The organism is Pyramidobacter sp. C12-8 (assembly GCF_002007215.1).
Classification (GTDB): Bacteria; Synergistota; Synergistia; order Synergistales; family Dethiosulfovibrionaceae; genus Pyramidobacter.
Window position 1 is genome coordinate 56,722 of sequence record NZ_MUHX01000003.1, and the last position, 57,671, is coordinate 114,392.

51 protein-coding genes (2 of these 51 only partly in view) are annotated in these 57,671 nt (G+C 60.6%); 24 read left to right on the forward strand and 27 right to left on the reverse strand.

From position 1 onward, the window contains the following. Window positions 1-1,894 carry the 3' portion of a DNA topoisomerase (ATP-hydrolyzing) subunit B gene (gene gyrB, locus B0D78_RS01610; protein WP_078015242.1) on the forward strand. 5 nt of this gene lie to the left of the window's left edge, so 1,894 of the gene's 1,899 nt are visible here — the last part of the coding sequence; the start codon falls outside the window, past its left edge; the stop codon is at window positions 1,892-1,894. Window positions 1,895-1,968: 74 nt separating this feature from the next. On the opposite strand, the gene B0D78_RS01615 is transcribed toward gyrB, so the two are convergent. The 4 genes from B0D78_RS01615 to B0D78_RS01630 form a co-directional block, all read right to left on the reverse strand. After that, entirely contained in the window at window positions 1,969-2,787 is an 819-nt protein-coding gene (locus B0D78_RS01615; protein ID WP_078015243.1) for a formate/nitrite transporter family protein, read from the reverse strand. Between the two features lie 245 nt (window positions 2,788-3,032). Next, the gene (locus B0D78_RS01620; protein ID WP_233543495.1) at window positions 3,033-3,521 is read right to left on the reverse strand and encodes a flavin reductase; all 489 of its coding nucleotides are present in this window, start codon (window positions 3,519-3,521) and stop codon (window positions 3,033-3,035) included. A 172-nt stretch (window positions 3,522-3,693) separates the two neighbouring features. After that, a complete protein-coding gene (locus B0D78_RS01625) occupies window positions 3,694-5,184 on the reverse strand; it encodes a cobyric acid synthase (protein WP_078015245.1) in 1,491 nt (496 codons plus the stop codon). Between the two features lie 53 nt (window positions 5,185-5,237). Then, window positions 5,238-5,624 carry an ASCH domain-containing protein gene (locus tag B0D78_RS01630; protein ID WP_158606306.1) on the reverse strand — a complete coding sequence of 129 codons (387 nt, stop codon included), beginning with the start codon at window positions 5,622-5,624 and terminating at the stop codon, window positions 5,238-5,240. Between the two features lie 153 nt (window positions 5,625-5,777). Between B0D78_RS01630 and B0D78_RS01635 the strand changes: the two genes are divergently transcribed. From B0D78_RS01635 to B0D78_RS01675, 9 genes are all read left to right on the forward strand, one after another. Next, window positions 5,778-9,011, forward strand: a complete 3,234-nt coding sequence (locus B0D78_RS01635; protein ID WP_078015247.1) for a helicase-related protein — start codon at window positions 5,778-5,780, stop codon at window positions 9,009-9,011. 21 nt (window positions 9,012-9,032) lie between these two features. Continuing rightward, the gene (locus B0D78_RS01640; protein ID WP_205948242.1) at window positions 9,033-9,680 is read left to right on the forward strand and encodes a DUF4391 domain-containing protein; all 648 of its coding nucleotides are present in this window, start codon (window positions 9,033-9,035) and stop codon (window positions 9,678-9,680) included. Continuing rightward, a complete protein-coding gene (locus B0D78_RS01645) occupies window positions 9,681-10,739 on the forward strand; it encodes an RNA-binding domain-containing protein (RefSeq protein ID WP_078015249.1) in 1,059 nt (352 codons plus the stop codon). A 23-nt stretch (window positions 10,740-10,762) separates the two neighbouring features. Next, the gene (locus B0D78_RS01650; RefSeq protein WP_240496090.1) at window positions 10,763-12,646 is read left to right on the forward strand and encodes a site-specific DNA-methyltransferase; all 1,884 of its coding nucleotides are present in this window, start codon (window positions 10,763-10,765) and stop codon (window positions 12,644-12,646) included. A gap of 11 nt (window positions 12,647-12,657) precedes the next feature. Then, complete coding sequence (locus B0D78_RS01655) at window positions 12,658-13,776, forward strand: PDDEXK nuclease domain-containing protein (RefSeq protein ID WP_078015251.1); 1,119 nt, start codon at window positions 12,658-12,660, stop codon at window positions 13,774-13,776. Beyond that, entirely contained in the window at window positions 13,773-16,826 is a 3,054-nt protein-coding gene (locus tag B0D78_RS01660; protein ID WP_078015252.1) for a type III restriction-modification system endonuclease, read from the forward strand. Before B0D78_RS01655 ends, B0D78_RS01660 begins: the two co-directional genes overlap by 4 nt. A gap of 218 nt (window positions 16,827-17,044) precedes the next feature. Beyond that, window positions 17,045-18,862 (forward strand): ParA family protein, encoded by a 1,818-nt coding sequence (locus B0D78_RS01665; RefSeq protein WP_078015253.1) that lies wholly within the window; start codon window positions 17,045-17,047, stop codon window positions 18,860-18,862. 22 nt (window positions 18,863-18,884) lie between these two features. Next, the gene (locus B0D78_RS01670) at window positions 18,885-19,307 is read left to right on the forward strand and encodes a helix-turn-helix domain-containing protein (RefSeq protein ID WP_078015254.1); all 423 of its coding nucleotides are present in this window, start codon (window positions 18,885-18,887) and stop codon (window positions 19,305-19,307) included. Window positions 19,308-19,680: 373 nt separating this feature from the next. Next, window positions 19,681-21,075 (forward strand): MATE family efflux transporter, encoded by a 1,395-nt coding sequence (locus B0D78_RS01675; protein WP_078015255.1) that lies wholly within the window; start codon window positions 19,681-19,683, stop codon window positions 21,073-21,075. A 291-nt stretch (window positions 21,076-21,366) separates the two neighbouring features. Here B0D78_RS01675 and B0D78_RS01680 read toward each other — a convergent pair whose 3' ends face one another. The 3 genes from B0D78_RS01680 to B0D78_RS01690 form a co-directional block, all read right to left on the reverse strand. Beyond that, window positions 21,367-22,026: an MIP/aquaporin family protein gene (locus B0D78_RS01680; RefSeq protein WP_078015256.1), complete on the reverse strand. Its 660-nt coding sequence runs from the start codon at window positions 22,024-22,026 to the stop codon at window positions 21,367-21,369. Window positions 22,027-22,149: 123 nt separating this feature from the next. Next, a complete protein-coding gene (locus B0D78_RS12705) occupies window positions 22,150-22,350 on the reverse strand; it encodes a hypothetical protein (RefSeq protein ID WP_168169957.1) in 201 nt (66 codons plus the stop codon). A 61-nt stretch (window positions 22,351-22,411) separates the two neighbouring features. Next, the gene (locus B0D78_RS01690) at window positions 22,412-23,197 is read right to left on the reverse strand and encodes a transporter substrate-binding domain-containing protein (protein WP_078015258.1); all 786 of its coding nucleotides are present in this window, start codon (window positions 23,195-23,197) and stop codon (window positions 22,412-22,414) included. A 205-nt stretch (window positions 23,198-23,402) separates the two neighbouring features. On the opposite strand from B0D78_RS01690, the gene B0D78_RS01695 reads away from it, so the two are divergent. Then, a complete protein-coding gene (locus B0D78_RS01695) occupies window positions 23,403-23,978 on the forward strand; it encodes a nitroreductase family protein (protein WP_078015259.1) in 576 nt (191 codons plus the stop codon). A 245-nt stretch (window positions 23,979-24,223) separates the two neighbouring features. On the opposite strand, the gene B0D78_RS01700 is transcribed toward B0D78_RS01695, so the two are convergent. After that, window positions 24,224-24,493 carry a hypothetical protein gene (locus tag B0D78_RS01700; RefSeq protein WP_078015260.1) on the reverse strand — a complete coding sequence of 90 codons (270 nt, stop codon included), beginning with the start codon at window positions 24,491-24,493 and terminating at the stop codon, window positions 24,224-24,226. A 31-nt stretch (window positions 24,494-24,524) separates the two neighbouring features. After that, the gene (locus B0D78_RS01705; protein ID WP_078015261.1) at window positions 24,525-24,767 is read right to left on the reverse strand and encodes a hypothetical protein; all 243 of its coding nucleotides are present in this window, start codon (window positions 24,765-24,767) and stop codon (window positions 24,525-24,527) included. A 326-nt stretch (window positions 24,768-25,093) separates the two neighbouring features. Between B0D78_RS01705 and B0D78_RS01710 the strand changes: the two genes are divergently transcribed. The 3 genes from B0D78_RS01710 to B0D78_RS01720 all read left to right on the forward strand — a co-directional run bounded on the left by B0D78_RS01710 (window position 25,094) and on the right by B0D78_RS01720 (window position 27,739). Beyond that, on the forward strand, window positions 25,094-25,807 hold the full coding sequence (locus B0D78_RS01710; protein WP_078015262.1) for an AzlC family ABC transporter permease: 714 nt from the start codon (window positions 25,094-25,096) through the stop codon (window positions 25,805-25,807). Further along, window positions 25,804-26,130, forward strand: coding sequence for a branched-chain amino acid transporter permease (locus B0D78_RS01715; RefSeq protein WP_078015263.1), 327 nt, complete (start codon window positions 25,804-25,806; stop codon window positions 26,128-26,130). The genes B0D78_RS01710 and B0D78_RS01715 overlap by 4 nt, the downstream gene beginning before the upstream one ends. Window positions 26,131-26,323: 193 nt before the next feature. Then, window positions 26,324-27,739, forward strand: coding sequence for an amidophosphoribosyltransferase (locus tag B0D78_RS01720; protein ID WP_078015264.1), 1,416 nt, complete (start codon window positions 26,324-26,326; stop codon window positions 27,737-27,739). Between the two features lie 99 nt (window positions 27,740-27,838). Here the strand turns inward: B0D78_RS01720 and B0D78_RS01725 are convergent, their stop codons facing one another. Then, window positions 27,839-29,092, reverse strand: a complete 1,254-nt coding sequence (locus B0D78_RS01725) for an ATP-binding protein (RefSeq protein ID WP_078015265.1) — start codon at window positions 29,090-29,092, stop codon at window positions 27,839-27,841. A 413-nt stretch (window positions 29,093-29,505) separates the two neighbouring features. Then, a complete protein-coding gene (locus B0D78_RS01730; protein ID WP_240496087.1) occupies window positions 29,506-31,044 on the reverse strand; it encodes a radical SAM protein in 1,539 nt (512 codons plus the stop codon). 258 nt (window positions 31,045-31,302) lie between these two features. On the opposite strand from B0D78_RS01730, the gene B0D78_RS01735 reads away from it, so the two are divergent. After that, window positions 31,303-31,509 carry a hypothetical protein gene (locus tag B0D78_RS01735; RefSeq protein ID WP_078015266.1) on the forward strand — a complete coding sequence of 69 codons (207 nt, stop codon included), beginning with the start codon at window positions 31,303-31,305 and terminating at the stop codon, window positions 31,507-31,509. Between the two features lie 328 nt (window positions 31,510-31,837). Then, on the forward strand, window positions 31,838-34,870 hold the full coding sequence (locus B0D78_RS01740; protein WP_078015267.1) for a YadA-like family protein: 3,033 nt from the start codon (window positions 31,838-31,840) through the stop codon (window positions 34,868-34,870). 116 nt (window positions 34,871-34,986) lie between these two features. On the opposite strand, the gene recA is transcribed toward B0D78_RS01740, so the two are convergent. From recA to B0D78_RS01800, 12 genes are all read right to left on the reverse strand, one after another. Continuing rightward, window positions 34,987-36,147 (reverse strand): recombinase RecA, encoded by a 1,161-nt coding sequence (recA, locus tag B0D78_RS01745; protein ID WP_078015268.1) that lies wholly within the window; start codon window positions 36,145-36,147, stop codon window positions 34,987-34,989. Window positions 36,148-36,183: 36 nt separating this feature from the next. Next, complete coding sequence (gene thpR, locus B0D78_RS01750) at window positions 36,184-36,768, reverse strand: RNA 2',3'-cyclic phosphodiesterase (RefSeq protein WP_078015269.1); 585 nt, start codon at window positions 36,766-36,768, stop codon at window positions 36,184-36,186. After that, window positions 36,768-37,265, reverse strand: a complete 498-nt coding sequence (locus B0D78_RS01755) for a CinA family protein (RefSeq protein WP_078015270.1) — start codon at window positions 37,263-37,265, stop codon at window positions 36,768-36,770. Before B0D78_RS01755 ends, thpR begins: the two co-directional genes overlap by 1 nt. Window positions 37,266-37,296: 31 nt before the next feature. After that, window positions 37,297-37,794, reverse strand: a complete 498-nt coding sequence (locus tag B0D78_RS01760; RefSeq protein ID WP_078015271.1) for a phosphatidylglycerophosphatase A family protein — start codon at window positions 37,792-37,794, stop codon at window positions 37,297-37,299. Continuing rightward, the gene (gene rimO, locus B0D78_RS01765; protein ID WP_078015272.1) at window positions 37,787-39,091 is read right to left on the reverse strand and encodes a 30S ribosomal protein S12 methylthiotransferase RimO; all 1,305 of its coding nucleotides are present in this window, start codon (window positions 39,089-39,091) and stop codon (window positions 37,787-37,789) included. The genes B0D78_RS01760 and rimO overlap by 8 nt, the downstream gene beginning before the upstream one ends. A gap of 4 nt (window positions 39,092-39,095) precedes the next feature. Beyond that, window positions 39,096-40,094, reverse strand: coding sequence for a helix-turn-helix domain-containing protein (locus tag B0D78_RS01770; RefSeq protein ID WP_078015273.1), 999 nt, complete (start codon window positions 40,092-40,094; stop codon window positions 39,096-39,098). A gap of 55 nt (window positions 40,095-40,149) precedes the next feature. Further along, entirely contained in the window at window positions 40,150-40,833 is a 684-nt protein-coding gene (gene rpe / locus B0D78_RS01775) for a ribulose-phosphate 3-epimerase (RefSeq protein ID WP_143521671.1), read from the reverse strand. Beyond that, window positions 40,812-41,897: a PASTA domain-containing protein gene (locus tag B0D78_RS01780; protein ID WP_078015275.1), complete on the reverse strand. Its 1,086-nt coding sequence runs from the start codon at window positions 41,895-41,897 to the stop codon at window positions 40,812-40,814. Before B0D78_RS01780 ends, rpe begins: the two co-directional genes overlap by 22 nt. A gap of 25 nt (window positions 41,898-41,922) precedes the next feature. Continuing rightward, a complete protein-coding gene (locus tag B0D78_RS01785; RefSeq protein WP_078015276.1) occupies window positions 41,923-43,218 on the reverse strand; it encodes an RsmB/NOP family class I SAM-dependent RNA methyltransferase in 1,296 nt (431 codons plus the stop codon). A 31-nt stretch (window positions 43,219-43,249) separates the two neighbouring features. Next, window positions 43,250-43,951, reverse strand: a complete 702-nt coding sequence (locus B0D78_RS01790; RefSeq protein ID WP_143521673.1) for a DUF6391 domain-containing protein — start codon at window positions 43,949-43,951, stop codon at window positions 43,250-43,252. A 79-nt stretch (window positions 43,952-44,030) separates the two neighbouring features. Further along, window positions 44,031-44,726 (reverse strand): zinc metallopeptidase, encoded by a 696-nt coding sequence (locus B0D78_RS01795; protein ID WP_078015278.1) that lies wholly within the window; start codon window positions 44,724-44,726, stop codon window positions 44,031-44,033. A 93-nt stretch (window positions 44,727-44,819) separates the two neighbouring features. Continuing rightward, complete coding sequence (locus tag B0D78_RS01800) at window positions 44,820-45,953, reverse strand: DegT/DnrJ/EryC1/StrS family aminotransferase (protein ID WP_078015279.1); 1,134 nt, start codon at window positions 45,951-45,953, stop codon at window positions 44,820-44,822. A gap of 226 nt (window positions 45,954-46,179) precedes the next feature. On the opposite strand from B0D78_RS01800, the gene B0D78_RS01805 reads away from it, so the two are divergent. Further along, a complete protein-coding gene (locus B0D78_RS01805; protein ID WP_078015280.1) occupies window positions 46,180-46,377 on the forward strand; it encodes a hypothetical protein in 198 nt (65 codons plus the stop codon). Between the two features lie 93 nt (window positions 46,378-46,470). Here B0D78_RS01805 and B0D78_RS01810 read toward each other — a convergent pair whose 3' ends face one another. Both B0D78_RS01810 and B0D78_RS01815 read right to left on the reverse strand, forming a co-directional pair. Further along, window positions 46,471-46,836: a class II SORL domain-containing protein gene (locus tag B0D78_RS01810; protein WP_078015281.1), complete on the reverse strand. Its 366-nt coding sequence runs from the start codon at window positions 46,834-46,836 to the stop codon at window positions 46,471-46,473. A gap of 169 nt (window positions 46,837-47,005) precedes the next feature. Next, window positions 47,006-47,944 (reverse strand): DnaJ C-terminal domain-containing protein, encoded by a 939-nt coding sequence (locus B0D78_RS01815; protein WP_078015282.1) that lies wholly within the window; start codon window positions 47,942-47,944, stop codon window positions 47,006-47,008. A gap of 195 nt (window positions 47,945-48,139) precedes the next feature. Between B0D78_RS01815 and dapF the strand changes: the two genes are divergently transcribed. The 5 genes from dapF (at window position 48,140) to B0D78_RS01840 (ending at window position 52,462) form a co-directional block, all read left to right on the forward strand. Further along, entirely contained in the window at window positions 48,140-48,955 is an 816-nt protein-coding gene (dapF, locus tag B0D78_RS01820; protein WP_078015283.1) for a diaminopimelate epimerase, read from the forward strand. Window positions 48,956-48,983: 28 nt separating this feature from the next. Further along, window positions 48,984-49,190 (forward strand): flagellar assembly protein FliH, encoded by a 207-nt coding sequence (locus tag B0D78_RS01825; RefSeq protein ID WP_078015284.1) that lies wholly within the window; start codon window positions 48,984-48,986, stop codon window positions 49,188-49,190. A 61-nt stretch (window positions 49,191-49,251) separates the two neighbouring features. Beyond that, window positions 49,252-49,584: a diacylglycerol kinase gene (locus tag B0D78_RS01830; RefSeq protein ID WP_078015285.1), complete on the forward strand. Its 333-nt coding sequence runs from the start codon at window positions 49,252-49,254 to the stop codon at window positions 49,582-49,584. An 88-nt stretch (window positions 49,585-49,672) separates the two neighbouring features. Further along, window positions 49,673-50,725: a BMP family ABC transporter substrate-binding protein gene (locus tag B0D78_RS01835; RefSeq protein ID WP_078015286.1), complete on the forward strand. Its 1,053-nt coding sequence runs from the start codon at window positions 49,673-49,675 to the stop codon at window positions 50,723-50,725. 93 nt (window positions 50,726-50,818) lie between these two features. After that, complete coding sequence (locus B0D78_RS01840) at window positions 50,819-52,462, forward strand: Na/Pi cotransporter family protein (protein WP_078015287.1); 1,644 nt, start codon at window positions 50,819-50,821, stop codon at window positions 52,460-52,462. Window positions 52,463-52,662: 200 nt separating this feature from the next. Here the strand turns inward: B0D78_RS01840 and nhaC are convergent, their stop codons facing one another. Further along, window positions 52,663-54,216 carry a Na+/H+ antiporter NhaC gene (nhaC, locus tag B0D78_RS01845; protein ID WP_078015288.1) on the reverse strand — a complete coding sequence of 518 codons (1,554 nt, stop codon included), beginning with the start codon at window positions 54,214-54,216 and terminating at the stop codon, window positions 52,663-52,665. A gap of 151 nt (window positions 54,217-54,367) precedes the next feature. Next, window positions 54,368-55,939, reverse strand: a complete 1,572-nt coding sequence (locus B0D78_RS01850) for an amidohydrolase (RefSeq protein WP_078015289.1) — start codon at window positions 55,937-55,939, stop codon at window positions 54,368-54,370. A gap of 375 nt (window positions 55,940-56,314) precedes the next feature. On the opposite strand from B0D78_RS01850, the gene B0D78_RS01855 reads away from it, so the two are divergent. Further along, on the forward strand, window positions 56,315-56,989 hold the full coding sequence (locus B0D78_RS01855; RefSeq protein WP_078015290.1) for a GntR family transcriptional regulator: 675 nt from the start codon (window positions 56,315-56,317) through the stop codon (window positions 56,987-56,989). A 218-nt stretch (window positions 56,990-57,207) separates the two neighbouring features. Continuing rightward, window positions 57,208-57,671: the 5' portion of a metal-dependent hydrolase gene (locus B0D78_RS01860; protein WP_078015291.1), read on the forward strand. The gene runs 193 nt beyond the window's last position; the window shows 464 of its 657 coding nt (coding positions 1-464); its start codon is at window positions 57,208-57,210; the stop codon falls past the right edge of the window.

Here is a 57,671-nt window from a genome sequence, read left to right on the forward strand (position 1 = left end):
CACTCAGTACACAGCCGAAGACATACAGATTCTGGAAGGTCTCGACCCCGTCCGCAAGCGGCCGGGCATGTACATCGGCGACACGACGACGAGGGGCCTTCACCACTGCGTGTACGAGGTGGTCGACAACGCGGTCGACGAAGCGCTGGCCGGCTTTTGCTCGGAGATCGCGGTGACGCTGCACGCCGACCAGAGCGTCAGCGTGTCCGACAACGGCCGCGGCATCCCCGTGGATCCGCATCCTTCCAACGGGCGTCCCGCCCTCGAGGTGGTGCTGACGGTGCTGCACGCGGGCGGCAAGTTCGACAACCACAATTACAAGATTTCCGGCGGGCTGCACGGCGTCGGCGTCTCGGTCGTGAACGCGCTTTCCGAATGGCTGGAGGTAACGGTCTACCGCGACGGCAGGGAATGGCACGAACGTTTCGAGCGCGGCACGCCCGTTTCCGGCCTGACCGGCGGCACCCCGACGGCGAAGCGCGGCACGACGGTGACGTTCAGGCCCGACGCGGAGATTTTCGACGAGGTGACCTTTTCGGCCGAAACGCTGGGCAACCGCTTCCGCGAAATGGCCTTCCTGATCCCCGGGCTCAAGTTCGTCTTCGTCGACGAGGCCGAAGGCAAGACCTGGACGTATCATTATGAAGGCGGCGTCTCGGAGTTCGTCGCCTACATCAATCAGGGCAAGCAGACGTTGACGCCCAAACCGATCGTCATCCGCGGCGAAAAGGACGGCGTGGCGGTGGAAGTCGGCTTTCAGTACACCGACGAGTACATCGAGCGGCTTTACTCGTTCGCCAACCTGATCAATACGATCGAGGGCGGAACTCACGTGGCCGGCCTGCGCAGCGCCATCACGCGCGGCATCAACGAGGGGGCCCGCCGCGCCGGCGTGCTCAAGGAAAAGGACGAAAACCTCTCCGGCGACGACCTGCGCGAGGGGCTGACCTGCGTGCTTTCCGTCAAGCTGGGCAATCCCCAGTTCGAAGGGCAGACCAAGACCAAGCTGGGCAACGGCAACGTCAAGGGCATCGTCGATTCGATTCTCTACGACGGCATCCTGCAGGAGCTCGAAGAGGATCCGTCGGTGATCAAGCCGATCATCGAAAAAGCCATCAAGGCCCGCCAGGCCCGCGAAGCCGCCAAGAAGGCCCGCGAGCTCGTGCGCAAATCGGCGATGAGCGGCCTTTCGCTGCCGGGCAAGCTGGCCGACTGTTCCAGCCGCACCGCCGAGAACTGCGAGGTCTACATCGTCGAGGGAGACTCGGCCGGCGGCAGCGCCAAGCAGGGGCGCGACCGCAAGTTCCAGGCCATCCTGCCCCTGCGCGGCAAGATCCTCAACGTCGAGAAGGCGCGCATGGACAAGATGCTCGGCAGCAAGGAGATCCGCGTCATCATCCAGGCGCTCGGCTGCGGTATCGGCGAGGACTTCGACATCGGCAAGCTGCGCTACAACAAGATCATCATCATGACCGACGCCGACGTCGACGGCGCCCACATCAGCACGCTGCTGCTGACGTTCTTCTTCCGCCACATGCGCGAGCTGATCGAAAAAGGCCATATCTATCTGGCCGTGCCGCCGCTCTATCGCGTGCAGGTCGGCAAGAAAGTCGACTACCTCTACAGCGACAAGGAGCTGCGCAAAGTCATGGACGGACTTGCGGCCGACGGCAAAAAAGCCGCCGTGCAGCGCTACAAGGGCCTGGGCGAGATGAATCCCGGCCAGCTCTGGGAGACGACGATGGACCCCGCCACGCGCCTGCTCAAGCAGATCGAGCTGGACGACCTGGCCGGCGCCGACCAGTACTTCGACATCCTCATGGGCGACCGCGTCGAGCCGCGCCGCCAGTTCATCGAAGAGCACGCCCATGAAGTGCACAATCTGGACGTGTGATTCCCGCGACAACAAAAAAGCTTCAACCGAACGTTCGCGTTCGGTTGAAGCTTTTTTCATTTCCCCGATTCGGTTCACGCTTTCTTTTTCGCGAAGCAGCCCCACATCAGCGCGCCGAACAGCACGCCGCCGACGATGTTGCCCAGCGTCACGGGCAGGAGATTGCCGGCGAGGAAATTTTTCCACGTCAGTCCGCTCAGGTCAAGGCCGGCCTCCGCCGCCTTCTGCGCGTACAGCGGCACGTTCTTTGCGAACAGAGCGGCGGGGACGTAGAACATGTTCGCCACGCTGTGTTCGAAACCGCACATGACGAAAAACGCTATGGGAAAGTACGCGCCCGCGGCGCGCCCGCACAGGTCTTTGCCGGAAAGGGCCAACAGCACGGCCGCACAGACAAGGATATTGCACAGCGCTCCCAGCAGCACGGCCGGGACAAAATCCAGCGCGCACTTCGCGGTCGCGAGTTTCATCGTGAACAGCGCCAGTCCGCCGTCGGAGTAATGCAGCTGTCCTGCATAAACGCCCGCGGCGGCGGTCAGCGCCGCGCCGACGAAGTTCCCGACGTAGGCGCAGCCCCAGTTGCGCACCATGCTGCCGACGGTCGCCGTGCCGTCAAGCACGGCGATGGAGATCAGGCAGTTGCCTGTGAACAACTCCGCGCCCAGCAGGACCACCATGATCAGGCCAAAAGGGAAGACCAGTCCCGACAACAGGCGAACCGATGCGGCTGCGCCGGCGCCGTGCGAAATTACGTTTGCCGCCGCAGCCGCTATGGCGATGCAGAACCCCGCCAGCATGCCCAGCAGCAAGATCTTCCAGACAGGCAGACGAGTTTTCGCAGCTCCCGCCGCGGCGTAATTGGCGACGACTTCCGCCGGGGAAAACAGGTTCATCGTTCCACCTCAGGCGTCGCCGTGCGGTCTTTGAAGATATGTGTCACGTCATACACACTCCGTTTCTTTTCCGAAATAATCGCCGTCGCTTCAAAATCTTCCGCGGCGGCGTCGTGCCCCGGCGCGTCCTGAAGGGGCGATCGCACTGCGGCAAGCCCTTCAGAACGCGCGGTGAAAATCCGGACGCGGCTTTCGCGAACGTCTCTATTTTTCAGTTTCCCACCGCACCGTCGGCAGACGATCGTTTAACTCTCGACGAAACCGACGACTTCGCCGATGTAAATCGTGTGGGGAGCTTCTTCGGCGTAATAAGCTTTGGCCGCGTCGGCGGGGATGTTCGCCAGTTCCATGTCGTGGCGGTAGATTTTTTTGCAGATCAGCGTCAGTTCGGCCTGGGCGAAGGTGACGCCGTGTACGACCGCCCGCGGCGTCAGGCGGGTCAGCGCGATTTTATCGCCGTCGCGCCCCGATTTGGAGCCGAGGATCGTCAGGTCGCGGCGGTATTCTTGGGGATAGAAGCCGACGGTGAAATATTCGTTTGCGTCCATGAAGCCGTGCGTGCAGCGCACGGGCTTGACGAAGACCGTGACGACGTTCTTGTTCCACAGCGTGCCCAGCTGCCCCCAGCCGATGGTCATGGCGTTGTAATCGCCGATCGATCCGGCCGCCAGCAACGCCCAGTCCTTGTTGAAAAGTTCGAAAACGTTCACGTTCAGTTCATCGATGTTTTTCACGATCGTGACCTCCCATAAATGACGCCGGGCACAGTCGCTCCGGCGCGGAATCCGCTTTTTCGAGCGCGGCGCGGCAGATCGATTGAATCGTGTTTTTGCAACGACTCATGCCATGTTCGGTGAAAAATGTTCCACGTGGAACATTTTCGAAGGCGTCCGTTTCGCCGGCGCGCTACGCCTCGCGGTCGACGAGGCGGCGGATCAGGGCCATGTCGAGATGCTCGCGCAGGGTCTGAGCCAGCGTGTCGTACTGCCGCTCCTTGTACGCCTTCCAGTCGAACGGACGCGCGTCGAGCGTCACCCCCTTACGACGGGCCAGCGCGCCGAGTACGGCGCGGCGGCAGGCTTCGCTGTCGAAAAAGCCGTGCAGGTAACAGCCGTACACGCTGCCGCGCTGGCAGCCGTCGGGCGCGCCGTTTTCAAGCCGGAGCAGCGGCTCCGCGCCGTCGTCGCGGCAGGTCGTGCCGCAGTGGATTTCGTAGCCTTCGAATTCGGCACCGCTCAGCGCGGCGAAAACGCCTTTTACGGAGCCCGCGCGGGCTGTCGTGCGCGTGCGGCGCTTTTCGGGCCGAAAGCGCGTGACGACCGGCAGCAATCCCATGCCGGCGATCGAACCGCCGCCTTCCACGCCCTCTTCGTCGACGATCTCGCGCCCCAGCATCTGGTAGCCGCCGCAGATGCCGATCACGGGCGCGCCGGACGCGGCCAGCTTCTTCACGGCGGCTTCCAGGCCGGAGGCGCGCAGCCATTTCATGTCGCCGATGGTGTTCTTCGTGCCGGGGAGAATGACGAGGTCGGGGGCGCCGAGGGCGCGAACGTTTTCCACGTAGCGCACGCCCACGCCGTCGGCTGCGTCAAGCGCCGAAAAGTCGGAAAAGTTGGAGAGGCGCGGCAGGCGGATCACGGCCACGTCGAGCGGAGATGCGGCGCGGCGCTGGCCGAGCCGGTCGCTGAGGCTGTCTTCGTCGTCGATGTCGAGCGGCGTCCAGGGCACCACGCCCGCCACGGGACGGCCCGTCAGTTCTTCCAGCTGCTTCAGACCGGGCAGAAGCAGCTTCAGGTCGCCGCGGAACTTGTTGACGATCGTCGCCTTGACGAGCGCGCGCTCTTCCGGTTCCAGCAGCGCCAGCGTGCCCACGAGCTGGGCGAAGACGCCGCCGCGGTCGATGTCGCCGGCCAGCAGCACGGGGATGCCGAGGCGCTTCGCCAGCCCCATGTTGACGAAGTCGTCGGCTTTCAGGTTGATCTCCGCGGGGCTGCCGGCCCCCTCCACGACGATCAGGTCGTACTCGGCGTCCAGCTTTCGGTACGCGTCGAGCACGCAGGGCCAGAGCGCGTGCTTCATGGCGTAATACCCTTCGGCCGTGTAGTTGCCGTAGACTTCGCCGTTGACGATCACCTGCGAGCCCTTGTCGCTGGTGGGTTTGAGCAGCACCGGGTTCATCGCGTAACTGGGTTCGAGGCCGCAGGCCTCGGCCTGCACGGCCTGGGCGCGGCCGATCTCCAGTCCCTCGCGGGTGATGAACGAGTTAAGCGCCATGTTCTGCGACTTGAACGGCGCCACGCGCAGCCCGTCCTGCCGGAAGACGCGGCACAGCCCGGCGACGAGCAGACTCTTGCCCACGCCCGACATGGTCCCCTGAATCATAAGCGACTTGGCCATTTGCGAAAATCCTTTCCCCGCTCGAAACTCGCGCGCGACGGCGCGCCGCGCGGCTAGTCAAACTCCGGTTCCTGCTCCAGTTCCGTCGGCGTTTTGCAGCGCCGCGCCGAAAAACGGATCAGCCCGTCGTCGACCTCAAACAGGTGCAGCTTCCCCTTGACGGGAAAATATTCAACCGGCCGCGGATTTTTCAAAATCCAGCCCCAGATCCCCTCCGTCGGCTGGATGTCCGCCAGCGTTGCCACACAGACGGCCACGCCGGCAGGACACTGTTTCATGCCTTCGACCCCGAACTCCTCGACGATCCCCGGCTCGCGGTTCGTCGAAGCGCAGATCAGCAGATCGCCCCGGTAATCTGTCTTCCACGTGCGATATTCCACCTCCTTTTCCCCGCTCTCGATAAACCACGCGTACGGCTGGCGAACGGACAGAGCTTTCATGGCGAGACTCCTTTCGTTTCCCATTTTTGCCGCCGTTGCGATTATCCCGATTTTACGCTTGCGGCGGTCGATTTTGCGTCTATAATAATACATAACCAATAAACGCGCATTCATTACGGATATTAAAATTATAGCAGACGGGAGCGTTCGCGCATGGCGATTATTATCGATAACGTCAACTCAACTTTGAAGAACGATTTGGAACGCACGATCAAAAAACATGAAAAAATTTCCATCGCCGCCGGATGCTTTTCCATGTACGCGTGGCAAGAACTGAAAAAACGGCTGGACGAAATCAGCGAGCTGCGCTTTATTTTCACCGAGCCGACGTTTATCGCCGAAAAAACGCCCGCCGCCCTGCGCGAATTTTACATTCCCCGCCGCGACCGCGAGCGCAGCCTGTACGGCTCCGAGTTCGAGATCAAGCTGCGCAACGAACTGACGCAAAAAGCGATCGCCAAAGAGTGCGCCGATTGGATCAGGAGGAAAGCGACCTTCAAGTCCAACGCCACTCAAACGCGCATGCCCGGCTTTATGATCGCCGGCGAAACCGTTTACGCGCCGCTCAACGGCTTCACTACCGTCGATCTGGGCTGCGAGCGCGGCAATGACGCTTTCAATCTGATCGCCAAACTCGACTCGCCGGAAAACGCCCGGCCGTACCGCCAAACCTTCGACGCCTTATGGAACGATCCCGCCAGGCTCCAGGACGTCACCGGCGTCGTCATCGACGCCATGTCCGCCGCCTACCGCGAAAACTCGCCCGAATTCATCTATTTTTACGCTCTCTACAATCTGTTCAGCGAATTTCTCGACGATATCTCCAACGTGGATAGCCTGCCCAACGAAGCTACCGGCTTCAAACAGAGTCAGATATGGAATCTGCTCTTCAACTTCCAGAAAGACGCCGCGCTCGGCGTCGTCAGCAAACTGGAAAAATACAACGGCTGCATCCTCGCCGACAGCGTCGGACTGGGCAAGACGTTTACCGCCCTGGCCGTGATCAAGTACTACGAAAACCGCAACAAAAACGTGCTCGTCCTCTGCCCCAAAAAACTTTCCGCCAACTGGGAGACTTACAAGAGCAACTACAAAAACAATCCCGTCGCCGCCGACCGCCTGCGCTACGACGTGTTGTACCACACCGACCTGTCGCGCGACCGCGGCCGCAGCAACGGCATCGATCTGGAACGCCTCAACTGGGGCAACTATGATCTGCTCGTCATTGACGAGAGCCACAACTTCCGCAACGGCGGCTCCACGACCGAAGAAAAAGAAAACCGCTACCTGCGCCTGATGAATCGCGTCATCCGCGCCGGCGTGCGCACCAAAGTGCTGATGCTCTCCGCCACCCCCGTCAACAACCGTTTCGCCGATCTGCGCAACCAGCTTGCCCTCGCCTACGAAGGCGATCCCGACCAGATCGACGCAAAACTCGATACGGGCAAACCGATCGACCAGATCTTCAACGCCGCGCAGAAAGCCTACAACGAATGGGGACAGCTCCCCGCCGAAGAGCGCAGCGTGCAAAGCCTGCTCAACCGCCTCGATTTCGACTTCTTCAAGCTGCTCGACAGCGTCACTATCGCCCGCTCGCGCAAGCATATCCAGAAATATTACGACACCGCCGCCATCGGCCGCTTTCCCGTCCGGCTCAAGCCCGTCAGCCGCCGCCCCGGCCTCACCGACCTGCCCGGCATCGCTTACGAAGAGATTTACAAGCGCCTCGAACTGCTCAACCTCGCCGTTTACATTCCCTCGAACTACATCCATCCCTCGCAGCGCGAAAAATACGCGCGACTGTATCAGGAAAAGAACGAAGGCCTCTCGCAGCTCGGGCGCGAAAAAGGAATTCGCCGCCTCATGGCCATCAACCTGCTGAAGCGCCTGGAAAGCTCCGTCAACTCCTTCCACATGACCCTCAGCAAAATCATGGACGCTATCGGCGAGCAGATCGTCGCCGTACAGCGCTTTCAGGAAAGCGGCGGAGGCTGCGGCACGCGCCGCCTTTTCGAAGCCTCGCCTGCCGGCGGACTCGACGCCGACGACGAAAACACCGACTACTTCACCGCCGGGCGCACCGCCCAGATCGACCTCGGCGATATGGATTACGTTTCCTGGAGCCGCGACATGGAAAGCGACCTCGTGATCCTGCGCGATCTGGCCGCAATGACCAAAAAAATCACGCCGGAACACGACCTCAAACTACAGGCGCTTTTCGCCCAGATCGACGAGAAAATGGCCCGTCCCATCAATCCCGGCAACCGCAAGATCCTTATCTTCACCGCGTTCGCCGATACCGCCGACTACCTTTACGATCAGGTCAGCGAGTACGTGCGCGGCGCATACGGGCTGTACGCCGCCGAGATCACCGGCAGCACCGAAGGCCGTTCCAACCTTCCCGGCCTTCGGGCCGACCTCAACCACGCGCTGTCCTGTTTCTCGCCGCGCTCCAAAGAACGCGATCTGCTCATGCCGGACAGCCCCGGCGACATCGACGTCCTTATCGCCACCGACTGTATCTCCGAAGGCCAAAATTTACAGGACTGCGATTACGTGATCAACTACGACATCCACTGGAACCCCGTGCGCATCATCCAACGCTTCGGACGCGTCGACCGCATCGGCAGCCGTAACGACCGAGTCCAGCTCGTCAACTTCTGGCCCGATCTGAACCTCGACGAGTACATCAACCTCAAGGCCCGCGTCGAAGCCCGCATGCGCCTGACCGTCATGTCGTCCACCGGCGATTCCGCCGACGATCCCGTCAACGACGAAAAACAGGATCTCGAATATCGCAGCCGCCAGCTCAAGCGCCTGCAGGAAGAAGTCGTCGACATCGAAGACATGCAGAGCGGCGTCTCCATCATGGACTTGGGACTGAACGAATTCCGCCTCGACCTGCTCGAATACATGAAAAGCAATTCCGGCATAGAGAACGCGCCGCACGGCCTGCACGCCCTCGCCGCCGCGCGGGACGGACTGCCCGCCGGCGCCGTCTTCGTGCTGCGCAACGTCGACGAAAGCGTCAACGCAGGGCGCCGCAACCAGCTCCATCCGTTCTACATGGTCTATATCGGCGCCGACGGCCGGGTCGTCTGCGACTACCTCAACCCCAAACGCCTGCTCGACGCCATGCGCCTCCTCTGCAAAGACCGTTCCCAGCCCGACCGCAAGCTTTGCGCCCAGTTCAACGCCCAAACCGACGACGGCCGTAAAATGGATTCCATATCGAAGCTGCTCAACGACGCCATCCAGTCCGTCATCCAGACCAGGGAAGAGAGCGATATCGACAGCCTGTTCGCGGCGGGCGGAACGTCCGCGCTCGAATCCGAAATATCGGGACTCGACGACTTCGAGCTGGTATGCTTCCTTGTGGTCAGATAAGGAGGAAGACCTTTGTTTGGCTTGCCCAGGACAACTGCGGTCGATAAACGAATCCCCAAGCGGAAATTTTACGAGAAGATCCCGATTTCCCCCGCCCTGAAACGGGACTTTATCGAACAGATCAGGAACGTTTATTGGCGCAACAAAATCGCGGCGGCAACGGTCAACGTCGCCGCCGGCGCGACCGTGACGGAAGTGGAAGTGTTCGAGATCGAACTGAGCGGCGGCGCGCTGAACGAAGAACTCCTGCGGCAGATCGACCGCGAGATCCCCTACCACATCGTTTTCGCGCTCGAGTACGGGGAACGGCACCAACTCTGGATTTCCTACAAAGAGCCGGCGGCCGCCGGACGCGTCGCCTTTAAAGTCGAGAACTGTTATCACACGGACTGGCTGCGCGAAGACGACTTTTCCCTGAAAATCGAAGGTCTCGACCTCGACGCCGTCTACGAGAACTTTGTCCGCCAAATCGCCGGCAACGCCCTGCGCCGGGGACGCGACGCCGCCGAAAGCCTGAAACGTTCCGTGGAACGGGAAACGCGGCGACGCCGGCTCGAGAAACAGATCGACGCGCTCGAAAACAAAATCCGCCGGGAAAAGCAGCTCAACCGGCGGGTGGAGATGAATGCAAAGCTGAAACAATTAAAAAATAAAACGGAGGTATCGTAATTGAATCATGAAGAAGAAGTGCGAAAACTTTTGTCTTCTCTTACAGCTTCCGGCACATTAAAGAGCCGAGAGAGTACTACTGTTGAATTCAAAGAAGCATTCAACAAAGCAAATACTCCTAAGTACGCAAAGACTATGGCGGCTTTTTCTAATAATCGAGGAGGCTACATCATTTTCGGTGTCACAGATAGCCCTCGGACAATCAAAGGGTTGCAGAATAATAATTTCGAGAATCTCAATCAAGAGCAATTTACAGAAGCGATAAATTCTTTATTTGCTCCCGCAATTGAGTATGAATGTAACACATTGCAGTTGAAACCTATCGAAGGAGAAGAAACTGTAATGCAGAAAAAAATCGGATGGATTTATACCGAAAAATCGGAAGATAAACCAATCATTGCATTGAAAGCAAATAGCGGGGAAAAGATTTCCAGTGGAGATATTTATTATCGTTACCGCGCACGCAATGAAAAAATTAAATATGCAGAAATGCGACATATTATCGACGAACATACTACCAAAGAGCGTGAACGACTTCTAAAGCTTCTCGAGGCAATCAAAGCAAGCGGTACAACTAAGCTTGGCATTGTGAACTATTCGGACAGCAAATTTTCAACCCCATATGGAGTTGACATTGCCTTTGATCGAAAATTAGTTGCTAAAGTACTGAAAAAGGCAAAATTCATCAAGGAAGGTAGCTTTAACGAGACAGAAGGTATTCCTGTAATTAAAGTGACCGGAAATATTGACCTAGCGGAAGAAGTTCCGGTGCCAGAGGGAAATCCTGATGATACGCATCCTTATATACAAAAACAAATGGCTAAAAAACTTAAGATTGATAGACAAGATCTATATGCTTTAATCTGGTATTACAAGATGAAAGAGGCTAATAAATACCATCTTGAGATTACAACATCAGAGAGTAGCAAAACACATAAATTTTCCGAATTTGCACTTCAATTCTTACGAGAGAAACTGAAGGAATTAGATGAAAACCCAGAAGAATTCAATAGAATTCGTGAGTCCTTTTGTGAGTCCCGTAGAAATCGGAAGAGATAAGGAGGAACAATTATTTGGATAAAATGCGAATGGAATCCCCGGATCTGACGGCGGGGAACGTTGAGAAGATCGGGGCGATGTTTCCGAACTGCGTTACGGAGACGATCGACGCACACGGCACGCTGAAAAAGGCCGTCAACTTCAAGATTCTCAAGCAGATGCTCTCTGATGAAGTCATCGACGGCGACGAGGCGTATGAATTCACCTGGGTGGGCAAAAAGGCGGCGATCCTGGAGGCCAACCGGCCCATTCGCAAGACCCTGCGCCCCTGCCCCGCGGAGAGCAAGAACTGGGACACGACGGAGAACCTCTACATCGAGGGCGACAATCTGGAAGTGCTGAAGCTGCTGCAGGAAAGCTACCTCGGCAAAGTCAAGATGATCTACATCGACCCGCCGTACAATACCGGGAACGACTTCGTTTACGCCGACGATTTCGTGCGGTCTCAGGACGAAGAAAACCGCCAGATGGGCGTATTTGACGAAGAAGATAACCGGCTGTTCAGGAATACCGATACCAACGGCCGCTTTCATTCGGACTGGTGTTCGATGATCTATCCGCGCCTGAAGCTGGCGGCAAGCCTGCTCCGCGACGACGGCGTGATCTTTATCAGCATCGACGATCATGAAGTCGCGAATATGCGGAAAATATGCGAGGAGATCTTCGGCGCGCAAAACTTCGTCGCCCAGCTTGTCTGGGAACGCGCCTACTCTCCCAAAAACGACGCGCGTTTTATCTCGAACAGTCACGATTACGTGTTGATGTACGCGCGCAACATCAACGACTTCGTCGTCGGCCGCCTACCGCGGACGATCGAAGCCAATGCGCGCTATTCAAATCCCGACGACGACCCGCGCGGAATATGGATGTCTGATAATATGACAGTTAAAACTTATACGCCTGACTGCGACTATCCAATTACGACCCCTTCGGGGGTCGTGAGAGAGCCTCCAGCAGGTCGCTGCTGGAGGCTCTCCAAAAACGCGTTTTTGGAGAGACTCCGCGACAATCGAATCTGGTTCGGTCCTAACGGCAATGGCGTACCACGAATTAAACGTTTCTTGTCGGAGCTGAAATTTGACGGCATGGCGCCCACTTCGATCTTGTTCTACAAGGAGGTAGGGCACAGCCAAGAAGGCGCGCAGGAGGTAGGCAAACTGCTGGGCGGCGGTTATTTCAACGGCCCCAAGCCCGTCCGTTTGCTGAAACGTCTGCTCACCCTCGCCCATACGGAAAAGGATTCTCTCGTTCTCGACTTCTTCTCCGGCTCAGCCACTACCGCTCACGCGGTGATGCAGCTCAACGCCGAAGACGGCGGACAAAGAAAATTTATCATGGTTCAGCTTCCCGAAGCGTGCAACGAGAAAAGCGAAGCCTTTAAAGCCGGTTACAAGAATATCTGCGAAATCGGCAAAGAGCGCATCCGCCGCGCGGGCGAGAAAATCAGGAATGAAAAAGCGGAGGCGGGCAATTCTTCGTTGGACGTCGGTTTCCGCGTCTTCAAGCTGGACGATTCCAACATGAAAGGCGTCTATTACGCCGCGGACGAGATCGACCAGCGTCGGCTCGAGGACATGATCTCCAACATCAAGGACGGCCGCGGCGATCTCGACCTGCTGTTCGGCTGCCTGCTGGATTGGGGGCTGCCGCTCTCGATGCCGTACCGTTCGGAGCAGATCGGCGGCTGCACGGTGCACACCGTGGGCGACGGCGATCTGATCGCCTGTTTTGCCGACAGAATTCCCGAATCGGTCGTCAGGGAGATCGCCAAGCGCAAGCCGCTGCGCGCGGTGTTCCGCGATTCCTGCTTCGCCGACAGTCCGTCGAAGATCAACGCGTTCGAGATTTTCAAGTCGTACATGCCGGAGGATGCGGGCGACATCAGCAAGCGCGTCAGGGTGCTTTAAGGAGGGGCGAAATGAAAAAGAATGCGGAACTGGCCCCAAAAACTTCTGCCGTTCCTGCCGTGGGGCTGGACACCTTGTGCCAGAATGCGATTCAGCTTATTCAGTACGCTCGCCACACTGCGGCACGGCAGATCAACACGGTGCAGTTGATGACCTTTTACTCCATCGGCCGCTGGATTATCGAAGGGCAGCAGCATGGCGAACGGCGGGCAGAATATGGCAGGCAGATTATAAAAAATTTGTCCGACGTCTTGACGGAACGGTTCGGCAAGGGGTTCTCGGTTGATACGCTCGAGAACGCAAGGAAGTTTTATCTGAATTATCAGGATCGAATTTCCGATACGGTGTTTCGGAAATTCGCAGAGGAAAAATCCGATGCGGTGTTTCGGTTTTTGGAGGAAGAACCGCCTTTTAGATTGTCGTTCTCCCATTATCTGATCCTTTGCCGTATTCGCAACAATGACGAGAGACGCTTTTACGAGATAGAGGCGTACAAGGGAAACTGGAGCGTCAGAACGCTTCAGCGTCAGTATGGCAGTTCGCTGTACGAGAGGCTGCTGTTGGGGGCGGAGAGGAAAAATATTCTCGCCTTGGCTGAAAAAGGGCAGAGCGTCGAGAACGCGGACGACCTGAAAAAAGACCCTTACGTTCTTGAATTTCTCGGTTTGCAGGATAAGCCGGAGTACGCGGAGTCGGAACTGGAGTCAAGAATCATCGGCCATCTGCAGGAATTCCTGATGGAAATGGGAAAGGGATTTACATTTGTCGGCAGACAGGTGCGATTCAGTTTTGACGAGGATCATTTCAGGGTAGATTTGGTACTTTATAACAGGCTTCTGAAGTGTTTTGTGCTGATCGATTTAAAGGTCGGGAAGCTGAAGCACCAAGACATTGGACAGATGCAGATGTACGTAAATTATTACGACAGATACGAAAAAACGGACGATGAAAATCCTACCGTCGGCATCCTTCTCTGCAGCGACAAAAACGACAGTATGGTCGAAATGACGCTGCCAAAGGACGCAAATATCTACGCTTCCAGATACGAATTGTACCTGCCGGATAAAGAAGTCCTGCAAAAGAAACTGAAAGAATGGCTCAAAGAAGAAACCGGGGGCGAGGAACGATGAAGCTGCGGTTCAAGCGTCAGAAGTTCCAGGCCGACGCGGCCAAGGCGGTCGTCGACGTTTTTGCCGGACAGCCGTATCTCACGCCTTCATATCTGATGGATCGGGGCGTAAATTATCAGCGGAGCCTGACGGAGGAGGAAGATTACACAGGCTGGCGCAACGAGCGTATTGTGCCGGGGCTTTCCGACGATCGTATTTTGGAGCAGCTGAACAAGGTTCAGCGGACGAACGGGATCGCTCCTTCCCGAAAGCTGGAAGGACGCTACAATCTGACGGTCGAAATGGAAACGGGCGTCGGCAAAACGTATACGTACATCAAGACGATGTACGAACTGAACAAGCATTACGGCTGGAGCAAGTTCATTGTCGTCGTTCCCAGCATTGCGATCCGCGAGGGCGTTTACAAGTCTTTCGACGTGACGCAGGAACACTTCGCCGAGGAGTACGGCAGGAAGATCCGTTTCTTTATCTACAACTCCGCACAGCTCACTGAAATCGACCGTTTTGCCTCGGACAGCGCGATCAACGCCATGATCATCAATTCGCAGGCGTTTAACGCCAGGGGAAAGGACGCGCGGCGCATTTACATGAAGCTGGACGAGTTCCGCTCCCGCCGGCCGATCGACATTATCGCCAGGACCAACCCTATCCTGATCATTGACGAGCCGCAGTCCGTCGAGGGCAAGCAGACGAAGGAGCGGCTGAAGGAGTTCAATCCGCTTTTGACGCTGCGCTATTCTGCGACTCACAGGGCCGACAGCGTCTACAACATGGTGTATCGTCTGGACGCGATGGAAGCTTACAACAAGCGCCTGGTCAAAAAAATCTCCGTCAAGGGCATCGCCGAGTCCGGTAGCACGGCGACGGACGGATACGTCTATCTGGAGAGCGTCAATCTGTCCAAGGCCGATCCGACCGCGACGATTCAATTCGACTGCAAAGGCGCGTCCGCCCTCCGAAAGGTGAGCCGAACGGTGGGGATCGGCTTCAATCTCTTCGACCACTCCAACGGGATGGAAGAATACAGGGACGGTTACGTGGTGAAGGCGATCGACGGGCGGGACAATTCCGTGGAGTTTCTGAACGGGATCAGGCTGCGCGCGGGCGACGTGATCGGCGCGGTCGGCGACGACCAGATTCGCCGCATTCAGATCAGGGAAACGATTCTCTCGCACATCGAGCGCGAACGCCGGCTTTTCTGCAAGGGGATCAAGGTGCTCTCCCTGTTCTTTATCGACGAGGTCGCCAAATACAGGCAGTACGACGCAGCCGGGCAGGCGCGCAACGGCGTTTACGCGGACATGTTCGAGGAAGAGTACCGCGACGTCGTCGGCGCCGTACAGCGCGAGATCGGCGACGAACAGTACGTGAAGTATCTGGATTCCATCTCCGCCTGCGAGACTCACGCCGGATATTTTTCCATCGACAAAAAGGGGCGCATGACCGACGGCAAACTCGGCAACAAGTCGGAAAAAACTTCCGACGACATCGACGCTTACGACCTGATCATGAAGAACAAGGAACTGCTGCTCGACCGGGATCCAAAACGGTCGCCGGTGCGTTTTATCTTTTCGCATTCGGCTTTGCGCGAAGGCTGGGACAATCCCAACGTCTTCCAGATCTGCACGTTGAAGCAGAGCGGCAGCGACGTGCGCAAGCGTCAGGAAGTCGGACGGGGTCTGCGCCTGTGCGTCGATCAGGATGGGGAGCGCATGGATACGAACGCGCTCGGCGACGACGTTCACAACGTCAACGTGCTGACGGTCATCGCCAGCGAAAGCTACGACCGTTTCGCCAAAGGGCTGCAGAACGAACTTGCCGAGGCGGTCGCCGACCGACCGCAGGCAGTCGCGCCCGAACTGTTCAAGGGGCGGGTTCTGAGGGACGCCGACGGCAACGAGCAGATCGTGGACGGCGAGACGGCTCAGGCAATTTATTTCGATATGATCAAGAACGGCTACGTCGACAAGAGAGGGGCGCTGACCGACACATATTATCGGGACAGGGCCAACGGAGAAGTGAAAGTCGCCGAAGAAGCGGCGGACTGCGCCGAATCGGTGATCGCCATCGTGGATTCCATCTACGACGCCAGGCGGATGCAGCCTGAAAACGCCCGCGACATAAACGTGGAGCTGCGCGTCGATCAGGAAAAACTGGCCATGCCGGAGTTCAAAGAACTTTGGAAGCGTATCAGCCCCAAATCCGCGTATGCCGTGGACTTCAATACGGACGAGCTGACGAAAAAATCGATCGACGCGCTGAACCGAAAATTGCGCGTGGCGAAAATATACTTCAAGGTCGAGAGCGGTTCTCTGACGGAAATCACGTCGAAAGAAGACTTGAAGAGCGGCGGCGCTTTTATCAGGGACGCTTCGGCCGTGTATGACGCTGGCAGGAGAATCGCCGTGAACGGCCGCGTGAAATACGATCTCGTCGGCAAGCTGGTGGAGGAAACCGGCCTGACCCGCAGAGCGATCGTAGAAATCCTTGCCGGCATCGAGAAAACCGTCTTCGATCAGTTCAGGGAAAACCCGGAGGAATTCATCATCAAGGCGGGGACTCTCATCAACGAAGAGAAGGCGACGGTCATCATTCAGCATATCGCGTACAACTTGTTGAACGACCGTTACGAAACCGACATCTTTACCGATCCGACCATCAAAGGCCGCTTGGGCGTCAACGCGATGAAGACTCGGAAGCATCTTTACGATCACATCGTCTACGACTCTTCCAACGAGCAAAAATTTGCCGAAGCGCTCGATACAAGCGGAGAAGTTGCAGTCTACGTTAAACTGCCGGACGGTTTTTACATTTCCACCCCGGTGGGGCGCTACAATCCCGACTGGGCGATCGCGTTCTATGAAGGCAACGTCAAGCACGTCTACTTCGTCGCGGAGACGAAGGGCTCCATGTCATCGATGCAGCTGAGACTGATCGAAGAATCAAAAATCCACTGCGCGCGGGAACATTTCAAGGCGATTAGCAGCGACAGCGTTATCTATGACGTCGTAGACAGCTATCAGTCTTTGCTGGATAAGGTCATGAGATGAGAAATACCGGCGGACGGCGAAAAGCTCCGCAAGCGCGGAAATTTCCATTGGGCAGAGCGCCCCGTTCCCAAAATAGTTTTCGTAACTTCGTTGAAATATGGATTCAGAGTCGGCGGCAATATGATAAACTGTCGTTCAGCGGCTGAAACGCAGCGGCTTTTTCTATTGGAGGCGGCCGCGGCGAAAGCTGGAATTTTTAGAGACGGACGGTGAATGGAATGGCTTTGTCGGACACATTGCGCGGTTTGTGGCGTTGGTTTCTGGACGACGCCGGGCTTCTGGAGCCGGAGAATGGCGGCGAAGACGCGATGCCGGTTGGCGACGATACGCTCTTTGCCGCGCTCGTGGCGGCGGCGGAAGCGCAGAATGCCACGCTGCCAGCAGGAGACGAAACGCTTTTCGCCGCGCTGGTCGCAGCTGCGGAGGCGAAAAGAAACGAGCGCCCCGCAAGCGACGATACGTTTTTCGCCGCGCTGAACGCGGCGGCAGAACTGGAGAGACCGCGCCGCGCGCTCTCCGGGGAAGGAGCGGCGAATGACCTGCCGACTTTGCCTGAAGAGCTGCCGGACGACCTTGACGGCTTCGCGGCGCCAGCCGTGTGTAAAAGAGGTGATGAAGCGGTTCAAGCGACGGTCATGCTGCCCGCGATGGCGGAAAATATCGCCGCGGGAGTTCCGGGGCAAGAAGGTACCGACGAGGATCTCGAGACGGCGGCAGCCGCGCCGCGAACCAAAGCTTCCGTCGCGACCAAGGAAGAGGAAGGCGGCGTTCTCTCCGTCGACGAGCCGCTTCTTTTCCAGTCCGCAGCGGATGATCTCCCGCGGGACGGTGCCGGCTTTTCGAAACCCGACGCGCGGGGCGCGGAAGGGGAGGAGCTTTTTGCCACCGCCGGCAAGGACGAAACGTTACAGGAGACCCGTGGGCGCCATATGTCGCCGCTCGGGCAGCTTGACGGCGAGGAAACGATGAACGAAGAAACCGCTCATGACGGCATTCTGACGGGTATTGGCGAGACACCGTGCGGTCAGGTCGCCGTCAGCGATTCGGCGTGCATCGTCCCCGGAGTCGAGCCGCAAGGCGAAGAAAAGGGCATACCCGCGAATATTTCCGCTTCCAGCGCCGAAGTGCGTGGGGCAAGCGATGGCCTCTGGGCTGCCGAGGCGGCGGAAGAGGCTGACACGCCTCTGGAGCCGCAGCCCGCCGACATTCGCCCGCAGTTGTCCGAGCCGGCGGCATCAACGCCCTTCCGTCAGAAGCGTATCGTCGTTTCGCTGCTCAAAGGGGGCGTCGGCAAGACGACGATCACCTGCTTTCTGGGCACCGCGATCGAGAAAATCTGGGATGAATACGGTTCCGAGCGGCGTCTGCTGGTCGTCGACACCGACCCGCAGGGGTCGAGTACCGATTTCTTCCTGCGCGACAAGAAGCCGGAGGAAGCGCGGACGCTGCGCGCGCTTTTCGAACCGTATCCTTTTCCGGGCGCGGCGAAAACGCTGTTCCACCCGACACGCTACCGCCATATCGACCTGCTGCCGGCGCATATATCCGTTTCCGACGTCATTCCTTCGCCCGAGGGCGATCGGGAGGCCCGTTTGGCGCAGTATCTGGCCGCGGCGGCCGACGATTATTCGCTGATCCTGATCGACACGCCGCCTTCCGATACGCTGGCGTTGAGAAACGCGCTGATGGCCGGATCGGGCGTTTTCGTCCCCATCGATCCCAGCCGTCAGGCCATCGCGACGCTGCCCCAGTTTATCAGCACATTTAGCCGTTACAGCCAGTACAACGCGCAGCTGAAACTTTACGGCGTCATCTTCTCGCGCTACGACAGGCGCCGCGCGCTCGACCGCGATATCCGCGACGCCGTTTCCAAACAGCTCGGTCAGAGCGGCATCCGCTGCCGCGAGGCGCCTAACCGCTCGGCGATCTCAAACTGCTATAACAGCTATCTCGGCTTCGAAGGACTCGATCCCGCTAAAGACAAGGACGCTTACGACTTTTTCCGCGATCTGGCGCTTCAGGTCCTGATCGCCTGAGGCAGAGGAGGAGCGATTTTTAATGGCAAAAAGCACGGATGAAAATTTTTTGGGCGCTGAGATCACTGACGCTCTGAATCTTTTGGGAAAAATCGTCCAAGGCGCTCCCGACGCGCCGCACCCTCCCGAGCCGACGCCTGCCCCCGTTCCTGCCGCGGCCGACGACGAGCCGTTGCTCGTATGGTACCGCGCCATGAAGCCGCGCACGATGTGCAGACTGCTGTGGATGGTGCTGCTGCAATGGCAGGCGCGGCGCAGCGGCGGACGGATCCATTTCGAAGAATTCGCGGCGCTGCTTGGAGTGAAGAAGGAGAAGGTCGCCCAAGCGCTGCGCGACCTGAGCAAGCTCGGCTGGATCGAGATCACGGCTACGGAAACGGGACCGCGGCGGCGCATCATCAGCCGCACCGTCGCCGTCAAGACGTCGCGGCAGGAGCTCTCGTGAATCACGCGTTTTTGCACGAGCGTTGAATGGCGAAAACGCGAGATTTCGTGAGCTTTCCTGTTTGTGTACAGAGCCTCTCTTTTTTTGCAAGCGCTTACTGCAGCTCCCCTCGTGTTTTTTCAGACCGGCAAGGACCCAACGGCAAATTTGCTTTCCACCCCGATTTTTGCGATTGAATCGTCCCTATCCTTTCCTATTCAAGGCTATCGGGTCCTATCGCATTTGAATCTATTCGATTTTCATATATAATGTAATCATGCGCATGAGGAATTCCATGAGGAATTTCCACACTCCACTTGAGAAGGAAAAAGTGAATGTAGACAAAAATTTTGTCCCGCGTTCGTGTCTGAATTCGAAATGAGGTTGATTTATCATGACTCAGACTTCCACGTTGACCAGCATGAGTCAGGGCTCCGTCGCCCGTTTGCTCTTCCGGTTTTCTGCGCCTGCCACGCTTGGCCTTGTGGCCAACGCCTTTTACAACATCGTCGACCGTCTCTTCATCGGCCGTTTCACCGGCGCCGACGGTCTTGGCGCCGTCGGACTGACGTTTCCGCTGACGGTTTTCGTGATCGCCGTCGGCTCGCTCGTCGGCGTCGGCGCCGCATCGCAGATGTCGCGCCTGCTCGGCGAGGGACGGCGTCGGGATGCCGAAACGGTCCTCGGTAACGCCGCGGCGGTCATGACGCTGTTCGCCGCGCTTTTCACGGCCGCGGGGCTGTTCTGCCTCGACGGGCTGGTGAAAGCGTTCGGCGCCTCGCCCCATCTGGCGCCGCAGACTCGCATTTACACGGAAATTTTGTTCTGGGGAATGCCCTTCAACCTGTTGGGATTCTCGCTGAACTATCTGATCCGCGCCGAGGGGCACCCCCGTTACGCCATGTGGACGCTGTGCGTCGGCGCGGGCATGAACGTGTTCCTGGACTGGCTCTTCATTGCGCGCATGCGCATGGGCATCGCCGGGGCGGCGCTGGGGACGTCGCTGGCCCAGATCGCCTCGTTCGTCTGGGTGGCGCTGTTTTATCTCAAGGGCGCGGGATCGCTGCGGATCAGCGCCGCGTCGCTGAAACCCAATGGGGACATCGTCAGGGAGATGCTCCTTGTGGGCGCCTCTCCCTTTTTAATGGAGCTCTTTTACACGGTCAGCATGATGCTCTTCAACAACGTTGTCAACGATCTCGGCGGCGATCTGGCCATTTCGGCCGTGGGCATCTTCTTTTGCTTGGACAACCTGATCTATCTGCCCGTGTTCGGCGTCGGCGAAGGGCTTCAGCCCATTGTCGGCTACAACTACGGCGCCCAGCGGTCGGACCGCGTCAAACGCACGATTTTATGCGCGCTTGCCGTCAGCTCCGTCTATTTCGCGATTTCGTTCATCGGCGCCGAGTCTCTTACGCGCGCCATGGTCACGCTCTTCGCGGCCGACGACGAGGCCTTGATCCGCCTCACGGTGCGGGCCATGCGCATCGGCTATCTTGGCATGCCTTTTGCGGCGGCAGGCATCGTCGCCTCGAACGCGTTTCTCGCCGTGGGACGTTCGGGCGTGAGTCTGTTCCTCAACTTCTGCCGCCAGGGGTTCCTTTTCCTGCCGGCGCTGTTGGTTCTGCCGCAGCTGATGGGCCTTGACGGCGCGTGGAGCTGTTTCATCGTCGTCGATGTCGGAGGCGGGCTGATCGGCGCCATTCTGCTGTGGTATTTCTGGGAGAGCTTCAACGGCGGCGATCGCGACCTTCTCGGCACTCAGCTCGAAATCGCGTTCAATAAGTAGCGCGGAGGGGGCCTGCGGCTCTCGCATGTAGAAAACGCAGTTCATACAAACAAAGGGCGTGACGTTCGTTCGAGCGTCACGCCTTTTTTCGTCGGGAGTGCCTGCGCGGACCGCGAATCGTTTCTGCCGATTCCCGCGCCCTGATCCCGCTTTTCAATGATGCCTTTTTATTGGAAATCAGTACGATATTCTGCGCAGGAAACGCTGCAACGGCATCGGGACGACGCGCGCATACAAAAAAGCCGCCTCCCTCAGCGGGAAACGGCTTTTCTTTGGGACGGAGCAAAAGAACTATTCGGTCTCGGGCTCGATCGCCTTCCAGACGATCGCGGCGACGACCGCGCCGGCCAGAGGCGCGGCGATGAAGACCCAGAGGTCTGCCATGGCGGCTCCCTTGGCGAAGAAGGCGGGGCCGAAGCTGCGGGCGGGATTGACGCTGGTGCCCGTGAAGTGGATGCCGAAAATGTGGATCAGAATCAGCGTCAGGCCGATGGCGAGGCCGGCGAACTTGTTGTGGCCAGACTTGGAGGTGACGCCGAGAATCGTCAGCACGAACGTGGCGGTGAGCACGCCCTCGACGGCGAAGCTCTTCACCACGTCGCCGCCATACAGCGCGTTGGCGCCGAAGCCGCTGTCCCAGCCGCAGAGGTAGCCGAGCAGAGCCGCACCGGCCGTGGCGCCGGCGAACTGGGCGATCACGTAGCCGATAAAGTCGCCGAAGCTCATGCCGCCGGTCAGCAGCACGCCCAGCGAGACGGCGGGATTGACGTGGCAGCCGGAAACGTTGCCGATGGAATAGGCCATGGCGACGATCGCCAGGCCGAACGCCAGCGCCGTGCCCAGATAGGCGGCGTTGACCTGCGCGCCGTTGCAGCCCAGCACGACGGCCGTGCCGCAGCCGAAGAGCACGAGCACAAAGGTGCCGACAAATTCAGCGAGATACTTCTTCATTCTTTTTGACTTCCTTTCAACATAGAAGAAATTTACAGCGCCCGTATTATATCCGAGTTTTTCGGTCTCGGCAAATCCGCATAAGTTTTTCTATTTATGTAATCGGGAAACGCGGAGGGTTTTTCAAAGCGCCGTCCGGCGCCGGACGGGCTTGTCCAAAACGTCTCCGCCGAGCTTGGCCGCGGCGGCCGTCAGGCAGGCGAAAAGCCGTTCGCGGTCGTGGGGCAGCCGTCCGCGCCTCGCGGGCAGCGCGGTTGGATCTCCGCAAGGTCTTTGCGCGCCTGCGCCGGAGCGCGCCGTGAAACGGCGTGCGGAATGTTCCACGTGGAACATTGACGACGGGCATATACCGCGCGCTCTTCTTCGCATCGGAAAGGAACCGGAGTTACTTGACGTTCTTCTTCCAGTCGTCGAGGTCCCATTTGTCGCGCAGAGCCTGGAACTCGCCGCTCTGCTTCATCTCTTCCAGCGCCTTGTCCACGGCAGCCAGCAGTTCCGGATCGTCCTTGGCGGCGCCGAAGGCCGAGCCTTTCGATTCCGTGGCCACGTTGGTCACGGCACAGACGGCGATCTTGCCGGCGAAATCTTTGGCCTGACAGTACTTGTAGCCCACGGGGCCGTCCAGCAGCGCGGCGTCGGCGCGGCCGAAAAGCACCTCGCGCAGACAGTCGTCGCTTTTCTGGTAGTTCTTGACGACGGCGTTCGGGATCGTGTGCGCGTAAGCGTCCTGGATCGTGCCCAGCTGCGTGGCGATGGTCATGCCGGCAAAGTCCGCCGCCGCGGCCTTTTCGTGCCCGGGCAGGACGAAAAACGCCGAGTCGGAATGATTGGTCACGCCGGTGAAGGCGATCTTCTTCCGGCGCGCGGGCGTGGCCGACATACAGGCGGCGATCAGGTCGATCTTGTGCGTCATCACCGCGGGCAGCAGGCCGTCGAAAGCCATGTCCACCCATTCGATCTTCTTGCCCAGCTTTGTGCCGATGCTTTCGATCAGGTCGATGTCGTAGCCCTGCGGCGAACCGTCGGGCGCGCGGAACTCGAACGGCGGAAACGTGCTCTCCGTGCCCACCGTCAGCGTTTCCTTCGTCATCGCGCCGGGCGTCGCCCAGGCCGCCGCGGCAAAAAACAAAGAAGCCGCCAGTCCGATCGCGCCGATGTGCCGTTTTTTCATGATAAACCCCTCCTGAATAAACTTATTTGTTGTTAAATGAGATGACAATAAACTTATGTTCGATGCCGTGAATGATACTTCGGTTCATTATATTTGTCAAGAATGCAATTAAATGAATAACAGTTTCGTTTCTTGCTCCATTTTTGTCCTGAAACTGCTAAAATAAAGACGCACGCAATTTCGATTCCCGAAGGAGGAATGCCGAATGACACTTTCCGAGCTTTATGTGGGCTGCCGCACGTACCGCCGCTTCGAACAGCGGCCGCTGCCGGACGGGCTGCTTCGCGCCATGCTGGAAAACGCCCGCATCGCCAGCACGGGGGCCAACGCCCAAACGCTGCGCTTCGTCGCGGTGCAGAGCGCCGCGCTGGTGGCCAAAATGCAGCCGCTCGTCAAATGGGCGGCCTATCTGCCCAAAGAGATCGGTACGCCGGCCGAGGGCGAACAGCCCGTGGCTTTTGTCGTCATCGTCAAAAAGGCTGGTTCGGGCGCGTTCGCCGACGTGGATGTGGGCATCGCCGCCAACACGATCGCCACGACGGCGTGGGAGGCGGGCGTCGGCAGCTGTCTGATGGGCTCCATTAACCGCGCCGAAATCGCCGCGCTGCTCGGCGTGCCCGCGGAGGATACCGTATTTCTCGTCGTCGCGCTGGGCTATCCGGCGCACAAAAGCACGCTTGTTCCCGTCGGCGCCGATGGCAGCGTCAAATACTTCGTGGACGAAAAACGCGACTACTTCGTGCCCAAACGCGCCTTTGACGACGTAGCGAAAATCGTTTAAGGCTATTTCTTGATAGAAAGCACTGATATAGTTTGCGGGGCGCTGCGGGGGAGTTCAGTCGCTTAGGACTACCTCGACCGCAGCGCCCTTGCGTTCGTCTCTTTAATTAAGAAATAGTATAAGGCCGGCGTGCCTGTTTTCGGTTGGCGGCGCCGGAAATGTCTCCCGAAGAACGCGAAAGAGCCTTGTAAAGCCCGGAGCACGGCTTTACAAGGCTCTTTTTGCGCGCTTTCCGTCGGGGGCGCTTATCGCACCGGAATGACCCGGTTCACGGCAAGGCGGCTCATCTCGCGTCCCTGCGCGTCGAGTTCGACGTAATGGAGCGCGTCGTACTTGAAGCCCCACTCGTCGGCATAGTAGCCGTCGGCGTGGCGGACGAGCAGGCGGTCCTCCTCGCCGACGAACGTGCAGATGTTTCCGCCTCGGTCGCTCATCACGGAGACGATGGGGCGGGACAAACGGTTGAACTGGTCGAGCGTGAAGGACACGCCGTGTTCGGACATGATCACGATCATGAAAATCGCTCCTTTCGGCCGGCGGGGTTCGTCAGGGAGCTTTCGCGCCGCCCCGTGCGGTTTCGACGGTATCGGCGCAGTCTTCCAGGATTTGGCGGTCGGCGGCGGAGGGGCGCCCTTCGGCGACGCGGCGGAGGAATTCCGAGGCCAGATCGTGCGGCAGGGACCAGAGGTCTTCCGGCGTTTTCAGGCGCATCCCTTCTCGCTCGTTCCACAGCACGGTGACGTGCGAACCGTCGGAAAAAGTTTTGCAGAAAGCCATCTCGTTGCTCACGGGACATCGCTCCTTTAGAATACTGATTTTCGATGAGAAAGCATCATTGAAAATGTCGCCCTGGCGCGGCCGAAAAGCATGCGGCACGCGATTTCATGCGGTTTTCGGCGCGCCTTCGGCGCTCTAAAGGGCGAAGAACCTGCGCTTTTTTGACGAAAACAAGTCCGAGATAACGGGCCATGGCGGCGGGGTGATCGCAGGGAGACGGTTTCCGCGCCGGCGGACGGGAGCCTTTTGCCTGCGCAAAGAAAGTTATTTTTTCATTCTCATTATAGGGATGCTGTCTTATAATTGTCAATCATTTTACGGTGAAACGGGGGGTTTTTATGAACGAGAAGGCGGTCATCTGCCGCGCTTTGCGAGCGGCTTTCCCTTTTACGATCCCGATTTTTGCGGGGTTCTGGTTCCTCGGCCTGACCTACGGCGTTTACATGAACGTGTCGGGGTTCAGCTTCTGGTATCCGCTGCTGATGGCGATGACGATCTTCGGCGGCTCGCTGGAATTCGTCGCCGTTTCCATGCTAACGGCACCTTTCGCGCCGTTGCAGGCGCTGGCGATGGCGCTGATCATCCAGGCGCGGCATCTTTTCTACGGTCTGGCCATGCTGGAGAAGTTCAAAGGCCTGGGCTGGAAGAAGCCGCTGCTGATCTTTCTCATGTGCGACGAGTCCTTCTCCATCAACTGCGCCGCTGCGGTTCCGGCGGGCGTCGATCGCGGCTGGTTCATGCTCTTTGTATCGCTGCTGAATTACGCCTACTGGGTGAGCGGCTCGGCGCTCGGCGGCGCGCTCGGCTCGTTGGTACGCTTCAACAGCGAAGGGCTGGAATTCGTGATGACGGCCATGTTCGTCGTCATCTTCGTAGAGCAATGGCTCAAGGAAAAAAGCCACCTGACGGCGCTGATCGGCTTGGGCGCGTCGATTGTGTGCCTGTTCTGCTGCGGCCCGGATTCCTTTATGATTCCATCGATGCTCGTCATTTTTGCCCTGCTGGCGCTCTGGCGTCGTCCCATCGTCCGCCGAGGAGGCTATGAAGAATGACTCTGTCGCAGCAAATCATCACCGTCGCTATGTGCGCTCTCGGCACGATGATTACGCGTTTTCTGCCGTTCGTGATCTTCTCTGCGTCGCGTCCAACGCCGCCGTTTGTGCGTTATCTGGGCAAGGCTCTACCCGGCGCCGTGTTCGGTCTGCTCGTTGTCTACTGCCTGAAGAACGTCAGTCTGCTCGGCGGCACTCACGGCCTGCCGGAGCTGATCTCGATCGCCGTCACCGTGCGGCTGCACTTGTGGAAGCGGCAGATGCTCCTCTCCATCGCCGCCGGCACGATCTGCTACATGCTGCTCGTGCAGCTGGCGTTCTAGCGGGGCGAAAACGGGGCTGGGAGCGGAATTTTTTACTGCCGTTGCCGATCTGCAGCGGCACATTCCTGAAATATATCCTGTTTTATGCTAAAATGTTCTGGTAAAATCTCTGCACGGCGGAGCGCGGTTTTCCGAAGAAAGCCGCGTCGAATTTTTTTCGCGAACAGCGCGAAGCGATCAGGGGGAAGACATCATGGGCGGCTTTTTTGCGGCGGCGCTGAGGGAAGACTGCGTTTTCGATCTGTTTTTCGGCACGGACTACCATTCCCATCTGGGAACGCGGCGCGCCGGTCTGGCGGTTTACGGCAAAAAGGGGTTCGACCGCGCCATCCACAACATCGAAAACTCCCCCTTCCGCACCAAGTTCGAGAAAGAGGCCAACGCCATGCAGGGCACCATGGGCATCGGCTGCATCTCCGACTACGATCCTCAGCCGCTGGTGGTGCGTTCGCATCACGGCACCTACGCGATCACGACCGTCGGCAGGGTCAACAACAAAGACCATCTGCTCGACGTGATCATGAAGAACACCGGCATTCATTTCTTCGAAATGACCTCCGGCGACATCAACTCCACCGAGCTCGTCGCCGCCCTCATCAACCAGAAGGACAGCCTCGTCGAGGGCATCCGCTCCGCGCAGGAGATGATCGACGGCTCCATGACGCTGCTCGTGCTGACCGCCGACGGCGTTTACTGCGCCCGCGACCGCTTCGGCCGCACGCCGCTGACCATCGGCCTGAAGGACGAGGGTTTCTGCGCCTCCTTCGAGCCCTTCGCTTATCTCAACCTCGGCTATCGCGACTACAAGGAGCTCGGCCCCGGCGAGATCGACCTGATGACTCCCGAAGGCGTGACCACCCTCGTGCCGCCGGGAGAAAAAATGCGCATCTGCACCTTCCTGTGGGTCTACTACGGTTATCCGTCCTCGCACTACGAGGGCGTCTCCGTCGAGCGGATGCGCTACAACTGCGGCCGCATGCTGGCCCGGCGCGACGGCATGAGCCGCGAGCGGATCGACACGGTGGCCGGCGTGCCCGACTCCGGCATCGCTCACGCCATCGGCTACGCCAACGAATCCGGCGTGCCCTTCTCGCGCCCGCTGATCAAGTACACGCCGACCTGGCCGCGCAGCTTCATGCCCACCGTTCAGTCCAAGCGCGACATGATCGCCAAGATGAAGCTGATCCCCGTTCATGAACTGATCGAAAAGCAGCGCATGCTCCTCATCGACGACTCCATCGTGCGCGGCACGCAGCTGCGCAAGACCACCGAGTTCCTGTTCCGCACCGGCGCGCGCGAAGTCCACGCCCGCCCCGCCTGCCCGCCGATCATGTTCGGCTGCAAGTACATCAACTTCTCGCGCTCCAATTCCGACATGGAGCTGATCGCCCGCCGCATCGTCAGCAAACTCGAAGGGCACGAACCCGAGCGCGCCGTCCTCGAAGAGTACTGCGATCCCGAGTCGGAGCGCTACGCCGCCATGCTGGAAGGCATCCGCCGCCAGATGGGATTTTCCTCGCTCAAGTTCAACCGCCTCGACGACATGCTCGCCGCCGTCGGCGTCGAAGCCTGCAAACTCTGCACGTACTGCTGGAACGGCAGGGAATAGACCGTCACTCCGCCGTGAACAACAGAGCCGTCCTTCCGTCCGCACCGCGTGGACGGAAGGACGGCTCTGTTGTATGAACCGCAAAAGCGCGCGGGAACGTTACAGTTCGAGGCTGTTTTCCTTCGTCAGAAAATCGAAAACGTTCATCGTCGTGATGCCGTTTGCGTCTCTCGTCACGTTGACGACGTCCTTGACGACGATGATCTTTTTGAAAGAATCGCCGAGACAGTTCAGCGGCGCTTTTTCTTGCGCGGTTTTTTCGACGCCGGCCAGACTGAACGCCGACTGAACGTAATAACGCCGACTCCCCAAATTGGCGACGAAATCGATTTCCAGCTGGCGGGCCAGCTGCTTCCCTCCGGCGTCGCGCTCCCTCTTCCGAACCATTCCCACGTCGACGGCGAAGCCCCGGCTTCTCAGTTCGTTATAGATTACGTTTTCCATAATGTGGTTTTCTTCCGTCTGCCGGAAGTCCAGCCGGGCGTTGCGCAGCCCTACGTCCTCGAAATAATACTTTAGCGGCGAGCCGACGTATTTCCGTCCCTTCACGTCGTAGCGCTGCGCCGCGCTGATCACAAACGCGTCTTCCAAATATTCGACGTACCGCCGGACCGTGTTCAGACTGATCTGCGAATGCAGCTCGCTTCGAAACGTCGCCAGGATTTTGCTCGGATTGGTCAGAGAGCCGACCGAGGACGCCAGAATATTGACGACGTCTTCCAACTCCTGCGTTTTTTCGATGCGGTTGCGCTCGATGATGTCTTTCAAATACGTTTCCACAAAAAGGTCTGTCAGATACTTAACCTTCTGTGCTTCCGTCTTCATCGAAGCGACCAGAGGCAGCCCGCCGTAAACGACGTAGTCCGCCCAGCCCCGGTAAATATCGCCCTCGTATGATTCCATAAACTCTTTGAACGTCAGCGGATAAACGTGAATTTCGTACCCTCTGCCCCTGAATTCCGTAATTACGTCCTTCGACAAAAATTTTGAATTGCTCCCCGTCACGTAAATGTCGACGTTTTTGACATGAAGCAGCGAATTGAGCGCCTCTTCGAACCCGTCGAGCATCTGCACCTCGTCGAGAAGGATATAATAATTCGCGCTGTCCTCGATCCGCGACTCGATATAATCCAGGATCGCGCCGGGATTCCGATATTGCCTGTTTTCCCAGACATCCAGCTCGATCGGGACGATATGTGATCCCGGCACGCCCGACTGCCGCAGATACCGCGTGAAAAGATTGAACAGCAGGTACGACTTGCCGCTCCGCCGCATCCCCGTGATCACCTTGATCAACCCGTTGTGCATGCAATCGATCAACGTTTTTAGGTACTGTTCTCGTTTAAATTCCATGGTCGCGACCTCGTTGATAATTTTACGCACAAGTGCGCTTATTATTCAATATTATAGCCTCAAAAAGCATCCGCCGCCAGATGGGATTTTCCTCGCTCAAGTTCAACCGCCTCGACGACATGCTCGCCGCCGTCGGCGTCGAACCCTGCAAACTCTGCACGTACTGCTGGAACAGCAGGGAATGAATGTGCGGTCCGCGCGGCGAAATCCTTTCGCGAAAAAGAGCCCGTCTCTCGACTCGTGCCCCGCGAGACGAGAGACGGGCTCTTATCGTCATACTATTTCTTGATAAAAAGCACTCACATAGTTTGCCGAGCGCTGCGAGGGGGCGGTCGCTCAGAACTTCCCCGACGGCTGCGCAGTCTGCGCGGCTCGCTTTGTGAATCTCCCTCGCAGCGCCTCTGCGTTCGGCATTACGAACCGCTCTCGACGCTGATGGCGACCTTTTCTTTCTCTTCCGCGCGGCGGCGCTGCCATAAATCGTCCGCCACGGGCGCCCAAAGACGGGCGTATTCGTCGCACTTGGCGCACAGGTGTTCCGCCGACTCGGGCGACTGCAGATCCGTGGAGCGCGCTCCCGTCGCCGAGACCATGGCGCGGAGTTTCTGCGGATTTTCCAGCATCGGGCAGGGCAGCAGCATGTTCTCGTTGAACGGCTGCCCCTTGTGGTAGGCCATCAGCAGCGGCGACTGCAGCGCTTCCAGCAGCGTCTTCTCGCGGATGTTGGAGTCGGAATAATGAACGAACACGCACGGGTCGATGTCGCCGTTGGCGTTGATGTGCAGGTAGCGGCGTCCGCCGGCGATGCAGCCGCCCACGTACTCGGCGTCGTTCTGGAAGTCGATCGAGAACAGCGGCTTGGTGCGGCGGTAGCGGCGGATGCGCTCGTAGATCCCCCGGCGCTGCTCGGCCGTCGGCAGCAGCTCCGGCACGGCGTCGTTGCCGACCGGCATGTAATGGAAATACCAGACGAAGAAGGCGCCCATGGCGATCAGGCTGTCGTAAAACGCTTCCGAGGTGACCGATTCGTAGTTGGCGCGCGTGTAACAGGTGGAGATCCCGTAGAACAGCTTCTTGCGGCGCAGAAGATCGACCGCCCGCATCGCCTTTTGGTAGACGCCACGGCCGCGCCGGCCGTCGGTCGCTTCTTCGCCGCCTTCCAGCGAGATGGCGGGGACGAAATTCTTCACGCGCCGCATCTCGTCGGCGAAAGCCTCGTCGATCAGCGTGGCGTTGGTGAAGCAGAGGAACACGCAGTCCGGGTGCCGTTCGCAGAGGCGGACGAGGTCGTCCCTGCGCACCAGCGGTTCGCCGCCCGTGTAGATATACATGTAAACGCCCAGTTCCTTGCCCTGCCGGATGACGCTATCGATCTCGTCGAGGCTCAAGTTCAGGCTGTTGCCGTATTCCGCCGCCCAACAGCCCGTGCAGTGAAGGTTGCAGGCCGACGTCGGATCCATCAGGATCGCCCAGGGAATATTGCAGCCGTACTTTCGGCGGCATCGTTCCTGAACAGGCCATCCGCTCAGGTTGGCGTTGACGAAGAAATTCACCGCCAGCGTCTTCAGAACGTCGGCATCCACGTCCGTCAGGAGCCGGCGGACGAGCGGATAATAAGGATCCCGCGGATTGGCGATCGCCTCTCTGACCGCCTGACGCTGCGGCGCGAACTCGCCGCGGTCGAACCGGTCGGCCCAGTCGATCAGCTTTCTGAGATTTTTCTCGGGCTCCCTGAACACGTACTTGAGAGCCTGTTCGATGCCCAACTTCTTGATCGTCGTCGAAAAATCCATCAAAAACGCCCCTTTCGTTCCTTTTCGAAATGCCGTGAATCTTGCGGGAATGCCGCTGTCCCCTCGGCCGGGAACGGGCGCGGCGCCTTCCGGAAAAGAGAAAAGCACCCGTTCCCGCGAAGCGTGACGAACTTCGCCGGTGCGGATGCTCCCGATCATGCAGACAAAACCGTTTTCTTGAAGAGGCCTCGACCGGCGCCCTCGAACGAGCCCCTCGGGCCGACGCTTTGATTGTGCCCGAACGGGAGCGTTTGAGCGTTCCCAAACACGCGGAGTCATTTTCTATAAAATAATTATATCATAAGTGAGTATATTCGTGGCCGGGAAACGGCGAGCCGAATAATAAAAGTATAAAATCGCAGCGAAGGTATCGCATGACGGCAGCTGAACGCTCTAGACTCTGCATTTATTGCTGGAATGGAAGAGAATGAAAAACACGACGGCGGCAGCCCCTTTCCCCGCGATGGGAAGGGGGCTGCCGCCATTTTGCTGTACCGACTGGGCGCGGACAAGGGAAACACGCCGGCCGTTTTGCAGGCATGTCCGTTCGGAAAAAACAAAAAGACATGCTTGCATAATGATCGTTTCATCGTGCCGATGGCGGAAAAGCCCGCCCTGAAATAAGAGCTGTACAGTACGGAACGGATTTTGCGCGCGGTTTTGAGCGATAGGTAAGGGAAGATGTAATGAAAACAATTAGATATCTTTACGCGGGGGGGGGGTATGATAAGCTCACATTAATTGTCCAATTACAATTCGAATACATTGGTTGAATTGATCCATTCCATCGCAGTGTGGATGAAATCTTTTATTTATCCCTGCGACGACAGGAACTTCAGGTATTCGAGGCGCGTCGTCGGAAGGAAAACAGACATTCCCGTTTTCCCCCGTCGGGGGACGCCTCTTGGGTGCGGCGTTCTTGATTCGTAAATATTCGAAAGGAGAATATCACATGGAAGAGCAAAGAAGGTTCTATTGGAAACGCGGCGCATCGGTTGCCGGCGCGTCGCTACTGGCGGCTGCGTGCTTGGGGCTGACGACGTTCCCGGGTACGGCCCTCGCTGCCCTGCAGAGCTGGGACGCTCAGATCGGCGGGGTCACGGTGAAGACTGTCGATGAAACCGATAACGTCTTGAACTTCAAGGCGGGCGAGATATCCAACATCGTTTTGACGAACAAGGGAGGCGCCATCGATATCGCCACCAGCCGTAACGTGCAGTTCAACAGAGTCGGCATCGGCACGGGAACGGTCCTCGAAAACGGCGGGGCGATTATCGGCAACGTCAGCATCAATAACCCCGAAGTCAGCTTGGGCACCGTGAACGGCCTGATCAACATCACACTCGACCCCGGCTGGGGCGAGGGCAACAGGCGCTTCCAGGCCGCCACCGAGGGACAGCTCAGAGAGATAGCCAACGCGGACATGTACTTCCACGTCAACCCCGGCGCGGCGGTCGATCCCGTCACCACCAACAAGGGCCCCATGACGGCCACGGCGGGAGCCGGAGGTCAAAATTCTCTGGCGGCGGGCGCCAACGCCACGACAGCCAAAACGGCGGCAAACTCCGTAGCCGTGGGCTACAAGGCGACGGTCAACGGGAGCAACTCCGTCGCCGTAGGAACTAACAACACCACGAGCTTTGGAACGACGACGATCGTCGGCAGCAACTCTTCGGCGACTGGGACTCTCTCCGGCGCCGGCAGCGTCGCCATGATGGGCTATCAGAACATACTGAAGGACGCCTCCCGCGTCGTCATGCTGGGCAGCCAGAACAAATTGACCGGCAACGCGGCGAAGAACGAGGCCAACAAGAGCGTGCTCATCGGCGCGGACAACCAGGTCAACCAGAACGCCGGTAACACGATCCAGTACTTCAAGCATACCACGCTGATCGGCACGGAGAACAAGAACGTCGAAAATCCGGAAAATTCGATCATCCTGGGCAACCGCAATACCGTGAGGGGGACCGGGACCGAAAGTGTCCTGTTCAGAACGCGGTCGACTCTGTCGGACACCATCGTCATCGGCGAGAGCAACTCCGCGATCGACACCCGCGTAGTCGGCGTTATGGGCGGCCTCAACGAAGCCTCAAGCAGCTACTGGTCCTCGGTCAACGGCGTTCAGAACAAACTGATAAACAGCAGCGCGTCGAACATCATCGGCATCAGAAACGTCATATCCATGGACGTCGCGCCGACGACGAACTTCTTCACGGGCGCGCCCAGCAGATACGTGCAGAACAACGTGATCGGCGTCGACAACAGCATTCTGAACGCGTCAGAGCAGAACAGCGTCATCGGCTCCGGGAACACTCTCTCCGGGACCAGCACGCAGAACTTCGTCGCCGGCTTCGGCAACACGCTGGGCGCGGACATTGCCGGCAGCCAGATCCTCTCCAGCGGCGGCACGGTGGCAGCTGGCGTCACCGACGGCGTGCTGATCGGCCGTGGTGGCAGCCTGACGGTGTCGGGCGGCGTGGCCCTCGGCAGCGGCTCCGTAGCCTCTGTCGACAAGGGCGCCGTCGGCTACGATCCGTCGACCGGCGCGGCTTCCACGGATACGTCGGCAACCTGGAAATCCACGGCAGCCGCCGTCTCCATAGGTTCTGCCGCCGGTACGGCGGGAGCGGTCACCCGCCAGATCGTCAACGTCGCCGCCGGTACGGACGACACCGACGCCGTCAACGTCGCGCAACTGAAGAAAGTGGCAACCGGCGCGGCAGCCGGCTCCACCTACACCATCGGCGCCGACCCGGCCGGCGCGGCTGCGGGCATCGTGCTCGACAGCTCGAACAAACGCCTCGACATCGTTCCCGACGGCAGCATCATCACCACCGCCGTGGTCGGACGCACCGTCAAGATCGGCGTGGATATGGATCAACTTTCCGGACAGCTGGATTTCTCTTCCAGATTCACTATCAGCGACAACGCGGCGACACCGGGAACGCATACCGTCGAACTCGGCAAGAACAAAAATCCCGAAATCAAGTTCGTCGGCGCCAACGGCGTCATTACCACCGTCGCGGGCGGCGTCGTCACGATCGGCCTCGATCCCGACGCGGGGCAGGGCGGCAAATGGAACCTTCAGACCAATGGAGGACCATCGATCGTCGTCGCCAAGAACGATACCGTCCAGTTCAAGAACGGCAGCAACATTGAAATCACCCGCGACGAAAGAGACGTGACCGTGCGCGTCGTCGACGCGCCCACCTTCGCCGGCAAAGTCACCGCCAAAGGCTTCGACGCGACCGGCAGCAAGATCGTCAACGTCGCCAAGGGAGACGTCACTCAGACCAGCGCCGACGCGGTCAACGGCTCGCAGCTCTGGGGCGTCTCGTCGAGCGTCTCCAATCACTTCGGCGGCGGCTCCACCGTCAACAACGACGGTTCCGTCTCCGCCCCCACCTACGTCATCCGCGGCGGCACGTACCATAACGTCGGCGACGCCCTCAGCGCCGTCGACACACAGTTCAACAACATCTACAACAACTTCGGTAACGTCTACAACCAGATGGGCGAACTGAGAAGCGAAATCAAGAGCACCGGAGCGCTCGGATCTGCCCTCGCCGGGTTGAAACCGATGCAGTACGACCCCGTCGAACCCAGCCAGATCATGGCCGGCTTCGGAGCGTACAGAGGCGAGTACGCGCTGGCCCTCGGCTTCGCGCACTATCTGAAAGAAGACTTCATGGTCCACGCCGGAGTGTCCGTCACGCACCACGGCGAGTCGATGGCCAACGCCGGCCTGACGTGGAAGATCGGTCGCAAGGAAGACAAAGACCAGATCCCCGAACGCTACCGCTCCGGCCCGATCAGCAGCGTCTACGTGATGCAGAAGGAGAACGCCGAGCTGCAGGTCCAGGTGGCCTCGCTCAAGCACAAGCTCGCCGAGAGCCAGGCCGACCAGGCGCGCGAGATCGCCGAACTGAAGGCGGATATGGAAGACATGAGACGCCTGCTGCGCGCCTCCGGCAAGCTCAAGTAACGCCGGTTTTCGACGGGACGGAAAACGGCGAAGAAACGCGAAGGGCCCCCGATCGTAGATCGTACGATCGGGGGCCCTTCGCGTTTCTTCGCCGCGCTTTCGGAGAAAACGCCGCGTTACTTTTTGCTCTCCTTCTCCGCTTCGGCCTGCATGGACTCGTCGGAGATGTCCAGATCGATCACTTCTTCGTCGATGTCCACGCCGTGGCCGCTGTCCACGGAATCTTCGTCGTCGCTTTTTTCCGGCGCCGTGTAGAAGCCAAGCCCTTCGGCGGCCTGATCGAGCACCGTCTTGCGGATCTCGGCCAGCATCTCGGGATTTTTGTCGAGGAACTCGGCCAGGCGGTCCTTGCCCTGGGCGAGCGTCTCGCCCTTGTAGGTGAGCCACGAGCCCTTACGCTTGACCACGTTGGCGTCGATGGCCATATCGACGATGGACATGGTGAGGGGGATGCCCTTGCCGTAGATCAGCGAGCAGTGGGCGCTGCGGAACGGCGGCGCCTGCTTGTTCTTGACCACCTTGATGTAGAGTTCGTGGCCGATCACGTCGTCGCCCTTGGAGATCTGCTTGCCGCGGCGCACTTCGATGCGTACCGAAGTGTAGAACTTGAGGGCGCGGCCGCCCGTCGTCGTCTCCGTAGGGCCTTTGGAGTAGCCCGTGGGGATCGTGGCGCGCAGCTGGTTGATGAACACGACGACGCAGTTGCTGCGGGCGATCGAGGCGGTGAGCCGGCGCAGTCCGTAGGACATCAGGCGCGCCTGCAGGCCCACCTGGCTCTCGCCGATCGTGCCGTCGATCTCCGCCTGCGGCGTCAGCGCCGCCACCGAGTCGACGACGACGATATCCACGGCGCCGCTGCGCACGAGCGTCTCGAGGATGAAAAGCGCCTGTTCGCCGCTGTCAGGCTGCGACAGGTAGAGCGATTCGATCTGCACGCCCAGCGCCGCCGCGAGGCGCGGGTCGAGCGCGTGTTCGGCGTCGATGAAGGCCGCTACGCCGCCGGCCTTCTGCGCTTCGGCGATGGCGTGCAGCGCCAGCGTGGTCTTGCCGCTGCCCTCCGGTCCGAAGATCTCGACGATGCGGCCGCGGGGAAGGCCGCCGATGCCGAGCGCCACGTCCAGCGGCAGGATGCCCGTGGGGATCACTTCCACGTTCGCCGTGTTGCGCTCGCCGAGGCGCATGATCGAACCGTCGCCGAACTTGCTGCGGATGTCGTCGAGCGCCTGCTCGAGAATGTCCTCGCGCGTCAGTTTTTTGCCCTTTTTTGTTTCAGCCAAGGGAAACTCCTCCAGTCTCTGTGGTTTTGTCGAAATCTATGCTCCGTCCGCCGCCGTTCCCAAACGGCAGACCGTCAACGGTTCGTAGCGCGGCCCCGCGGACGTCAGGCGGCTGCGCATGAAGATCGCGCGATCGGCCGTCCAACCGCGCCCGGCAAGCTTCCATGGACGCAGAGCGTCCAGCGCCGCCGGGTCGAACCTGCGCGAAGCGTCCATACGGGCCAGCGTCAGATGGGGCGAAAACTTTCTGCCGTCGGGCGGCAGCCCGGCTTCGCGGCAGGCGCCTTCGATCAGAGCGTTCAGCCGTTCGAGCGTTGCCGTGTCGCCGCCCAGCCCGGCCCAAAGCACGCGCGGCGGCCGGCCGAAGGTGCCCGTTTCCCGCAAAGTCAGCGTCGGCGGTGCGGCCCGACGTTCCGACAGCAGATCTTTCACGCACTCGCCAAGAGCCCGTGCCGCGGCTTGCGGAATTTCGCCGCAGAAACGCAGCGTCACGTGCAGACCGGCCTCCGCCGCCCAGCGGACGCCCGAAACTGCGGCGCGATTTGCGGCGATCCAGGCAGCGATCTCTTTTTTCAGCTCGGGCGCGAGCGGCAGGCAAAAGAAGCAGCGCACGCGCTCCATCACTCCGCCTCCGTCAGCGCCTCGATCAGCATCGAGAGGGCGTGAACCGCCGTCTGCGCGCGCACCGCGGCGCGGCCGCCGGCGAAATGGCGCACGTGGGCTTCGACTCCGCCGGGGCCATACAGGCCGAACCACACGGTGCCGATGGGCTTTTCCGCGCTGCCGCCGTCGGGGCCGGCCACTCCGGTCACGGACACGGTCCAGTCGGCGCCGAGCGCTTTCGCCGCGCCCCGCGCCATGAAACGCGCGCACTCGCCGCTCACCGCCCCGGCCGTGCTCAGGATCTCCTCCGGCACGCCCAGCAGCTTCGTTTTCACCGCGTTGGCGTAACTGACGACGCCACCGAGAAAGTACTCGCTGCTGCCCGGCACCGCTGTGATCGCGCCGGCGATCAGGCCGCCCGTGCAGGATTCCGCCGTGCCGACGGTGACGCGCCGCGCCAGCGCCAGTTCTTTGAGTTTCAGCGCCAGCGCCGCGATGTTTTCTTCCTGCGTCATGACGGACCTCCTTCGAAAATCGCCGCGTTTCCTAAAAAGGCCACCAGCCCTCGATGAAAACCTTTCTCAAGCCCCGCAGTACCAGATTGGCCAAAAGGCCGCCGGCCACGTCGTCGAGCATGATTCCCAAACCGCCGGGAGCCTTCTCGCAGGCGTTGACCGGCCACGGCTTGAGGATGTCGAAGAAGCGGAACAGCAGGAAGCTGGGGATGAGAAAATTCACCGCGCCGCCGCCCTGCCCAACCACGGCCGCATGCCCGATCGTGGCGATCAGCTGGCCGACCACCTCGTCGATGATCACTTCGCCGGGGTCGGCTCGGCCGCAGGCCTTTTCATATGCCCCTGCCGCCCAGACGCCTAATGCTGCCAGCGCGGCGATCGCCGCCAGACGGACCGGCTCGGGCAGAAACACCGCCAACACGCAGGCCGCGACGCTTCCCGCCGTGCCCGGCGCTTTCTTGACGATTTTCCCCAACCCGCCGACGGTGGCGATCAGCCCCGCCGGCGTCACCACAGGATCGTTATTCATGGATCGCCACTCCCGACAAATCATATTCCGACGAAGCGGTGATCTTCACCGCGATCACGTCGCCCGGCCGGGCGCGCTCCGCTCCCGTCACCGTGACGACGCCGTCGATCTCGGGCGCGTCGCGGAAGGAGCGGCCGACGCGCTCGCCCGTCTCCTCGTCGACCTCGTCGATCAGCACGTTCAGCTCATGCCCGACGAAATGCGCCTGCCGCGTCAGCGAGACCTGCTGCTGCAGTTCCATCAGTTCGTTGTAGCGCGCCGTCTTCTCCGCCTCGGGGATCTGGTCGGGAAACGCCGCCGCCGGCGTGCCGTCCTCGGGCGAATAGACGAACGCGCCAAGGCGGTCGAAGCCGATCTCCTCGACGAAGTCGAGCAGCTTGTCGAACTGCGCCCGCGTCTCGCCGGGGAATCCCACCATCAGCGTGGTGCGGAAGGCGAAATCGGGATCGATCTCGCGCCCGCGCCGGAACAGCTCGCGGATGTGGCGCTCCACCGGCGGGCGGTTCATGCGCCGCAGCACGCCGTCGTCGACGTGCTGGATGGGGATGTCGAGCCACGGCAAAATCACGGGGCTGGCGGCGACGCGTTCGAGAAAGGCCGTGTCGACCAGAGAGGGATGCAGATAGAACAGACGCAGCCAGACGCCGCGCGGCAGCTCCTTCTCCAGCTCGTCGAGCAGGAACGGCAGCGAGGGACGGCCGAACAGGTCGGCGCCGTAGATGCTCAGCTCCTGGCCGACGAGGCACAGCTCCTTCGCGCCTTCATCGACGAGGCGGCGCGCTTCGCCGACGATCTGCGCTACCGGCACGCTGCGCAGGCGGCCGCGGATGCCGGGGATGGCGCAGTAGGAACAATGGCTGTTGCAGCCTTCGCTGATTTTCAGATAGCGCGTCCAGGGCGTGCCCGACAGATCGGCGCGCAGGCAGCCGGACGCCGCCGCGGCCGGAACGTCGCGCCCCATCTCGCGGAGCAGCGCGCCCCAGTCCTCGGACTTCGCCCAGAAGTCGACCGTCGGGAACTCGGCCTTGAGTTCGTCGCCGTAACGGTTCAGCATGCAGCCGACGACGGCGATCCGGCTGACGACGCCCTCTTTTTTCAGCCGTTCCAGATCGAGGATGACCTGAATGCCCTCTTCCACGGCCGCCTGCAGAAAGCCGCAGGTGTTGACGAGCGCGACGTCGGCTTCCTCGGCGCGGCTGACGAGGCGGAATCCCGCCGCCTCGAGAACGCCGCCGAGGTGTTCGCTGTCGACGGCGTTCTTCGGGCAGCCGAGGCTGACGATGTAGAGGTTCTTCACAGGGTTATCTTCTCACTTTCAGGCTCGAGCCGTCGGGACGGTATTCGAGGCGCTGCACGCCGCCGCCGGGAGAACTGAAATCCGTCCCGTTCGTGGAGACCTGCACGTTCTGTCCGGCGCCGAAACGGACGGACAGCGTCCTGTCCAGCGGGAAGGTCTGTTCAAAACCTTCGCGCACCGTGGTCACAAGCAGGTCTTTGTCTCCCTCTCTGACGCGCAGCCAGCAGTCGCCGCTGGCGCGGATCGTCAGCGCGGCCTTGGCGGCGGCTTCGCCCGTTTTCTCCGGCATGACGGCCGGTTTCTCCGCAGGGACGAGGGGAGGCTCGGCGTCCGGCTCCGCGCCGGCGTTTTCTGCCTGTCGGCGAGCCTGCATTTCGCGTTGCACCGCCGCTTCTTCGGCTTTCCGCATTTCGTCGTGGCGCGCCTGTTCCGCTTCGCGGCTCTTCATCTCGTCATAGGCCTGTTCCCGCTGCAGCTTGGAAACTTCGCCGCGGAGGCGGTCCCAGTTGAACCACAGTCCGCCAAGCGCTCCTACGATGAGCAGAACCAACAGAATCACGCCGTTGCGGCGCGTCGAGCTGTGCCGGAAGCCGCGGGCCGGCAGCCCCATGTTCGCGGCGCCGGCCCGCACCGAGGAAGGCGGCATCATGGAATGCCGTCTCCCCGCGCTTTCTGACCGGTCGGCGGATTCCGACGCGCCCTGGGCCGGCCCGAAAGTGTCGATCGTCAACTGCTGGCGGTATTCGTTCCACAGCTCGGGAGCGCCGAGCAGCGTCGTGCAGGTGCGCACGAAACCGCGGGCGTACACCAGCGCTTTGAAGCGGGCGAAATTCCCCGCCTCGATGTCCTCGAGAAAGTTCTTCCGGATGCAGGTCGCCGCCGAGATGTCGTCGAGCGTCAGATTTTTGCTTTCGCGCAGGCGCTGCAGCTCGGCTCCCAGTTCCTGAAGCGAACGGGGTTCATCCTTCCTGCGCTCGCTCGTAGGGGTGTTCGCGTCTTTCATCGTGGTTCCTCCTTAAAAATACATGAAACACCGCTCGCGCACGCGGGCGCTTCCGCTATTCTCCATCCGCCAACGCACGCATTTTCGCGACGGTCGCCGCCGGGTCGGGCGTGCCGAAAACGGCGCTGCCCATCACGGCCACGTCGACGCCGCAGCGGCGCACCTGCGCGACGTTGGGCGCGCCGACGCCGCCGTCCATCTCGATCAGGAACTTCAGGCCGCGGGCTTCGCGCAGCTGACACAGCGTCACGGCCTTCTCCGTCACCTCGGGGATGAAGGACTGGCCGCCGAAACCGGGATCGACCGACATCAGCAGCACCACGTCGGCGATGTTCAGCACGGGCTTGATCAGTTCCACGGGCGTGGCGGGATTGAGCGCCACGCCGGAACGGACGCCGGCGGCGCGGATCTTCGAAAGGGCTCGGTGCAGGTGGCGGCACGCTTCCTGATGAACGACAAGGTAATCGGGGCGGGATTCGAGGAACATGTCGAGAAAATCCTCGCCGGGCTCGACCATCAGGTGAACGTCGATGACGGCGTCGGGATAGCGGCGGCGCAGCGCCTTGACGATCGCCGGACCGTAGGAGAGGTTGGGGACGAAATGACCGTCCATGACGTCCACGTGCAGCCAGTCGAAATCGCCTTTCAACGCGTCGACGGAGGCGCCGACCGCCAGAGGATCGGCGGAAAGGATCGAGGGCGCGATCAGAAACGGTTTCAATTGTAACGATCCTGCCATACGAAATTGCCTCCCAGATAGATGGTGACGACGGCTTCGCCCACGTAGGGGGCGTTGATCTTGATGTACTCGCCGGCCTTGGCCTTGCGGTTCACGAGCGTGTGCTCGCCTTCTTTGTCGATCAGCTCGATGACCAGCGTCTGATTGCTCACGGGCGGCGCCTGATAACGGATCGAAGCGACTTTTTTCTTCGTTTCGGCAGGCGGCTGCTTCTTGTCGTCCGGCGACGTCTGCGCGGCGCCGTCGCCCTGCCGGTTCTGAACGGCTGCCGTGTCTGGATCGATGCCGGGCTCTACGACGATCACTTTCGCGCCGCCGCCGCTCTTTTCACCGCCGTCCTGCTGCGGCGCCAGTTTGCGGTCCCAGCTGGCGACGCGCAGATGAACGTCGGCGCCGCGGGCCACGCGCTGGCCGGCAGCGGGATTCATGGAGACGACCATGCCCTGCGGCGAGCTGTTGCTGTAAACGTACTCCACGCGGGGACGCAGCGAGCTTTCGCGCGCCAGAGCCTCGGCCGTCTTCTCGTCGCGCTGGACGAGATCGGGAACGATCACCATGCCGGAAGCGGCGGCCGGCCCGAGGCTGATCAGCAGGCCGACTTCGCGGCTCTGGGAAATGGAGACGGGCGCCGCGGGATTTTGGGCGATGACGACGCCGGCGGGACGCTCGTGATTGATCTTCTGCACTTCGCCGAGGACGAAACCCGCCTCTTCGAGACGCGCCACGGCCTGTTTCTCCGTCAGACCGCGCAGATCGGGCAGCGGGAGCTTTTCGGAACCGCGGCTGACTTTGAGGATCGCCACTTTGTCGGCGCGGAGCTTGACGCCCATCTCCGGCCACTGGCCGATGACGGTGCCGCGGGGAAGCGCCGAGTCCTCTTCCTCGACGCGGGCTTTGATGCCCATGCGCTCCAGCGTCTGTACGGCCTCGATGACCGAACTGCCTTTCAGCAGCGGGATCGAACGGGCGGGATTGGAGAAGAAGACTTTATAACTGATAAAGGCCGCGCTGCCGATGATGCACAGCAGCACCACCAACAATGCCGCTCGAAAGGTTCTGCCCATGATGTTTGCCTCCGATAGAAAAAATTTATTTCGAGAACGCGGCGAGATAAAAGCCGTCGGTCCAAGGATTTTCCGGCGTCAGCACGCGGCCTCTCCCGCGATCGATCCCCCCGAAATCCGCGGAAAGGGGGCGTTCGGAGATTTCCGGGAAGGCGCGCAGCGCTTTCTCCACCACTTCTTCATTTTCCGCAGCGAGAAGGCTACACGTGGAATATACCACTTTACCGCCCTTTTTGACCAGCGAAAAAGCGCGGCACAGCAACCGATATTGGAGCTCCGCCAGTTCCGTCAGACTTTCCGGCGAGAGCCGCCATTTGCCTTCGGGGTGGCGGCGCCAGGTGCCGCTGCCGGAACAGGGCGCGTCGACGAGGATCGCGTCGGGGGCGGCCAGCGGCTCCAGCTCGAGGGCGCTTCCCGTCCGCATGACGACGCGGCCGCTCAGTTTCAGGCGTTCCATCTCGCGGACGCCGGCGGCGACGCGGCCTTTGGAGAGATCCCAGCCTTCGACGGCGATGTCGGGGCGGAGCTGGGCGATCTGGCCGGTCTTGACGCCGCGGCCGGCGCACATGTCGAGCAGGCGCGTTCCCTCGAAATCGGCGGCTTCCGTGCCGACGAGGATCGAGGACTCGCTTTGAGGGGTGAACCAGCCTTCTCCGTACCCCGGCAGCGCGCTGGGCAGCGCGGTGTCCGCCAGACGCAGCCCCTCGGGCAGCGGCGATTCCGCCACGATCTGTCCCGCTTCTTCAAGCCGTTGGGGCAGATCCCGCGGCGCACCCGGCGACAGACGCAGCGACAGCGAGCTGCCGCCGGCGTTCTGTTCGACGAGCCGGCGCCCTTCGTCCGCGCCGTAGTCGCGGCGCCAGCGTTCGCCCACCCAGAGCGGCACGCCGCTGAGCAGGCACAGCGAATCCAGACGGCCGTCGTTCCGCAGGCGCGCCAGCTCCGCCGGGCCTTCCTCCAGCACGCGGCGCAGCACGGCGTTCACCACGCGGGCGCCGCGCGGATCGCGCGCCTTCGTCCACTCGATCAGCGACGAGATCAGCACGGCGGGCGCGAACTTTTCCAGCTCCGTCAGCCCGGCCGCGCCCGTCAAGACCGCCGCCCGCACCGGCTTGGAAAACTTTTCCGGACGCGGCAGCAGGAATCTTTCGCGCAGATGTTCCCACAGCGAAAGCCGTCGCACGAGCGCATACGCCAGCGACGCCGCCAACGTGCGGTCCGGCGGCGAAACGCGGTCGCCCAGCGCCCGCAGCGACTCGCTGACGATGCCGCCTTTGCTCACTTGGCGCCAAAGGTACATGGCCGCTTCCACTCCGCGCATGGGCGCCGACGTCCTTTCCGCCGCTGGGGGCTTAATCTTCGACAATTTCGGCCTCGATGACATTTTCCGCCGCTGTGGACACCTCCACGCCGCGTTCGACGCTGCTGAAACGTCCGCCCAGCGCCGTTGCCGTGAGCACGCGGAACGCGGCGCCCTGCACCTGCAGCCCCGTCACGTCGCTGCCGCTCAGCGCGATCCCCTGCGCAAATGGAGCGACGTAAGGGGCGACGAACCACGACAGGACGACAGCCGCGACCACGCTGACCGCGTTCGCGCTCCCCGCGGCCGCCAGCAGAACGACCAGGGACAGGGCCGACAGCCCCATGGCGATGACGCGGAACAGCGGGCTTTCCGGAAGGATCCGCAGCGATTTCTCGCCGTTTTTCAGACGCGCCAGCGCCTGTACCGAAGCCTCGTAGACGGCGTTTTCGTCGTCGATGCCGTCGATGAAAAATCCCGCCGCCGAAGCGCTGCCGGTCAGTCCCGGCCAGCCGTTCCGGCGGAGCACGTTACAGGCTGCGTGGCAGAGCGTCAGATTGGCGCGTACGCGGGCGTCGAACAACATGTCCCAGATCTGCCGCGGCGCTTTCGTCAGCCCGCGCGCCGACGCGCCGGCAAGAAAGATCCCGCCGCAGAACACGATCATCATCAAAAAAAGCGGCATCAGCAGGATCCAGCCTCCGGAAAACAGAAACAGGAACAACAACATCAGCCATAAGGGATTAAATCTCATCGTCATCCTCCCGAAGGCAGACAGTCAAAAAACGGGTGGCCTCCCCTTTCTCGGGGACCACCCGATTTTTCGACTATCGTCAGTCGCGGCTGCGCGAGTTGCGAAGCGCCAGGAGACGCACGAGCTGGAGCGCCGCCATCAGTGTGGCCGACACATACGTCATGGCCGCGGCGTTGAGGACTTTGCGCGCGCCGCCGACTTCGTCCCGAGTCATCATGCCGTTCGTGGAAAGCACCTTGAGCGCCCGGTTGGAGGCGTCGAATTCCACGGGCAGCGTGATCAGATGAAACGCCAGCACGCCGACGAACAGCAGGATGCCGATGTTCATCAGCATGTTCGAAGCGCTCAGCAGACCGATGAAGAACAACGGCATGGCCGCGCTCGACGACAGCGACAGCAGCGGCACCACGGCGTTGCGGATCTGCAGCGGCGCGTAGCCCGTGGCGTGCTGCACGGCGTGCCCCACTTCGTGAGCGGCGACGCCGATCGCGGCGATGGACGTGCTGTCGTAAACGGGCTCCGAAAGGGACAGGCTGCGGTCGCGCGGATCGTAGTGGTCGGTCAGCTGTCCGCCCACCTGCCGGATGGGCACGCCCGACAGACCGTAGCTGTCGAGAATCTGCCGCGCCGCTTCGCGGGCCGTCAGGCCGCTGCGCGAATGGACCCGCGAGTAAGTGGCGAAGGCGTTTTTCACGCGCGCCTGCGCCCACATCGCCAACAGGATCGCGGGAAACAGAATGATCATGGTCCAGTCAAGACCCAGCATAGGCATCATTTTCAAAGACCTCCCGTGTTTTAGGTTAGCCCTATTGAATCATGAACAGACGATTTGGTCAATATTGGTAAAAACTACGATTTTACCGCCTGTCTACTTGTAGAATTTCGCGATCGCGTCGGCCACCCGCTGCTGCTCCTCCATGGTCAGCCCGGGGAAAACCGGCAGCGCCAGACACTCTTCGGCGAGCTTTTCGCTCTCGGGATAATCGCCCCGTGTGCCGCCGAGGAATGCGAAGCACTTCTGCAGATGCAGCGGCAGCGGGTAATAAACTCTCGAAGCGATCCCTTCGGCGCCGAGGAAGTCCATCAGCTCGTCGCGCTTTCGGGCGCGGACCACGTACTGATGATAGGTGTGGTAGTTGCCGGGAAGTTCGTAAGGCGCCGTCATGAATTCGCCCAGTTCTCGCTCGGCGAACAGCATCCGGTAGCGGTCGGCGATGCGGCGGCGCTCCTCGAGGCACTCGTCGAGATGGCGCAGGTGCACGCGCAGGATCGCGGCCTGCAGCGCGTCGAGACGGCTGTTGAGCCCCACTTCGTCGTGGAAGTAGGTGGTCCCGGCGCCGTGTACGCGCAGACGGCTCAAACGTTCCGCCCGGGCGTCGTCGTTCGTGGTCACCATGCCGCCGTCGCCGTAAGCGCCGAGGTTCTTGGTGGGGAAAAACGAAAAGGCGCCCAGATCCCCCCAGCCGCCGCAGCGGACGATTTTGCCGTCCGCCTTGCGCCACGTGCCAAAAGCCTGGGCGCAGTCTTCGACGATATGGATGCCGCGGCGTTTCAGCTCGGGCGCGATCTTCTCCATCTCCACCATCTGGCCGAACAGGTGCACGGGCATGAAAACCTTCGTGCGCGGCGTGATCTTTTCCAGCACCTTGGCGGGATCGAGGTTGTAGCTTTTCGGGTCGATGTCGGCAAAAACCGGCATAGCGCCGAGGCGCGTGATCGCGCTCACCGTCGCGAAGAACGTGAACGGCGTGGTGATCACCTCGTCGCCGGGCCCCACGTCGAGCGCCATCAGATCGAGCAGCAGCGCGTCGGAACCGGAAGCGCAGCCGACGGCGTGTTTGACTTCGAGATAATTGGCCGCCTCCGTCTCGAAGCTTTTCACTTCGGGGCCGAGCACGAAATATTGGTTCTCCACCACGCCGCGGATCGCTTCGTCGATTTCTTCCTTGATCTGCGCGTAATGCCTCTTCAAATCGAGCGTCGGAAGGGTTCTCTTTTCCATGGATGCATCTCCTCTGAGCTGGGACGGCGGCGTGAAAGGAGGCCGCCTGGATTATTCGTTCAAAAACGGGCCTTATCGATAAAATATTATCCCTCGGCGGCTCCGTTTTCTCTCAGGTCAGTTTATTGTATCACGAGCCGCAGCATCGTGACACAGAGAGTGAAGAAACTGGTACAATACGTAGCAGGAAGTTCTTTCTATAATTCAGACAAAGGAGCCTTTTCCCATGAGATTGATCGTCACGTTTCTTTCCGTCGGCACACTGATCGCTTACGGTTACGCGCTGGCCGGCCTGGGCGGCTATCTGATCGGCAAAGGGCACCTGAGCTACATCGTCTGGGGACTGCTGCTCGGCACGCTCAGCGCCGTCGCCGCGCTCTTCCTGTGGCGCAAACACGCCCGCGAATTCTACGTCGACGACTGATCCGGCGGGCAGGGCATGATTTCATGAAAAAAGCCGATGATCAAGCGATCACCGGCTTTTTTATCTTTGAAGATTTTGTGTTCCGCAGGCGGATTACTCCACCGCGATCTCGGCGCTGGATTCCCAGAGGCCGTGGATGTTGCAGTAGGAAACGGCGATGAGCGTGCCGCTCTCCTTGAGTTTGACGTGCAGGCATCCCTGAGGCGCCGTGGCGTTGTCGCCGTGGACGTCGAAGGTCAGCTCGCCGAGTTCGACCGCGAACTTGCTGGACGCGCCCTTGAAGTAGAGCTTGATCCAGGCGATGTAATGCTCCATCGTGTTGGGATGGGCGATCTCCTTGCCCACCGAAAGCATCACGTGGGCCGTCTCCCCCGCCTTGACGGACGCCGGCGCTTCGATCACGGGAACGTGCTTTTCGCCTTTCCAGTCGCCGCTTTGAATCAATTCACCAATTTTCATCGTATTACCCCCCATGGATAGATTTGGTTCTTGTACTCCGACCAATTATATCATGTATCTCCCGGAAGGGCAAAAATTATCGCCCGCTCCGCTCAAAGAACGTATAAAATCCCCCGCGCCTCCGGCAGATGTCGTTCGCCCGACTCCCTTCGCCGCAGAAAAGCGAGCGTCAGGCGTGCAGCGCCCTGATCTGTTCCCACAGTTCCCGTTCGCGGGAAGAGACGTTCTGCGGCACGCTGATCCCGATCACGGCGTAAAGGTCGCCGCGCAGGCTGCCGCCGCGCATGGGCAGTCCCTTGCCGTGCAGCCGCAGGCGGGTTCCCGACTGGGAGCCGGCGGGAACTTTCACTTTCAGCGCGCCTTCGGGAGACGGCACGCTTACGGTCCCGCCGAGCACGGCGTCCCACGGCGCCACGGTCACGGCGGTGACGAGGTCGTAGCCGCTGATCTCGAAGCGGCTGTCCGTCTCGATGTGAACGACGACGTAGAGATCGCCGTTCTCGCCTCCGCCCCGGCCGGGCGCGCCCTGGCCGCGCAGTTTCAGGCGCGAGCCTTCGCGGATGCCGCGGGGCAGGTTCACCTCGATGGTACGGGGCCCCGCTGCGCCGCTGAGGGTCATGTTCCGTTTCAGCGGCGCGGCCATCACGTCGGCCAGCGAAAGCGTGATCCGCACTTCGCTGTCTTCGCCGCGGGCCGCGCGGCCGCGGCCGCCGAAGAGGTCGCTGGCGCTGAAGCCCCGCGCGGGGCCACCCATGTTGCCGAAGATGGTCTGGAAGAACTCGCTGAAGCCGCCGCCGTCGCCGAACTCCATGTGCACGCCGCCGCCGGGGAATCCGCCGAAGCCCTGGAAACCGCCGCCCTGTCCGCCGAACTGCTGCGCGGCTTCCCAGTTGGGGCCGAGGGCGTCGTACTTCTGGCGCTTTTCCGGATCGTGCAGCACTTCGTACGCTTCGTTCACGTCCTTGTACTTCCGCTCCGCGCCGGGGGTCTTGTTCACGTCGGGATGGTACTTCTTCGCCAGCTTGCGGTACGCGCTCTTTATTTCCTGTTCCGTGGCGGTCTTGGACACGCCGAGAATTTCGTAATAGTCTTTGTAGGCTACGCTCATAGCCGGACACCTCCACTGGTCAGAGCGATTCTTTTATCGTCTAACCAAAGCTGACCATATTATATATTACTGGATTTCCTTTGTCCAGAGGAGGAAAACGAGACGTCGCGGAGCGAAACGGAAAGTTTTGGACAGAGCGCGCCGCTTGAGGTAAAATGAGAATGGAAAAATAAAGCGCCTCGCGGAGGAATGAGCATGGAGTTTTGGAAGATCAACGGCAACGGCAACGATTTCATCACGCTCGACATGCTGGCCGCGCAGAAATCGTCGGCCGAGCTGGCGAAACTGGCGCGACGCCTCTGCCGCCGCCGCGCCTCCATCGGCGCCGACGGGCTGCTGATCGTGGAGCCGTCCGCGAACGCGCATTTCCGCATGAGGCTGTTCAACGCCGACGGATCGGAGGCCGAAATGTGCGGCAACGGCGCGCGCTGTATCGCGCGCTTCGCCTGCGAGCGCGGCGTCGCGCCGGCCGAAATGACGTTCGAGACGCTGGCGGGCGTGATGCGCGCGCGCGTCGAGGGCAGCTTCGCCGAGATCGACCTGGGCGAGCAGTCGTTCGCGCCGGGCTGGATCGACCGGCCGCTGACGATGGACGGTGCGACGTTCCGCAGCTGTTTTCTGTGGGTGGGCGTGCCCCATCTCGTGCTGTTCGCATCGGAGGAGCTGAGCCGCGAGGACTGCCGGCGTATCGGCCGCGCGTTTCGTGCGGACGCGTCGCTGTTCCCGCAGGGCTGCAACGTGAACTTCGCGCGCCCCGTCGGACGCGGCGAGCTGACGGCCGTCACCTACGAGCGCGGCGTCGAGGACCTCACCGATTCCTGCGGCACGGGCGGCGTGGCGGCGGCGCTGTCGGCCAGTCTGCTGTTCGGCATGGACGGCCCGATCGAGGTGCACAATCCCGGCGGCACGAACCGCGTCGCTTTCGAACGGCTTGACGAGACGCGCTTCCGCGCCGCTCTGGGCGGGAACACCGCCGTTGTCGCCAAGGGGGAACTTGGCCCCGATGCCTGATCATACCAGTGAAGGGGGAGAAGAGTTCATGAAGGACAAACGAGAGCTTTCCAAGGACGAGCTGGAGCTGCTCCGCGACGAAGCGCTGCCTCCGGCGGAAGACGAAGAGATCATCGAGGACGACGATTGGGCGGAGTTCCGCAAGATGAGCCCCGAAGAGCAGAAGTGGGCTCTGATTCAGCTTCAGCTCGATCAGGAACAGAAATACATCGAGAGTATTTTCACTCCCGAATAGGGAATAAAAAAACGCGGAACGGCGTTCCGCTCCGCGGCAGAATCTTTCAGGACGTGGTGTGATGAGACATTTTTTCAAAGCGCTGGCGTATTCCTGGAGCGGCTTTCTCGTGCTGCTCAAGGAAGCCGCGTTCCGTCAGGAGCTGGTCATGCTGCTTGCCGCGCTGTCGGTCGTGTGCTGGCGGCGCGGCCTTTCCGCCCTCGGCGCCGCGCTGCCCTGGGGGCTGCTGGTGCTGGTCGCGGAAGCGCTCAACACCGGCATCGAAAAGACGGTGGATCTCTGCACGCCGGAACGGCATCCGTTGGCCAAAGCCGCCAAGGACGCGGCCAGTTTCGCCTGCGGCACGGCGATCCTGGCGTTCGCGCTGGTCTGCGCGCGGGAACTTTTCCTTTAGATCGTTTCGGTCGGGAGGCCGTTGTCTTCCGGCCGCAAAATGCCGGAAGTCCGAGAGCTTCCGGCATTTTTTTGAAAGGCGGGATGTGATGCGTTTCCTTCGCGTTTTACTGCTGCTGGCCGTATGGTCAGTGAGCGCCGCGCCGCTTCAGGCGCGCCGCCCTCTGCCGATCGGAGTCGTTTTTTCCTGCGGTCCCGAGGACTCGATGTTCCGTTCGTCGTTGAGCGGTATCAAGCGCGCCCGATCGGAACTGGACGTTAAGATCACCAGCTATCTCTGCAACTACAACAGCGCCGAATACGAGTCGACTGTCGCGGAGGCCGCCCGGCGGAACCGGCTGGTGCTCGCCGTCGGCAGTCCTCTCGCCGAAGCGGTCGACAGGGCGGCCCGCGCGCACGAAAGCGCCGATTTCGTGCTGTTCGACGCGAAATCCGTCAATCCCGGGGTCTCGTCGGTGCTGTTCCACCAGAGCGAAGCCAGTTATCTGGCCGGCGTGCTGGCCGTCCGTCTGGCGGCGCGCCGAAATTCCCGGAAGATCGGCATCATCCTCGGCGAGCGCGGCGAAAAAACGCCGGCGATGCTGGATTTTCTGCTCGGCTTTGAGCAGGGGGCCAAGGACGCCGACGGACGGACGACGCTGCTGAAACGGAGCGTCCAGTCCTGGAACGCCCCTCAAAAAGCGAAGGCCATTGCCCGCGCCATGCATGACGAGGGCGCACAGGTGATCTTCCAGGCGGCGGGGTTGTCGGGGAACGGCGTCGTCGAAGCCGCCATCGAAGAGGGTTTCTACGTGATCGGCGTGGACGAACCGCAGGAGCGCCTTGCTCCCGGCGTCGTGCTCACGGCGGTGTTGAAGCGCTTCGACCTGGCCCTCTTCGACGTGATCAGCGCCCGCGTGGGCGGTCATCTCCGGCGCGGCGCCACGCTTCATTATCGGCTGTGGAACCGCGGCGTCGAACTTTCGTGGACTTCCAACGCGCTGATCCCCGACGAACTGCGCCGCGAGCTCGAAGGGCTCTCCTACCGCATCGTTGACCGCGCGATCCGCGTCGCCAGCTGTTATAACGACGACGGCACCTTCAAGGCGACGCTGAAACCGCTGCCGCCGGAGTTTTCCGCCTCGGGATCGGGGAAAAAATAACGTTTTCGCCACGGGGTTCCCATCGGCACCTTGAAGCGAAGAAACGTCTGCTTCATCGAAGGGACGGCTTTTCATGAGAAACGGGGGGAACGAATGAATCTGAGCACTTTGTTCCAGATCATGGGCGGCGTCGGGCTGTTTCTGTACGGCATCAAACTGATGGGCGACGCCCTGCAGGACTTGACGGGCGACCGCATGCGCACGCTCATCGCGTCGCTGACGAGTACGCCGCTGAAAGGCGCGCTGGTTGGCACGCTGGTGACGATGGTGATCCAGTCGAGCGCCGCCACGACGATCATGTCGGTGAGCTTCGTGCAGGCGGGGATGATGACGCTGAAACAGGCGCTCGGCGTGATCATGGGAGCCAACATCGGCACCACCGTCACGGCGCAGCTGGTCGCTTTCAACATGAAAGAGCTGGCGCTGCCGCTGCTGGGCATCGGCATGCTGTTGGCGGTGTTCGGCCATTCCAAAAAGCGCCGCTACGTCGGCAACGGCATCTTCGGCTTCGGCCTGCTTTTCATCGGCATGAACACGATGGAGCACGCGCTCGGCTTTCTCGCCGCCAACAAACAGTTTTTCCTCAGCTTCGCCTCTCGGCCGCTGCTCTGCGTGGCTGCCGGTACGCTGCTGACCATGGCCGTGCAGTCAAGTTCGGCCACCGTCGGCCTGACGATCGCCATGGCCGTGCAGGGACTGCTGCCGCTCCAGTCGGCCATCGCCATCCTGCTGGGCGACAATCTTGGCACGACGATCACCGCCGTCATCGCCGCACTGGGATCGAGCCGCTCGGCCAAGCAGGCGGCGGCGGGACACGTGCTCTTCAATCTGCTCGGCGTGGCCATCTTCCTGCCGCTGCTTGTCCCTTACTCGGCGCTGATCTCGCACACGTCCGGGAATATCGCCCGTCAGCTGGCCAACGCCCATACGCTCTTCAACGTCGTCAACACCATGTTCCAGCTGCCCTTTGTGAGCCTGCTCGCCCGGCTAATCCAGAAACTGCTTCCGGTCAGGGATGAAAAAGTTTACACCGGCGCCCGTTATCTGAACGAGAGCCTGCTGAACACGTCGCCGGCCGCCGCGCTTACGGCGGTGCGCAATGAACTGCTGAACATGGGCGGCATGGCGCTGGAAATGCTCGACCTGGTAAAGCAGGCCTTCGCCGCCAAGGACCCGTCCGCCGCAGCCAAGCTGAACCAAGTGGAGGACGGCCTCAACGACCTGACGCGGCGCGTCGCCTCTTTCGCCGCTAAGCTCTGGCAGCGCCACATCTCCGATCATCTTTCCTCGCTGCTCGAATCTCTCGTCAACGGCTCCAGCGACATCGAGCGCATCGGCGACCATGCCCAGAACATGATGGAGCTTTACGAATACCTTCAGGACCACAATCTCGAATTTTCGCCGTCGGCCGTCCAGGAGTTTTCCGCCATGATGGCTCTGGTCCGCGAGATGGTGCAGAAGGCGCTCGAAGCCCTGCGCGCGGAGAACGTCGAACTGGCCCGCGAGGTGTCGGTGACGATGGAAGACCGGGTCGACGCCATGGAGAAGCAACTGCGGCACATGCACATGCAGCGCCTCAACGACGGGACCTGTACGCCCTCGTCCGGCGTACTCTTCATCGACCTGGTCAGCAACATGGAGCGCATCGGCGACCACGCCACCAACGTCGCGGAAATCATTCTGGAAACGTCCGGTCTGCAGGCACGCCGGGAAACGGGCAAAAAGTTCGAGCTGTGACGAGCGCGGGGAGACGCGCGCGTCGCCGCGAGGACGTCCCAAAAAGCAACCGGCTGAACGTCTACCGCGCCGCTTCGTGGTGTAGCTTTTTGACTCAAACGACGAACGAGTTGCCTTCCAACTCGTTCGTCGTTTTTTATCGGGAGTTAGTGTGAAATTGCCCTCGGAATGTAACAAAGTCAAACTTTCAATGCAGGATATTATTCGGCTGCTCTGGCGTTGATCAGCGTACGGCGTTCGCGTTTGATGGAGCCGTCGGGCTGGCGCCAGAATACGCCGATACCGAGGTAGATGATGGCGATCGCGACGAACGGGCAGAGCCAATTCAAGAGGGCATAAGGAGCGTAATCGAGCGTGGCGACGCCGAGGACGCCCGCCGCGTAACCGGCGCAGACGTTCCATGGGATCAGCACGGAAGTCAGCGTGCCGCAGTCTTCCAGCGAACGGGAAAGCATGCGGGGTGCGAGCCCGCTCTCCGCGAATTTTTCCTTGAACATGCGCCCGGGGATGATGATGGAAAGATACTGGCTGCCTGTCAGCAGATTGCCGATAAAACAGGAGGCGATCGTCGTGGCGATCAGGCCGCCGGCACGGCGCACGCCGCGAGTGATGGCGCTGAGCAGAACGCGCAGGAAACCGCCCGCTTCAAGAAAACCTCCCATGGCCATCGCGGCGATAGCCAGCTCGACGGACCACATCATCGGGAACATGCCGCCGCGCCCCACAAGACGAGAGATCATGGCGGACACGTCCTTGGCCAGTTCGGGCGCAAGCGTGATCCCCCTTTCGGCCAGGAGCCCGGCAACGGCCGTCATGTCAGCGGCGCCGGCGACCTGAGCCGTCAGCTGAGGTTTGTAGCCGCTCTGCCCAAGGGACCAGATCTCGCCGATGGAAACGCCCTGGGTAAAGGCCATGATGACGGACACGAGAATACCGAGGCAGATGCCGGGCATGGCGGGGACTCTCAGCGCCGAAGCGACGATAACCACAAGCGGCGGCACGACGCAGAGCCAGCTCACGTTGAACTCGGCGGCGATCATGGTCTGGATGGCCTTGATGCGCTCGGCATCCAGCGTCTGACCGGCAAAACCGCGCCCCCAGAAGATGTACACGGCGAAGCAGATCAGCAGTGTCGGCAGAGTGGTCCAGAGCATGGCGCGGATGTGATCGAACAGGTCGTTTCCGGCCACGGCCGGAGCCAGATTCGTGGTATCCGAAAGGGGCGACATTTTGTCGCCGAAGTAGGCTCCCGAGACCACGCAGCCGGCGGTCATGGCGGCGGGGACGCCCAACCCGTTGCCGATGCCCATCAGCGCGACGCCGATCGTTGCCTCGGTGGACCACGAAGAACCGGTGCAGAGAGCGATGATCGAACAGATCACCATGGTGGCCAGCGGGAAGTACGCGGGGCTGAGGATGTCCAGACCGTGATAGATCAGGCCGGGGATGATGCCGGCACGCATCCAGATGCCAATGAGAATGCCGACGAGCATCAAGATCATGCACGAGGGCAGCGAGGCCATAATGCTGTTCAGCGCCGCCTGCATGACGTCGTCGTATTTCAGCTTCAGCCACCAGCAGTCGACCAGAGCCACTACCATGGCCAGCATGGCGATGGGCACGTGCACGTCGACGCCGTATTTCAGCGTTGCCAGCGAGACGACGGCCGTGATCAGGGCGATCAGCAGAAGCGCCGCTCCCAGCGTCGCTTCGCGTTTTGTTTCGTGCGGAACTCTCTTTTCTTCTTCCAACATCGTTGTTTCCTCCTTCACGATTTCAAATTCGCATACGAGCGTCTCGCGGATGCCCGGTAAAACACCCCGTTAACCGAGCCGTAGCGCGGCTTTCAGCCTCTGCGCCGGAGCGGATGTTCCACGTGGAACATCCGCTCCGGCGCAAAAATTTTCAGCGCGACCAAACCTTTCTTCCCTCCAGATACGTGGCCAGATGCGTCGTGCGGCGCAGTTCCATGGCAGGCTTTTCAAAAGGATTGCCGTCGGTCACGGTGAAGTCGGCGCGATAGCCGGGATGGATGCGACCGAACTCGTTTCCTCTGCCGACGGCGCGCCACGGATTGATCGTATAGGCCGTCAGGGCTTCGTCCAGCGTCAGCGTCTGCGAGGGATCGTACTTGAGCGGCGAGCCGTCGTCGTCGCAGCGGCACACTGCATTCCAGATGCCGATCCACATGTTCTCCAGTTCCATCGGCGCGTCGGTGCTGCCCACGACAAGCAACCCCGTGTCCCAGAGCGCGCGGAAGGGATACGCGTCGAGGGCGCGCTGCGCGCCGAGGCGCAACGGCGCCATGACGCGATCGGTGTAGCATTGACAAGGCTGCAGGTCGAGCACGACGCCAAGGCGGGCGAGTCGTTCGCGCAGGTCTTTGGGACAGCAGATCACGTGCACGAAGCGATACGGCAGTCGCGGCCGTCCCTCTTCCCCGATGACGCGTTCCACGGCGCCGGCGGCCTGTTCGACGGCCGCGTCGCCGATCATGTGCGCCTGCACCTGAATGCCGCGGCGGTGAGCCGCGCGGATCAGCCGATCAAGCTCTTCGTCGGTGTGATTGGGTACGCCGCGGCTCCCGGGCATGTCGTCGAAGGGCTCGCGCATGGCGCAGGTGTGTCCGCCCAGCGTGCCGTCCATGAAGATCTTCAGGCCGCCGTACATGATCTGATCGTTGCCGATGCCGGAGCGGAAGGTGAACTCCGGCAGCCGGTCGTGATAGCAGATCACGCGCACGGGCAGTTTGCCCCGCTCGTACAGATTCTGCCAGGTGAAGATTTCCTCGCCGAGAGCGTATTTGGGCGCGTCGCAGGCATGCCCGCACGTGACGCCCCGAGAGGCCATGCACAGCGCGGCTTCCTCCATCGCGTCCGTAAGCTTTTGCGGCGTCTCGTATTCCGCTGCCACCGCTTCGATGATGGGAGCTGCGCCGCCTTCGGTCATGACGCCGGTGACTTCGCCCCTTTCGTCGCTCAGCACGTAAGGATCGGCGCTGTTCCACAGGCCGCTTTCCTTCATGGCGCGGGTGTTGGCGATGTGGCGATGGCCGCAGTAACGGCTCATCACGACGGGATGGTCGAAGTTGAAAGAGTCAAGCCATTCCCGCGTCGGCGGCGTCGTGTCGGCCCAGGCCATCTCGTTGAAGTTAATGGCGCGGATCCATGCGCCGGGCTTGAGCTGCGCCGCTTTTTTGCGAAGCATCTCGCCGGCTTCCGCAAGAGATTTGACCGACAGCAGGTCGACGTAGAGACGTTGACGGGCAAAAGCGGTCAGATGCAGATGCCCGTCGCTCATGCCGGGCATGACCATGTTGGCGCCATAATCCTCCACGTCTGCGCCGGGACAGGCAGCGCGAGCGCTGGCCCAATCGCCCACGTAAACGAAACGACCGTTCTCGACTGCCGTCGCCTCGGCCCAAGGGCGGTCTTTGCATCCCGTCCAGATCTTGCCGCGAATCACAAGGCTTTTCATATTCTGCGCCCCGCCTTTCCTTCGATTTTCTGTTTTGGTCCTGCAGAAAACGCATACGAATTTCAGCCGACATCACATAAGCAATCGACGCAAAATTCTGTCTCGTCGGATATTTATTATAATTCAGTATTGTATACGTCTTTGCGTTTTTTTCATCTGCCCAAAATCACTCATTTGTTCCCATCCGATGAGACAAAATTACAGCAATAAAATGCAAAAATCGTATTTTGCAAAAATTTAGCTGCGATATATCTCGAAAAATCCGCACAGAAACGGCTCGCGGCGATGTGGTGTATAATTGTGAAGATCGTTCCGACAGCGACGGGAGTCAACGGCCGACCGTCCATTCAGCCCAGCTTGCAGGAGGCTCTGAAAATGAAAGAACCGGAAGCTTACGCCCCGACTGCCGCGGATTTCGTCTACCGACATCTGCGCGCCCAGATCTTCGCCAAAAAGCGCCAGCCCGGCGACCGGCTCACCGAGGAGGCGATCGCCCAGGAGCTCGACGTCAGCCGCACGCCCGTGCGCGAGGCGATCCGCCGCCTCACCGCCGAGGGATTGGCGACGCTGATCCCCAACGCCGGCGCCCGTCTGGCCAATCCGACCAAGAAAGAAATCATGGATACCTACGAGCTGCGCGAATATTTGGAGTGTCTGGCGGCGCGCAAGGCGGCTCTCAACATCACGGGCGCGCAGGCGAACACGCTTCAGCAGACGATCGACGAAGAAGAGCAGATTTTCGCCGCCCGCAATTTCGAGGCCTATCTCGACGTGAACAACCGTTTTCACCGCACGCTGGCGGAGTGTTCCGGCAACGCCGTGCTGGCGGAGTTCGTCGGCAATCTGCTGGCGCGCACCTGCGTGTACATGATCTTTTACGATTCGTTCTTCGACATGAGCACCAACCCCAGTCTCGACGAGCACCGCGCCCTGCTCAAGGCGCTGCTGGCGCACGACTCCGACAAGGCGGAGCAGCTCATGAAAGTCCATTTGATGCTGTCGGCCACGTCGCTGAAAAGCAACGAAGGACTGCGCGTTCGCAGCGAATAAACGTAGACCGCCATGAAGAGGACGCGCTACCTTGGAAGGATCGCTCAACCGGTTTTATCGTCTCCGTTAACAGAGTTACCGTTATCTAAACATCAAAGATACAGTTCCGTCGAAAATATGCTATGCTGAACGTACGCAGCTGGAGCCGCAAGGAGAAGAGCCGTAGAAATGCTCGTTCAGGATGCGACGCCTGATCCAAATGGAAGGGAGCGATTTTCATGAGACTGACGTTTTTGGGACATGCCTGTTTTGATCTGTGCGACGGAAAATACCACGTGCTCACCGATCCCTATCTGAGTGGCAACGACCTTGCCGCCGCGAGAGCCGGCGAAGTTCCCGCCGACTTCATCCTCGTCAGCCACTGTCACGGCGACCATCTCGGCGACACGCTGGACATCGCCCGGCGCACGGGGGCGACGGTGGTCGGCGTGGCCGAGCTGCGCGGCATGCTGACGGAGGCGGGGCTGAAAAACTGTCTCGGCAACATCGGCGGCTGGGGGCCGATGCCGTTCGGGCGCGTCAAGCTGCTTCAGGCGATCCACGGCAGCGGCCTGCCGGGAGCGCTGGCCTGCGGCTTTCTGATCGAGATGGGCGGCAAAAAAGTTTATTTCGCCGGCGACACGGCTTTTTACGGCGACATGGCGCTGCTGGCCGAGGAAAAACTGGACGCGGCGCTGCTGCC

What these genes read in the sequence shown, in the direction of transcription:
- B0D78_RS01615 (WP_078015243.1), bottom strand. Translation starts at nt 2,787, where the DNA reads ATGAACCTGTTTTCCCCGGCGGAAGTCGTCGCCAATTACGCCGCGGCG.
- B0D78_RS01625 (WP_078015245.1), bottom strand. Translation starts at nt 5,184, where the DNA reads ATGGCCAAGTCGCTTATGATTCAGGGGACCATGTCGGGCGTGGGCAAG.
- B0D78_RS01630 (WP_158606306.1), bottom strand. Translation starts at nt 5,624, where the DNA reads ATGAAAGCTCTGTCCGTTCGCCAGCCGTACGCGTGGTTTATCGAGAGC.
- B0D78_RS01635 (WP_078015247.1), top strand. Translation starts at nt 5,778, where the DNA reads ATGGCGATTATTATCGATAACGTCAACTCAACTTTGAAGAACGATTTG.
- B0D78_RS01650 (WP_240496090.1), top strand. Translation starts at nt 10,763, where the DNA reads ATGCGAATGGAATCCCCGGATCTGACGGCGGGGAACGTTGAGAAGATC.
- B0D78_RS01655 (WP_078015251.1), top strand. Translation starts at nt 12,658, where the DNA reads ATGAAAAAGAATGCGGAACTGGCCCCAAAAACTTCTGCCGTTCCTGCC.
- B0D78_RS01660 (WP_078015252.1), top strand. Translation starts at nt 13,773, where the DNA reads ATGAAGCTGCGGTTCAAGCGTCAGAAGTTCCAGGCCGACGCGGCCAAG.
- B0D78_RS01665 (WP_078015253.1), top strand. Translation starts at nt 17,045, where the DNA reads ATGGCTTTGTCGGACACATTGCGCGGTTTGTGGCGTTGGTTTCTGGAC.
- B0D78_RS01670 (WP_078015254.1), top strand. Translation starts at nt 18,885, where the DNA reads ATGGCAAAAAGCACGGATGAAAATTTTTTGGGCGCTGAGATCACTGAC.
- B0D78_RS01675 (WP_078015255.1), top strand. Translation starts at nt 19,681, where the DNA reads ATGACTCAGACTTCCACGTTGACCAGCATGAGTCAGGGCTCCGTCGCC.
- B0D78_RS01680 (WP_078015256.1), bottom strand. Translation starts at nt 22,026, where the DNA reads ATGAAGAAGTATCTCGCTGAATTTGTCGGCACCTTTGTGCTCGTGCTC.
- B0D78_RS01690 (WP_078015258.1), bottom strand. Translation starts at nt 23,197, where the DNA reads ATGAAAAAACGGCACATCGGCGCGATCGGACTGGCGGCTTCTTTGTTT.
- B0D78_RS01695 (WP_078015259.1), top strand. Translation starts at nt 23,403, where the DNA reads ATGACACTTTCCGAGCTTTATGTGGGCTGCCGCACGTACCGCCGCTTC.
- B0D78_RS01700 (WP_078015260.1), bottom strand. Translation starts at nt 24,493, where the DNA reads ATGATCGTGATCATGTCCGAACACGGCGTGTCCTTCACGCTCGACCAG.
- B0D78_RS01710 (WP_078015262.1), top strand. Translation starts at nt 25,094, where the DNA reads ATGAACGAGAAGGCGGTCATCTGCCGCGCTTTGCGAGCGGCTTTCCCT.
- B0D78_RS01715 (WP_078015263.1), top strand. Translation starts at nt 25,804, where the DNA reads ATGACTCTGTCGCAGCAAATCATCACCGTCGCTATGTGCGCTCTCGGC.
- B0D78_RS01720 (WP_078015264.1), top strand. Translation starts at nt 26,324, where the DNA reads ATGGGCGGCTTTTTTGCGGCGGCGCTGAGGGAAGACTGCGTTTTCGAT.
- B0D78_RS01725 (WP_078015265.1), bottom strand. Translation starts at nt 29,092, where the DNA reads ATGGAATTTAAACGAGAACAGTACCTAAAAACGTTGATCGATTGCATG.
- B0D78_RS01730 (WP_240496087.1), bottom strand. Translation starts at nt 31,044, where the DNA reads ATGATCGGGAGCATCCGCACCGGCGAAGTTCGTCACGCTTCGCGGGAA.
- B0D78_RS01735 (WP_078015266.1), top strand. Translation starts at nt 31,303, where the DNA reads ATGGAAGAGAATGAAAAACACGACGGCGGCAGCCCCTTTCCCCGCGAT.
- B0D78_RS01740 (WP_078015267.1), top strand. Translation starts at nt 31,838, where the DNA reads ATGGAAGAGCAAAGAAGGTTCTATTGGAAACGCGGCGCATCGGTTGCC.
- thpR (WP_078015269.1), bottom strand. Translation starts at nt 36,768, where the DNA reads ATGGAGCGCGTGCGCTGCTTCTTTTGCCTGCCGCTCGCGCCCGAGCTG.
- B0D78_RS01755 (WP_078015270.1), bottom strand. Translation starts at nt 37,265, where the DNA reads ATGACGCAGGAAGAAAACATCGCGGCGCTGGCGCTGAAACTCAAAGAA.
- B0D78_RS01760 (WP_078015271.1), bottom strand. Translation starts at nt 37,794, where the DNA reads ATGAATAACGATCCTGTGGTGACGCCGGCGGGGCTGATCGCCACCGTC.
- B0D78_RS01770 (WP_078015273.1), bottom strand. Translation starts at nt 40,094, where the DNA reads ATGAAAGACGCGAACACCCCTACGAGCGAGCGCAGGAAGGATGAACCC.
- rpe (WP_143521671.1), bottom strand. Translation starts at nt 40,833, where the DNA reads ATGGCAGGATCGTTACAATTGAAACCGTTTCTGATCGCGCCCTCGATC.
- B0D78_RS01780 (WP_078015275.1), bottom strand. Translation starts at nt 41,897, where the DNA reads ATGGGCAGAACCTTTCGAGCGGCATTGTTGGTGGTGCTGCTGTGCATC.
- B0D78_RS01785 (WP_078015276.1), bottom strand. Translation starts at nt 43,218, where the DNA reads ATGCGCGGAGTGGAAGCGGCCATGTACCTTTGGCGCCAAGTGAGCAAA.
- B0D78_RS01790 (WP_143521673.1), bottom strand. Translation starts at nt 43,951, where the DNA reads ATGAGATTTAATCCCTTATGGCTGATGTTGTTGTTCCTGTTTCTGTTT.
- B0D78_RS01795 (WP_078015278.1), bottom strand. Translation starts at nt 44,726, where the DNA reads ATGATGCCTATGCTGGGTCTTGACTGGACCATGATCATTCTGTTTCCC.
- B0D78_RS01800 (WP_078015279.1), bottom strand. Translation starts at nt 45,953, where the DNA reads ATGGAAAAGAGAACCCTTCCGACGCTCGATTTGAAGAGGCATTACGCG.
- B0D78_RS01805 (WP_078015280.1), top strand. Translation starts at nt 46,180, where the DNA reads ATGAGATTGATCGTCACGTTTCTTTCCGTCGGCACACTGATCGCTTAC.
- B0D78_RS01810 (WP_078015281.1), bottom strand. Translation starts at nt 46,836, where the DNA reads ATGAAAATTGGTGAATTGATTCAAAGCGGCGACTGGAAAGGCGAAAAG.
- B0D78_RS01815 (WP_078015282.1), bottom strand. Translation starts at nt 47,944, where the DNA reads ATGAGCGTAGCCTACAAAGACTATTACGAAATTCTCGGCGTGTCCAAG.
- dapF (WP_078015283.1), top strand. Translation starts at nt 48,140, where the DNA reads ATGGAGTTTTGGAAGATCAACGGCAACGGCAACGATTTCATCACGCTC.
- B0D78_RS01825 (WP_078015284.1), top strand. Translation starts at nt 48,984, where the DNA reads ATGAAGGACAAACGAGAGCTTTCCAAGGACGAGCTGGAGCTGCTCCGC.
- B0D78_RS01830 (WP_078015285.1), top strand. Translation starts at nt 49,252, where the DNA reads ATGAGACATTTTTTCAAAGCGCTGGCGTATTCCTGGAGCGGCTTTCTC.
- B0D78_RS01835 (WP_078015286.1), top strand. Translation starts at nt 49,673, where the DNA reads ATGCGTTTCCTTCGCGTTTTACTGCTGCTGGCCGTATGGTCAGTGAGC.
- B0D78_RS01840 (WP_078015287.1), top strand. Translation starts at nt 50,819, where the DNA reads ATGAATCTGAGCACTTTGTTCCAGATCATGGGCGGCGTCGGGCTGTTT.
- nhaC (WP_078015288.1), bottom strand. Translation starts at nt 54,216, where the DNA reads ATGTTGGAAGAAGAAAAGAGAGTTCCGCACGAAACAAAACGCGAAGCG.
- B0D78_RS01850 (WP_078015289.1), bottom strand. Translation starts at nt 55,939, where the DNA reads ATGAAAAGCCTTGTGATTCGCGGCAAGATCTGGACGGGATGCAAAGAC.
- B0D78_RS01855 (WP_078015290.1), top strand. Translation starts at nt 56,315, where the DNA reads ATGAAAGAACCGGAAGCTTACGCCCCGACTGCCGCGGATTTCGTCTAC.